Annotated in this window: 51 protein-coding genes, 2 tRNA genes and 1 pseudogene (1 of these 54 only partly in view); 32 read left to right on the top strand and 22 right to left on the bottom strand. The window is 65.9% G+C overall.

Translation table 11 applies throughout. From position 1 onward, the window contains the following. Together hemN and BRAS3809_RS14990 are read left to right on the top strand one after the other, a co-directional pair. Positions 1 to 18: the 3' end of an oxygen-independent coproporphyrinogen III oxidase gene (hemN, locus tag BRAS3809_RS14995; RefSeq protein ID WP_008962963.1), read on the top strand. Its footprint begins 1,335 nt before the window's first position; only the last 18 of its 1,353 coding nucleotides appear in the window; its start codon lies beyond the left edge, outside the window; the stop codon is at positions 16 to 18. Between the two features lie 84 nt (positions 19 to 102). After that, the gene (locus BRAS3809_RS14990; protein WP_008962962.1) at positions 103 to 294 is read left to right on the top strand and encodes a DUF1858 domain-containing protein; all 192 of its coding nucleotides are present in this window, start codon (positions 103 to 105) and stop codon (positions 292 to 294) included. On the opposite strand, the gene BRAS3809_RS14985 is transcribed toward BRAS3809_RS14990, so the two are convergent. Beyond that, a complete protein-coding gene (locus tag BRAS3809_RS14985; RefSeq protein ID WP_008962961.1) occupies positions 295 to 1,011 on the bottom strand; it encodes a Crp/Fnr family transcriptional regulator in 717 nt (238 codons plus the stop codon). Positions 1,012 to 1,174: 163 nt separating this feature from the next. Between BRAS3809_RS14985 and BRAS3809_RS14980 the strand changes: the two genes are divergently transcribed. Continuing rightward, positions 1,175 to 2,389, top strand: coding sequence for an NnrS family protein (locus tag BRAS3809_RS14980; protein ID WP_008962960.1), 1,215 nt, complete (start codon positions 1,175 to 1,177; stop codon positions 2,387 to 2,389). On the opposite strand, the gene BRAS3809_RS14975 is transcribed toward BRAS3809_RS14980, so the two are convergent. Next, positions 2,374 to 5,844: a PAS domain S-box protein gene (locus BRAS3809_RS14975; protein ID WP_008962959.1), complete on the bottom strand. Its 3,471-nt coding sequence runs from the start codon at positions 5,842 to 5,844 to the stop codon at positions 2,374 to 2,376. The two genes, BRAS3809_RS14980 and BRAS3809_RS14975, sit on opposite strands and share 16 nt — an antisense overlap. A gap of 324 nt (positions 5,845 to 6,168) precedes the next feature. Between BRAS3809_RS14975 and BRAS3809_RS14970 the strand changes: the two genes are divergently transcribed. The 3 genes from BRAS3809_RS14970 to BRAS3809_RS14960 all read left to right on the top strand — a co-directional run bounded on the left by BRAS3809_RS14970 (position 6,169) and on the right by BRAS3809_RS14960 (position 7,535). Continuing rightward, positions 6,169 to 6,549 carry a phasin gene (locus BRAS3809_RS14970; RefSeq protein WP_008962958.1) on the top strand — a complete coding sequence of 127 codons (381 nt, stop codon included), beginning with the start codon at positions 6,169 to 6,171 and terminating at the stop codon, positions 6,547 to 6,549. Between the two features lie 220 nt (positions 6,550 to 6,769). After that, entirely contained in the window at positions 6,770 to 7,204 is a 435-nt protein-coding gene (locus tag BRAS3809_RS14965) for a phasin (protein ID WP_008962957.1), read from the top strand. 254 nt (positions 7,205 to 7,458) lie between these two features. Continuing rightward, positions 7,459 to 7,535: transfer RNA gene (locus tag BRAS3809_RS14960), tRNA-His, on the top strand. Positions 7,536 to 7,709: 174 nt separating this feature from the next. On the opposite strand, the gene BRAS3809_RS14955 is transcribed toward BRAS3809_RS14960, so the two are convergent. The 3 genes from BRAS3809_RS14955 to BRAS3809_RS14945 form a co-directional block, all read right to left on the bottom strand. After that, positions 7,710 to 8,270: a DUF4399 domain-containing protein gene (locus BRAS3809_RS14955; RefSeq protein ID WP_008962956.1), complete on the bottom strand. Its 561-nt coding sequence runs from the start codon at positions 8,268 to 8,270 to the stop codon at positions 7,710 to 7,712. Between the two features lie 314 nt (positions 8,271 to 8,584). After that, entirely contained in the window at positions 8,585 to 10,066 is a 1,482-nt protein-coding gene (locus BRAS3809_RS14950; RefSeq protein WP_008962955.1) for a formylglycine-generating enzyme family protein, read from the bottom strand. 37 nt (positions 10,067 to 10,103) lie between these two features. Beyond that, complete coding sequence (locus BRAS3809_RS14945; protein ID WP_008962954.1) at positions 10,104 to 15,119, bottom strand: DEAD/DEAH box helicase family protein; 5,016 nt, start codon at positions 15,117 to 15,119, stop codon at positions 10,104 to 10,106. A gap of 450 nt (positions 15,120 to 15,569) precedes the next feature. Here BRAS3809_RS14945 and BRAS3809_RS35840 point away from each other — a divergent pair, with 450 nt between their 5' ends. From BRAS3809_RS35840 to BRAS3809_RS14875, 14 genes and pseudogenes are all read left to right on the top strand, one after another. Beyond that, positions 15,570 to 15,806, top strand: coding sequence for a hypothetical protein (locus tag BRAS3809_RS35840; RefSeq protein ID WP_008962953.1), 237 nt, complete (start codon positions 15,570 to 15,572; stop codon positions 15,804 to 15,806). A 368-nt stretch (positions 15,807 to 16,174) separates the two neighbouring features. Beyond that, the gene (locus BRAS3809_RS14940; protein WP_008962952.1) at positions 16,175 to 17,869 is read left to right on the top strand and encodes a porin; all 1,695 of its coding nucleotides are present in this window, start codon (positions 16,175 to 16,177) and stop codon (positions 17,867 to 17,869) included. Between the two features lie 121 nt (positions 17,870 to 17,990). Next, positions 17,991 to 20,336 carry a type II secretion system secretin GspD gene (gene gspD, locus BRAS3809_RS14935; RefSeq protein ID WP_008962951.1) on the top strand — a complete coding sequence of 782 codons (2,346 nt, stop codon included), beginning with the start codon at positions 17,991 to 17,993 and terminating at the stop codon, positions 20,334 to 20,336. Further along, on the top strand, positions 20,333 to 20,860 hold the full coding sequence (locus tag BRAS3809_RS14930) for a tetratricopeptide repeat protein (protein ID WP_008962950.1): 528 nt from the start codon (positions 20,333 to 20,335) through the stop codon (positions 20,858 to 20,860). Before gspD ends, BRAS3809_RS14930 begins: the two co-directional genes overlap by 4 nt. Positions 20,861 to 20,973: 113 nt before the next feature. Further along, positions 20,974 to 22,647, top strand: coding sequence for a GspE/PulE family protein (locus BRAS3809_RS14925; protein ID WP_008962949.1), 1,674 nt, complete (start codon positions 20,974 to 20,976; stop codon positions 22,645 to 22,647). A gap of 4 nt (positions 22,648 to 22,651) precedes the next feature. Beyond that, positions 22,652 to 23,866 carry a type II secretion system F family protein gene (locus BRAS3809_RS14920; protein WP_035656337.1) on the top strand — a complete coding sequence of 405 codons (1,215 nt, stop codon included), beginning with the start codon at positions 22,652 to 22,654 and terminating at the stop codon, positions 23,864 to 23,866. A gap of 18 nt (positions 23,867 to 23,884) precedes the next feature. Beyond that, positions 23,885 to 24,364: a type II secretion system major pseudopilin GspG gene (gene gspG / locus BRAS3809_RS14915; protein ID WP_035656336.1), complete on the top strand. Its 480-nt coding sequence runs from the start codon at positions 23,885 to 23,887 to the stop codon at positions 24,362 to 24,364. Between the two features lie 2 nt (positions 24,365 to 24,366). After that, positions 24,367 to 24,841 (top strand): annotated as a pseudogene (locus tag BRAS3809_RS34370) (prepilin-type N-terminal cleavage/methylation domain-containing protein). Further along, a complete protein-coding gene (locus tag BRAS3809_RS14900) occupies positions 24,810 to 25,220 on the top strand; it encodes a PulJ/GspJ family protein (RefSeq protein ID WP_008962945.1) in 411 nt (136 codons plus the stop codon). Before BRAS3809_RS34370 ends, BRAS3809_RS14900 begins: the two are co-directional and overlap by 32 nt. Beyond that, entirely contained in the window at positions 25,217 to 25,921 is a 705-nt protein-coding gene (locus tag BRAS3809_RS14895) for a PulJ/GspJ family protein (RefSeq protein WP_008962944.1), read from the top strand. Before BRAS3809_RS14900 ends, BRAS3809_RS14895 begins: the two co-directional genes overlap by 4 nt. After that, the gene (locus tag BRAS3809_RS14890; protein ID WP_008962943.1) at positions 25,918 to 26,862 is read left to right on the top strand and encodes a type II secretion system minor pseudopilin; all 945 of its coding nucleotides are present in this window, start codon (positions 25,918 to 25,920) and stop codon (positions 26,860 to 26,862) included. The genes BRAS3809_RS14895 and BRAS3809_RS14890 overlap by 4 nt, the downstream gene beginning before the upstream one ends. After that, the gene (locus BRAS3809_RS14885; protein ID WP_008962942.1) at positions 26,862 to 27,965 is read left to right on the top strand and encodes a PilN domain-containing protein; all 1,104 of its coding nucleotides are present in this window, start codon (positions 26,862 to 26,864) and stop codon (positions 27,963 to 27,965) included. Before BRAS3809_RS14890 ends, BRAS3809_RS14885 begins: the two co-directional genes overlap by 1 nt. Continuing rightward, the gene (gene gspM / locus BRAS3809_RS14880; protein WP_008962941.1) at positions 27,962 to 28,513 is read left to right on the top strand and encodes a type II secretion system protein GspM; all 552 of its coding nucleotides are present in this window, start codon (positions 27,962 to 27,964) and stop codon (positions 28,511 to 28,513) included. Before BRAS3809_RS14885 ends, gspM begins: the two co-directional genes overlap by 4 nt. Next, a complete protein-coding gene (locus BRAS3809_RS14875) occupies positions 28,510 to 29,184 on the top strand; it encodes a hypothetical protein (RefSeq protein WP_008962940.1) in 675 nt (224 codons plus the stop codon). The genes gspM and BRAS3809_RS14875 overlap by 4 nt, the downstream gene beginning before the upstream one ends. Positions 29,185 to 29,290: 106 nt before the next feature. Here the strand turns inward: BRAS3809_RS14875 and BRAS3809_RS14870 are convergent, their stop codons facing one another. Next, positions 29,291 to 29,596, bottom strand: a complete 306-nt coding sequence (locus BRAS3809_RS14870) for a hypothetical protein (RefSeq protein ID WP_240535679.1) — start codon at positions 29,594 to 29,596, stop codon at positions 29,291 to 29,293. A 579-nt stretch (positions 29,597 to 30,175) separates the two neighbouring features. Between BRAS3809_RS14870 and BRAS3809_RS14860 the strand changes: the two genes are divergently transcribed. The 6 genes from BRAS3809_RS14860 (at position 30,176) to BRAS3809_RS14840 (ending at position 36,257) form a co-directional block, all read left to right on the top strand. Then, a complete protein-coding gene (locus BRAS3809_RS14860) occupies positions 30,176 to 32,170 on the top strand; it encodes a multicopper oxidase domain-containing protein (protein WP_008962937.1) in 1,995 nt (664 codons plus the stop codon). 609 nt (positions 32,171 to 32,779) lie between these two features. Next, complete coding sequence (locus BRAS3809_RS14855) at positions 32,780 to 33,238, top strand: FMN-binding protein (RefSeq protein ID WP_008962936.1); 459 nt, start codon at positions 32,780 to 32,782, stop codon at positions 33,236 to 33,238. Beyond that, positions 33,219 to 34,097, top strand: coding sequence for an FAD:protein FMN transferase (locus tag BRAS3809_RS14850; RefSeq protein WP_008962935.1), 879 nt, complete (start codon positions 33,219 to 33,221; stop codon positions 34,095 to 34,097). The genes BRAS3809_RS14855 and BRAS3809_RS14850 overlap by 20 nt, the downstream gene beginning before the upstream one ends. Further along, entirely contained in the window at positions 34,087 to 34,617 is a 531-nt protein-coding gene (locus tag BRAS3809_RS14845) for a hypothetical protein (protein WP_008962934.1), read from the top strand. Before BRAS3809_RS14850 ends, BRAS3809_RS14845 begins: the two co-directional genes overlap by 11 nt. Positions 34,618 to 35,156: 539 nt before the next feature. After that, complete coding sequence (locus BRAS3809_RS36620; protein ID WP_008962933.1) at positions 35,157 to 35,513, top strand: hypothetical protein; 357 nt, start codon at positions 35,157 to 35,159, stop codon at positions 35,511 to 35,513. A 66-nt stretch (positions 35,514 to 35,579) separates the two neighbouring features. Further along, positions 35,580 to 36,257, top strand: coding sequence for an AAA family ATPase (locus tag BRAS3809_RS14840; RefSeq protein ID WP_008962932.1), 678 nt, complete (start codon positions 35,580 to 35,582; stop codon positions 36,255 to 36,257). Positions 36,258 to 36,406: 149 nt separating this feature from the next. On the opposite strand, the gene BRAS3809_RS36615 is transcribed toward BRAS3809_RS14840, so the two are convergent. The 4 genes from BRAS3809_RS36615 to trxB all read right to left on the bottom strand — a co-directional run bounded on the left by BRAS3809_RS36615 (position 36,407) and on the right by trxB (position 40,012). After that, the gene (locus BRAS3809_RS36615; RefSeq protein WP_170323289.1) at positions 36,407 to 36,577 is read right to left on the bottom strand and encodes a hypothetical protein; all 171 of its coding nucleotides are present in this window, start codon (positions 36,575 to 36,577) and stop codon (positions 36,407 to 36,409) included. 157 nt (positions 36,578 to 36,734) lie between these two features. Beyond that, positions 36,735 to 37,655: a 4-hydroxy-tetrahydrodipicolinate synthase gene (gene dapA, locus BRAS3809_RS14835; RefSeq protein WP_008962930.1), complete on the bottom strand. Its 921-nt coding sequence runs from the start codon at positions 37,653 to 37,655 to the stop codon at positions 36,735 to 36,737. Positions 37,656 to 38,115: 460 nt separating this feature from the next. Next, positions 38,116 to 39,039, bottom strand: coding sequence for a LysR family transcriptional regulator (locus BRAS3809_RS14830; protein ID WP_008962929.1), 924 nt, complete (start codon positions 39,037 to 39,039; stop codon positions 38,116 to 38,118). A 7-nt stretch (positions 39,040 to 39,046) separates the two neighbouring features. Then, positions 39,047 to 40,012 (bottom strand): thioredoxin-disulfide reductase, encoded by a 966-nt coding sequence (gene trxB / locus BRAS3809_RS14825; protein WP_008962928.1) that lies wholly within the window; start codon positions 40,010 to 40,012, stop codon positions 39,047 to 39,049. Between the two features lie 289 nt (positions 40,013 to 40,301). Here trxB and BRAS3809_RS14820 point away from each other — a divergent pair, with 289 nt between their 5' ends. Beyond that, positions 40,302 to 40,781: an Lrp/AsnC family transcriptional regulator gene (locus tag BRAS3809_RS14820; RefSeq protein WP_008962927.1), complete on the top strand. Its 480-nt coding sequence runs from the start codon at positions 40,302 to 40,304 to the stop codon at positions 40,779 to 40,781. Between the two features lie 128 nt (positions 40,782 to 40,909). Here the strand turns inward: BRAS3809_RS14820 and BRAS3809_RS14815 are convergent, their stop codons facing one another. From BRAS3809_RS14815 to BRAS3809_RS14800, 5 genes are all read right to left on the bottom strand, one after another. After that, positions 40,910 to 41,308, bottom strand: a complete 399-nt coding sequence (locus BRAS3809_RS14815; protein ID WP_008962926.1) for a DoxX family protein — start codon at positions 41,306 to 41,308, stop codon at positions 40,910 to 40,912. Positions 41,309 to 41,546: 238 nt separating this feature from the next. Then, a complete protein-coding gene (gene greA / locus BRAS3809_RS14810; RefSeq protein ID WP_008962925.1) occupies positions 41,547 to 42,023 on the bottom strand; it encodes a transcription elongation factor GreA in 477 nt (158 codons plus the stop codon). A gap of 211 nt (positions 42,024 to 42,234) precedes the next feature. After that, on the bottom strand, positions 42,235 to 45,699 hold the full coding sequence (gene carB / locus BRAS3809_RS14805) for a carbamoyl-phosphate synthase large subunit (protein ID WP_008962924.1): 3,465 nt from the start codon (positions 45,697 to 45,699) through the stop codon (positions 42,235 to 42,237). A 237-nt stretch (positions 45,700 to 45,936) separates the two neighbouring features. Further along, positions 45,937 to 46,013, bottom strand: a tRNA-OTHER gene (locus BRAS3809_RS36610). Between the two features lie 93 nt (positions 46,014 to 46,106). Next, positions 46,107 to 46,811: a class I SAM-dependent methyltransferase gene (locus BRAS3809_RS14800; RefSeq protein WP_008962923.1), complete on the bottom strand. Its 705-nt coding sequence runs from the start codon at positions 46,809 to 46,811 to the stop codon at positions 46,107 to 46,109. A 107-nt stretch (positions 46,812 to 46,918) separates the two neighbouring features. On the opposite strand from BRAS3809_RS14800, the gene BRAS3809_RS14795 reads away from it, so the two are divergent. After that, on the top strand, positions 46,919 to 47,446 hold the full coding sequence (locus tag BRAS3809_RS14795; RefSeq protein ID WP_008962922.1) for a Dps family protein: 528 nt from the start codon (positions 46,919 to 46,921) through the stop codon (positions 47,444 to 47,446). Between the two features lie 15 nt (positions 47,447 to 47,461). Here the strand turns inward: BRAS3809_RS14795 and BRAS3809_RS36605 are convergent, their stop codons facing one another. From BRAS3809_RS36605 to BRAS3809_RS14780, 4 genes are all read right to left on the bottom strand, one after another. Further along, on the bottom strand, positions 47,462 to 47,614 hold the full coding sequence (locus BRAS3809_RS36605) for a hypothetical protein (protein WP_170323290.1): 153 nt from the start codon (positions 47,612 to 47,614) through the stop codon (positions 47,462 to 47,464). Positions 47,615 to 47,675: 61 nt separating this feature from the next. After that, a complete protein-coding gene (locus BRAS3809_RS14790) occupies positions 47,676 to 48,602 on the bottom strand; it encodes an MBL fold metallo-hydrolase (RefSeq protein WP_008962920.1) in 927 nt (308 codons plus the stop codon). Next, complete coding sequence (locus tag BRAS3809_RS14785; protein WP_008962919.1) at positions 48,595 to 49,050, bottom strand: DUF6691 family protein; 456 nt, start codon at positions 49,048 to 49,050, stop codon at positions 48,595 to 48,597. Before BRAS3809_RS14785 ends, BRAS3809_RS14790 begins: the two co-directional genes overlap by 8 nt. Positions 49,051 to 49,058: 8 nt before the next feature. Next, positions 49,059 to 49,571 carry a YeeE/YedE family protein gene (locus BRAS3809_RS14780; protein ID WP_349509831.1) on the bottom strand — a complete coding sequence of 171 codons (513 nt, stop codon included), beginning with the start codon at positions 49,569 to 49,571 and terminating at the stop codon, positions 49,059 to 49,061. On the opposite strand from BRAS3809_RS14780, the gene BRAS3809_RS14775 reads away from it, so the two are divergent. Further along, complete coding sequence (locus tag BRAS3809_RS14775; protein ID WP_008962917.1) at positions 49,570 to 49,899, top strand: ArsR/SmtB family transcription factor; 330 nt, start codon at positions 49,570 to 49,572, stop codon at positions 49,897 to 49,899. The genes BRAS3809_RS14780 and BRAS3809_RS14775 overlap by 2 nt on opposite strands. Here the strand turns inward: BRAS3809_RS14775 and BRAS3809_RS14770 are convergent, their stop codons facing one another. Continuing rightward, positions 49,900 to 50,433, bottom strand: coding sequence for a hypothetical protein (locus BRAS3809_RS14770; RefSeq protein WP_008962916.1), 534 nt, complete (start codon positions 50,431 to 50,433; stop codon positions 49,900 to 49,902). It lies immediately after the preceding gene. A gap of 147 nt (positions 50,434 to 50,580) precedes the next feature. On the opposite strand from BRAS3809_RS14770, the gene BRAS3809_RS14765 reads away from it, so the two are divergent. Both BRAS3809_RS14765 and BRAS3809_RS14760 read left to right on the top strand, forming a co-directional pair. Then, the gene (locus BRAS3809_RS14765) at positions 50,581 to 51,750 is read left to right on the top strand and encodes an ROK family transcriptional regulator (protein WP_008962915.1); all 1,170 of its coding nucleotides are present in this window, start codon (positions 50,581 to 50,583) and stop codon (positions 51,748 to 51,750) included. 45 nt (positions 51,751 to 51,795) lie between these two features. Beyond that, the gene (locus BRAS3809_RS14760) at positions 51,796 to 53,367 is read left to right on the top strand and encodes an ABC transporter substrate-binding protein (protein ID WP_008962914.1); all 1,572 of its coding nucleotides are present in this window, start codon (positions 51,796 to 51,798) and stop codon (positions 53,365 to 53,367) included. Positions 53,368 to 53,379: 12 nt separating this feature from the next. On the opposite strand, the gene BRAS3809_RS14755 is transcribed toward BRAS3809_RS14760, so the two are convergent. Continuing rightward, entirely contained in the window at positions 53,380 to 53,871 is a 492-nt protein-coding gene (locus BRAS3809_RS14755) for a PaaI family thioesterase (RefSeq protein ID WP_008962913.1), read from the bottom strand. A gap of 149 nt (positions 53,872 to 54,020) precedes the next feature. Then, positions 54,021 to 55,217, bottom strand: coding sequence for a glutamine-hydrolyzing carbamoyl-phosphate synthase small subunit (gene carA / locus BRAS3809_RS14750; RefSeq protein ID WP_008962912.1), 1,197 nt, complete (start codon positions 55,215 to 55,217; stop codon positions 54,021 to 54,023). A gap of 204 nt (positions 55,218 to 55,421) precedes the next feature. Here carA and BRAS3809_RS14745 point away from each other — a divergent pair, with 204 nt between their 5' ends. After that, positions 55,422 to 55,877, top strand: a complete 456-nt coding sequence (locus BRAS3809_RS14745) for a GatB/YqeY domain-containing protein (protein ID WP_008962911.1) — start codon at positions 55,422 to 55,424, stop codon at positions 55,875 to 55,877. The last annotated feature ends 43 nt before the right edge of the window (positions 55,878 to 55,920 follow it).

Genomic DNA, 55,920 nt, shown 5'->3' with positions numbered 1-55,920 from the left:
CACAGCCGGGCCGTGTAGCTCGCTGCATGTCGCGGTGCTTGTGCCGCGACAAAGAGGCGGGGCGGCAGCGCTGCTACCATTCGGGTTCGAATGGAGGCCCGCATGCCCATCTCCTTTGATGAACTGGTCGACGACGTCATGCGGCGCAGGCCGGAGACGATCCGAGTCTTTCTCGCCTTTCAGATGCGCTGCGTCGGCTGCCCCATCGCCTGTTTTCACAACGTCGCGGATGCCTGCCGCGAGCACGGCGTCGACCCCGATGTCTTTCTCTCGGCGCTGTGCGCCTGCACGTGATCAGGAGCGCGACGCGGCGGCGTCGGGAGACTGCTCGGCCAGCAGCACGATCTTGTGCGGCTCGCGCAGCACGATCTTCTGACGGCCGCTCTCGACCAGGCCGAGCTGCTCCCAGCCGGACAGGATGCGGCTCACCGTGTGCAGCGTGGTGCCGGTCATCTGCGCGATGTCCTGGCGGCTGATCGGAAAGTCGATCTGCACGCCGTGATCGAGCTTGCGCCCGGCCTGATTGGCGAGCCGCAGCAAGGCATGCGCGATGCGCTGCTCGACCTGCTGCGTCGACATCTCGATGACGCGCGAATGCGTCTCCTGCAGCCGCTGGCCGACCGTCTGCAGCGTGTTGGCAGCCAAGGACGGGAACCGCGCGACCAGTCGCGGCCAGGCGGCGGACGGCCAGGCCAGCACGATGCTGTCGTCGACGGCTGTGGCCGTCGCAGGATAATGCTGCAGGCCGATGGCGGGCGCGACGCCGAACGTATCGCCGGGCACGACGTAGCGAACGACGATCTGGTCGCCGGTCGGCGTCGTCTTGCTGGCGCGCACATGGCCGTGCAGCAGCAGGAAGAATGATGTCGCGTCTGCGCCCTGCTCGAATACCGCGCCATTGCGGGGCACCCGCATGGAGCGCGCCTCGCGCAGCACCTCGGTGAGATCCTCCGGGGAGAGTCCCGCGAACAGCGGCAGATGAGCGACCAGCGAGCGGTCGATGGAAGCCATGATGTTCTCCAGCCGGGCCCGGCGACATTTGTCTCGCCCCTTAGCACGTTTTTGCGATCGGCCGGAAGTTTGTGCTGGCGCAACCCGCTGCGACCGAGGCGCAACTACATCTGGCATGCGGCGTCATCGGCGCGGTTCCACAGAGCATCGAGCGAGCATGCACATGGCCATTCCACGCAACTATCAGGGCTTGACCGTCCTCGCCAACGGGTTCCGGCCGTTCTTCCTGCTCGGCGCGGTCCAGGCCGCGCTGGCCATCCTGGTCTGGCTGCCGGTTTACTACGGTGAACTGAAGCTGAGCTCGGCCTTCGCGCCGCGCGACTGGCACGTGCACGAGATGCTCTACGGCTATCTGCCGGCCATCGTCACCGGCTTCCTGTTCACGGCGATCCCGAACTGGACCGGACGGCTGCCGATCCGCGGCCTGCCGCTGCTGACGCTGGTGATCGTCTGGCTCGCCGGACGGACGGCGGTGACGACCGCTGCGTTCGGCCCGTGGTGGGTCACCTTGCTGATCGATGCGGGCTTTCTGCTGCTGGTGGTCCTCGCTGCCGCGCGCGAGATCGTCGCGGGCCGCAACTGGCGCAATCTGCCGGTCGTCGCGATCGTCGGCGTACTGTGCGCCGGAAACATCGCATTTCATCTCGAGGCGCATCTGCGCGGCTCGGCTGACGTCGCGATCCGCGTGGGCGTTGCCGTGATCGTGCTCCTGCTCGCCTTGATCGGCGGCCGCATCACGCCGAGCTTCACACGCAACTGGCTGGTGAAGCACAATCCCGGCCGGCTGCCGGCACCATTCGGCCGCTTCGACATGGCTGTCGTGCTCATCAGTGCGCTGAGTCTGCTGGCCTGGATCGTGGTTCCCGACGGCATCGTCACCGCGGCGACGCTGGCGGTCGCCGGCCTGCTGCATGCGGTCAGGCTCGCGCGCTGGGCAGGCGATCGGACCTTGCGTGAAAGGCTGCTGGCGATCCTGCATGTCGGCTACGCCTTCGTGCCTCTGGGCTTCCTGATCACGGCGGCGGCGAGCCTCGGATGGGTGCTGCCGAGCGCCGGGCTGCATGCCTGGATGGTCGGTGCCGCCGGCATCATGACGCTCGCGGTGATGACGCGGGCCACGCTCGGCCACACCGGCCAGGCATTGACGGCCTCTGTGGCGACCCAGGCGATCTACCTCGGCATCATCGTTGCAGCGCTCACGCGCGTCTGCGCCGTGCTGGTGCCGGACCATGCCGCCGTGCTGCTGCACGTCGCGGCCTTCTCCTGGATCATCGCCTTCGCAGGCTTCGTGCTGGCATTCGGTCCGCTGCTGCTCGGCCTCAGGCTGCGTGCGCTTGCGATCAGATCATCGGCCGGATCGGCTCAGCCCGTGCTCTGATTGCGCGCGACCGCCCTGGAGAACACGACCTCCATCAGCGTTCCGGATTTCGGCGCCGCCTTTATGTGAAACTGGGCGCGATTGGCCTCGACCAGCGCCTTGGTCAGCGACAGGCTGAGACCCGATCCATCGGAGCCGAGCTCGGACGCGGCCGTCGCGCGGAACGGTTCGAGCGCCGCGGCAACCGCCTGATCGTTCAGCCCGTGACCGGTGTCGCGCACGCGTAGCACCACCTCGCCGAAATCCGACATCGCCGTCGAGACGATCACCTGACCGCCGGCATTGGCGAGCGAGATCGAGGCCGAGATCAGGTTCATGGCGATCTGGCGCAGCGCCCTGGTATCGGCGATGACCGGCGGGAGCGCCTGCGACAGCGAGGTGCGGATGATGATGCGGGCCCGGTTGGCCTGCGGCTGCATCGCCGCCACGCAGCTCTCGACCAGCTCGTTCAGATTCTGCGACGTAAACGCCAGCTCGAGCTTTCCGGTCTCGATGCGTGACAGCTCCAGCAGATCGTCGATCAGCGACACCACGCGTTCGCCGGAGGCGCGGATGTCCTTCATGTATTCGGCATAGCGCGCGTTGCCGATCGTGCCGAAGCGCTCGCCGATCATCACTTCCGCGAAGCCGATGATCGCATTCAGCGGCGCGCGAACCTCGTGGCTGATGCGCGCCAGCATGTCGGCCTTGGCATTGGCCGCGCGGTCGGCGACGCGGCGCGCCTGCAGCAGCTCGCTCTCGCCACGGCGGAGCTGCGACAGATCGCGGAACACGGCGAAGAAATTCGGACCGTCGGCCCTGGTGCGGCCGATCGAGATCGAGAGCGGAATGGCGCCGCCCTGTGCCACCTTGCCGAGCACCTCGCGGCTCTGATCGAGTCCGCCGGATGTGCCCTGCTGTACGCCATCGAGATAGTCCAGGACCAGCCTTGCGCTCTCCGGAGCGAACAGCTCGATGAGATTGCGGCGAGCCAGCTCGGCGCCATCGTAACCGAATAACGTCTCGGCGCTGCGGTTGCAGGCGTGGATGTTGCCGCCGGCATCGAACATCAGGATGCCTTCCGCGGTGACGTCGAGGATGGCTGCCAGATCCTCGGCTTCGGCATGGCCGGCCACCGGAGCTTGGGCCGCGACGAGCGCGGGCGGTGCAGACGAGGCTGGAGCAGGTGTCGGTGCGGCCTCGGCGGCGGGCGTGACAACCGCTGAAGGACCTGGCCCCGGCGCGAAGATCAGCGCATGCGCGGTGTCGCCATCCCAGGTGATCGTGAACAGGCGCGCCTCGGCCTTGATCTCCTCGCTGCTGGAGCCGTCGGCTGCGGAAATCGTCACCGGCGTGCCGGCGTCGGCCTTGCTGCTCCCGGAGGAGACACCGGGCTCGACATACAGCGCGTCGAGGCCGCCCGCCTGCTCCAGCGTCGGAAGATCCGCATAGCCCATCTGCCTGAAGAAGGCGGGATTGGCATAGAGCAGACGATCGAGCCGGTAGATCAACATCCCGGTCGGCAGCAGGTCGAGCAGGATACGGTCGCGCTGGCTGTCGCCCTGGGCGGGCGGGACCTCGGGCGCCAGCCAATCGGTCTGAAGCGCGGTGCCATCCGCACCCGCGATGTCGGCAACGGCCGACGGGTCCTGATGCTGCGGGCCGAACGGGTCGCTCACGCGGGCAGCCGGTTCGGGCGACGGGCCGCCATGCTCCGCCGCCGGGCTGCGGATCTCACCCTCGAGCCGAGCCGACAGCTGGCGCGCAAGTTCATGAAACGCATTGTTCTCCACCGGTGTCAGCGCCGGAAGCTTGCTCTCGCCGGGAGCCCGGAACGGAACGACGTTTCCGACCGTCTCGAGCCCGGCACCATCGATGTGGGGCTCGTTGCTCGCAATGGAAGCGTCGCGCGGCGCGGTGTGGATCATGTCATGCTGCAGCGGCGCATCCGGGGCCGGCGCCAGGTCGGATTGAGCGGGATGCGAAGCGACGAAATCGGGTGGGCCAACATCGGTGTCGTCAGCTTCCAGAGGCTCGGCCGCGTCCGCATCGATCGGCGAACGAGCTTCGAGCCGGTTCAGCGCGTCGAGGTCACGGCAGACGCCGAAGCCGCGATAGCCGGCATAGGTCTTGTCTGCGGTGAAGACCGGCAGTCCGGAGAGTTCCACGGCAAGCCGCTCGCCGCCGTCGGCCGGCCAGCTGACGACGATGTTGCTCCAGGTCTCCCGCGTCGCGATCGCTGCGCTGACCCGCGCATCGGGATCGAGCCCGAGCAAGGTCGCGATGTCCGGCCATGGCCGGCCGAGCTGCGCGGCGCCGTGGGGGCCGATCAGGCGCGCGAACTCATCGGACCCGAGCGAGAACCGGCCTTCGGCATCGATCTGCCATGAAAAGCGCAGCGGATGGCGGCGGCCGCCCGCCGATGACTCGGTCGCGGCCGTCTCGGCCGCGTGCTCCGGCGCGCTCGGCTGCGGCGGCACGGGCGCTTCACCGGCCTTGGTTTCTCCGGACGAGGGCTGGATGGGCGCAGCGTCGGACGGATGTTGTTGGTCGGCCATCCGCTGTGAGACTTGGCCAAGCGGCTCGAAGAGGTCGGCTTCGGCGGGATCGTCGATCAGCAGGAACTCGGCGGGCGCTTCATTCGACAGCGCCGGGGCTTCGTAGTCCGTTTCGCGTTCAGTCATGTCATCCATCGAAGGGGCAGGCGGAGCCGCGGCCGCATCGGCGTGGAGGGTCTCCACCGCAATCGGTGATGCCGCCGAGGCATCTTCAGCGGGCTCTGCATTGGGGGGAGGCGCCGGGCTCGGTGCCTCCAACTCATCGCGCGGGGCCGGCAACGGCACGGCCACGAGTCCGACCTGGCTGCCGCTGCCGACGCGGTGGAGCATCGCGCGCTCGGTGCCGAGCGTCACTTCGGCGAGGCCGTCCAGGAGCGCCGCCTGGCGGGCCGCGGCGACATCCGGATCGCTGAGGTCGCGCATGCCGAACAGCTGTCGTCCGGTGGTGCTGATCCCGGCGAACTGCCCATGCTCGGTGAATGCGACCAGCGCGAGCTCGCTTCCCTCCACGAGGCGCCTCAGGCGCTCCGGAAACGGCAAGCTGCGCCCACCGCTGTCGGCGCTGGTGATCAGCAGGCCGCGCGTGCCATCGGGCAGGTCGATCCGGGCGCAGCCGCAGGTGGCGAGTGTGCCGAGCGGCGCGCCGAAGCCGCGCAGACGCTCAAGGCGCGTCGCCCCGGTCTCGGGCAGTTGTCGTCCCAATTGAGCGACCTGGCGCCGATGCGAATCGGCTGGTCCGAACGTCTTGGCGAGCAGCGCCGGCACATTGGTGGCACCAAGTGCGCGCGCCCCGGCCGCATTGGCCCACAGCACCCGGCTGCCGTCTGCCGCCCAGAGCCACGCCGGCAGCGCGCCCGCGGCATGGATGGCGAGCCGGGGATCGCTGAGGGCCTGCAATTCGAGATCGGCGCGGTTCATGGGCAGTGGCGCAGGGCTCTTTGACGTTGATGGCGACCGGAGCTGGTAGCGTTAAGAATTCGTTACTATCGCGCGTTTTGAGGGCAGAGGTCCACGGTCGGGCTGTGCTCCGGTCCTGCTAAAGCTTGGATAACCTTAATGTGTTCCTCACCGCCCGGAGCGCTCAGAACCGCGGAGGGAAGCCCGGGTTGGATGTTGCAATTACGGATCCGGCGGGCACGATGGTGGGCGTGAGGTCGAAGGCGGGTCGGGTCTCGGGGCGAGGCCACGGGCCGGGCGAGGACGCCATGGCGCCGCCGATCCGGCGATCAGAAGGAGGGAACGATGACTGACGACAGCCGCCGATTCGAGATTCCGAAGGACATGCGGGCCATGGCTGAAGCCGGCTTCGACCAGGCGCGCCAGACGTTCGAGAAGTTCCTGGCAGGCGCGGAGGCCACGGCCGGTTCGCTGGAGGAGCGTGGCGCGACCGTGCGGGCCGGGGCCAAGGACATCGGCGCCAAGGTGCTGTCCTATGCCGAGAAGAACGTGCAGTCGTCGCTCGACTATGCGCAGTCGCTGGTCCACGCCAAGGACCTGCCCGAGGTGCTGAAGCTGCACAGCGAGTTCATCCAGGGTCAGATGCGGTCGCTCGCGGAACAGGCGAGCGAGATGGGGCAGGCGATCAGCCGCGCGGCGTTCGATGCGACCAAGCCGAAGGCTTGACCGGGCCGCCTCGTCTCTCGCGCGTTGATGAGCTGCGTAAGTTCCACCGCAAGCGCGACAAAAAGTTCATCATGTCGGAATTTCCGTTGCGTTGCACAAAATCGACACGATATAGCTCTACGCGAGGTTGTTACCTCCCAGGGGCGGTTCCTCTGCGTGATCCGAAGTGACGTCCCCGTTTCGGGCCGTCCGGTCTTCAATGTTCTGAAGGATGCATGCCATGACCAATGCCACCGATCCTTTCTCCGCATCGATCATTCCGTTCGAAGTTCCCGAACAGGTGCGCGCGCTCGCCGAGAAGGGCGTGTCGCAGGCTCGCGAGAACTATGCCAAGTTCAAGGACGCAGCCGAAACCCACAATTCGGCCATCGAGGCGTTCTTCGCCAATGCCAGCAAGGGTGCCGGCGCCTACTCGTCCAAGGTCATGGAGTTCACCAAGGCCAACACCACCGCCTCGCTCGATTTCGCCCAGGAGCTGTTCGGCGTGAAGTCGCCGTCGGAGGCGATGGAACTGTGGACCGGTTTCGTCCGCAAGCAGTTCGAGACGTTCACGGTGCAGGCCAAGGAGCTCGGTGAGCTCGGCCAGAAGGTCGCGGCCGAGACGGTCGAGCCGATCAAGGAAAGCGCCACGAAGCTGTTCAAGACGGCGGCCTGAGGCGCGCCACCCTACCGGTCGGCCGTGGCCTCCATCGTCCGGCCCGACCACTCGAGGCTTCCTGGGTCCGGCGCTTCCGCGTCTGGACCCGATGCTTTTCAGCGCCGCGATCGGCGCCATGAGGGCGTGTCGCGACGCCCAAAAAACGGGGGCGAGGCCGCAGACTTTATCCGTTCTCGGCCTTGCCAAATTCGCCCGTTGCACCTAGTTTCCGGCGCGTTCGGGCACCCCCTGAGGGACGTCCCGAGGCGGATGCAGTTGTAGCTCAGTTGGTTAGAGCGCCTGTCTGTGGAACAGGAGGTCGGTGGTTCGAGCCCACCCAACTGTACCAATTAAATCAATAGCTTACACAGAGATCGAAGGGCCGGCCGACGACGTTCTGCGCCGGCGCCGCTGCTGCGATCGAACGCGGCAGGCTGCCTCCGACCGGTGGTCAGGTGCAGCCGATCCAGGTGTCCAGCGCGACACGCCGTGGTCCTTCCTTTCGGCGGATCATGGTCGGGATTCATTTGGTTCCCGAGAACAGGCCCTTGATGAAATCGACGGCTCCTGCCGACTTCGACGGATCGGACGGCGAGACCTCGGCCGTGGATGTTTCGGCCGGACGCGCCTGGTGCTCGTGGGCATGTTTCGTGCGCCGGTGAGATCGCTCCGCCTTCCGGCTGTGCCGCTGCGAGGGGTCCGTGACGGTGATCGTGATCTTCTTCGACATCAGCGGCGGATCGAAGTTGAAGTGCATCCCGTCGCCCATCACGAGCTGCAGGGTGTGCTTGCCCGGCGGAAGCTCGATGAGGGCCTCGGTCTCGCCGCCGCCATAGTGAAGATGCTTCCGGTCTTGCGGAATCGGCTCACCCGGGCTGATCGGCTCGTTGGAGTCGATCAGCAGATGGTGATGGCCGGTATTGGAGAAGCTGTCGCCGGCATGCGTCACGCCCATGTTGCGCAGTCCGAAGCGGCACCAGAACGGGCTCTTCACGGTGTCACCGTCTTCGGGCGAGATGAAGTAGAGATAGGCATCCTTCGGAGCCGTCCTCGCCTGCGCCGACGCCTTGGCCGGCAGTAGCATCATGGCAGCGAGGAAGGCGAGCGGCGCGATCAGCGCCGGATGCGATCTTCCAACGGACGCCAGATCGCGCAGCAGCGCAGCCTGCGCAGAGCTCTCACTCCTCATAACTTCCAACTCACAAATACGGACGATGACGGCAAATATCGAACGATGTCGCAAATCGATACAGCGAGCGTAGCAAGGCGAAATTGAGGATTCGGCGAGCTCGCGGCGCGCCTCTCGTCGAGAATCAAACTAAACGCCGATGGAAGGACGCGATGGTGCCGCTGCGGCCCAGGGTTCGCATCACACGTCTTGCATCAAAGGAGAGCGTGTCACAGCGAAAGAGCGATGCGGAAGCCGTGGGTCGGATACCTCACCCTTCCATCATAGCGGTCGCGGCTGCCGCTGCGGGCATAGCTCGCATCCTTCTTCCACGAGCCCGATCGAATGACATGAACGAAGCTCTGTTCGTCGAGCCAGGCCGTGCCGTCGGATGGCGCTCCCTGATACGATTTGTGCCAGTTGTCGGCGACCCATTGGTCGACGCCGCCGCCCATGTCGAACAGGCCGAATGGATTGGCCGGAAAGCTTCCGATCTTCATCAATTGCGGTGGAGCATCCGCGTCGCCGCATCGGCTGCAGTTGGCCATGCCGGGACGCATCTGATCGCCCCACCAGTATGTCGTACTCGCGCCGCCGCGCGCGGCATATTCCCATTCGGCCTCGGTCGGCAGGCGGAACGGCTTTCCTACCGTTCGTGACAGCCACACCAGATAGTCCCTGGCGTCGTCGTAGCTAACATTGGTGACCGGGTTGTCATCCGGACCGCTCGTCACGTCAGCGCACGCCTTGTCGGCAACGCATTCCTTCCACTCGCCGATCGTGACCGGGTATTTGCCGAGTGCAAACGGCTTGATCGTGACGCGATGAGGCGGAAGCTCCGCGCTTTCCGTCCCGCCCATGGTGAACGTTCCGCCGGGGATCATCACGATGTCCGGCAGGCGGATCTTGGACGTGTCCGGACTCTGCGAAGCGGTCGGAGCAGCCGCTGGCGTCGCATCCGCGGCGCGCGTCACGCTCTCGTCCCGAGGCGGCGCCTCGCTGACCACGGTCTCCGCGGATGAATCTCCTGCTGCCGCTGGATCGGACGCAGTCGCGGTCGAGACCGACTGCATGGCGACGACGCGGACGGAAGGTTCGGCGCCGGGGACGTCCGCTGGCGCCTCGGATGCTTCGGTCGCTTGCGGCTGCGCTGATGGACGCAGAACAGGCTCTCGCGCCGTGAACATCCAGAGACCCGCGGCCGCGAGCAGCAATGCGCCGACGCCCGCGCCGGCGCGGATCCAGACGCGTGGGCCGCGCTCTGCGGCGGCGGCCGCCTTGCGCAGCCGCAGGGCCAGCTTGTCGAGCCCATGGGCTTGCCAGATCTCGGCGCGCCTGCGCGCCTCATCCGGGTCGTACTGAGCGATCGACACGCCTGGGATGCTGCAGACCACCCGCCCGGCCGCGCCATTGGCAGGCGGGTTCGCTTCGACTTCCGCAGCATCGCAAAGGGCCGCGAGCGATTGCTTCAACGGGCCGCACATCATCAGCAGCAGCCCGCCGTCCCCCTGGCTTCGGCGCTCCTGGATGTCCGGACACGAGGCCTGCTCTGCGACGTGATGAAAGCTGGGAGCGCGCAGCGCATTCAACGCGACGCGCACGACGCGCCCGCACCGCTCGCAGGGCACCGGATAGCTCACCGTGGCCAGCGCTCCTTCGCGCGCCTCGGGCGGCAGAGCTTGCGCGGAGCTGGGGGCGTCGAGGCCGATCATCGCGCGCGAGCCGTCAGGCGTCGGCCTCGCGGCCGCGTCATTGTCCCCACGCGGTAAACGCATCCGCGAATGCGCGCTCACCGTCCGCTCCTTTCTCGATCGCCAGCACAGCCCGGCTGCCGCCGTTGTACACGATCGGGATATCGATCCATTCCTTGCCTTTCAGCAGCAGAACGTTCCGCGTCTTGTCGACCTCGTTGGCCGACAGCGCGATCATGAAGAATTCTGGCGTCACCTTGGCCGTCAAGGTGGACAAGGCCGAGCCACGGCCTGCCTCCTTGGCCTTCATGCTGACGCCCTTCAACGTTTCCACGCCGGCGTGGCTCGGGTCCTCCGGCCAGTTGAACTTGACCTCGAGGATGTGGCTGGCCGGCATGTCGGCTTCCTTGTTGGGCCGTAATGACAAGGTCGCCTTCATCTGCTTGTCGATCTCGACATTGCCGGTGATGGAGGCCGGCACGCTGCCCGTGCCACGCTCGACACGCCAGGTCACCTTGCCGAAATAGCGCTTTCCGAGCGGATCCTGCGGATCCTCCTGATACAGCACGGCCTGCGAGACGATCGGCTCGACGGCGCCGCCGGTGGTGGCGCTGGCGACGTCGCGGGCCGCCGTGCTCCTGGCGTCCGGTGTCATTCGTTCGGCCGTGACCTTGCGCTGCTCGGCGCCGGCCGGCAGCGCTGCCGCGGGGGAGGCGGCGTTCCACGAGCCCGCGACCTGGTTCGTTACCACCTGCCATGCGCTTGCGACCCAGCTGGCTGCTGGCTGCCAGTAGATCGAGGCGCCCACCATCGCCACTGTCACGATCGCGGCGGCGGCCATGACACGCCGCCGCAGCGAGCGGCGGGGCTGTTCTGAATGCGCGGGCGCGCGGCCTCGGCGCATTGACGGCAGCGGAGGCTTGATGCTCGCCGCGTCGTGTGCGCGCTTCCCCTGGACGTGTCTCTTCGTCTCCGGCGCTTGAATGTCATGAACGGGCGAGACGATGACGACGTCCGCGACGTCGTCCAGCGTCATTGCCGTCCGCGCATCGGGTTGCGTCCGGGCATCCATCATTGCCGCATCGGGTTCGATCCGCGATGTCAGCGACGGCGCCGGCTCATCAAGCGGTGAGACTGCGGCGTCGTCGGTTGCAGCGTCGCGGACCGCCTGGCGCGCGACACGCAGTTGGCTCGCTTCCGTGTTCCTCTCCAAACGGCTGCGCAGCCAGCCAGGCGCTGGGGGCTCGTTCGACACGGTCGACTGCGCGCGCTGCTCCAGCCGCGCGAACGAGAGGTTTTCCGCCACTGTGGCGATCTCGTCCTCCAGCGAATAGGCCGGCGGCGATGTGGCGGGGCTGGGCAAGGCGACCGTCACGCTGCTTGATGCCGCGGCATATGCGTTGCCGGCAGGCGCACCCATTGGCGCCATGGGCGGCGCTGAGCTGGCCATCGGCAGTGCGACGGGCTCGTCACGGCGGGCATGCGCACGGAGCCGGATCATCCTGTCGGCAAACAGCAGTTCGAGCAGGTCGCAAAGCGCGGCCTTTGGCGGCATGAGCTGGCGAATGAACGAGGGAGCGTTGCCGGGGCCGGTCGGGCCGCCGCTCCCCGCCACGCCAGGGCTTTGCCCGATCATCTCCTCGGCCGGCCGGTCTTCAGCCATCGCCAGAACCTTGCGTCCGCGGAGCAGGACGTTGAGCTCGCGCAGGTCCGAGTGAGAGGCGTCGTCGATGACGACGAGATCGAATGCGGCCAATCGCGCCGGCAGTTGCTCGGCGACACGCCAGGCCGGCATCAGCTGACACGGAATGCCTTCGTGGCAGCTTTCGAGGGCCTGGCGCGCCGCCTGACGCAGCTGGAAGGCGCTGGGGCCGGAGCATGTCGCGGTCATCTTGCGCCAGGTCGTCATGAACCTGGCGAACGCCTGCCGCACGGCGCTTCCGGCGTTCTGGACCAGAGCGAGATGAATCCGCGCGACGACGACCTGCTCGAACAGCTGGCGCAGCGCGATCTCCAATGCAACGCGCTGGTCGGACAGATCCTGCAGAAGCTGTTGCTGCCCGAGACCTTCGGTCTGTCGCATCAGCACCGCCCAATTCCAGGCCATCATCCAATCTGCGGGCAGCACCGGATCTCCGCTGTCCGCCGTCGCCGGTTCGGTCTTGACCCGTCGGGCGAGCTCGATCGCTCCTGCCTCGGTCATGGACTGATGCAGCTCGTTGATCAGCTCGATATCCTGGCGGCGGTCGGATAGACGCTGCAGCCACGTGCGGATGTCGTTCCAACGGGACCCGATGTCCTCTGCGTCGACGTCATCGCGGCCGACCCGTGACAGCACCTCGGCCTGAACCCTCGTCGCGATCGCGCCGCAGCCTCGGAACAGCTCGTTCAGTCGGACGAGTTCGTTGCGCTGCTTGCCGACGCGGACGGCCGTGCTTCTGATCGCTGATGCCAGCGCGGTCAACCGTTGGCCGTCATCGAGCAGGCCGGTGATCTCTCCATCCGGCAGCGACAGCTTCGAAGCGACGGTCTGCACATTGCGCTTGGCCAGCATTGCCGCCACGAGCGCGATTTCGACGCTCTTCACGAGGCGCTCGTGCCGGGTGAGCGAAGGGGAGGAGCCGGGCTCTGGCATGGGCGCGCCGATTTCCGCTGCCAGGGACCGCCATCGAACGTCGAGCGAGTGCAGGTGGCGCCGCCATCTGAGATGATCGCGCACATGCGTCCAATCGGCCGCGCCCTTAGGTGCGAAGCCGGCCACCCTGATCGTATCCAGGGTTTGCTTCAATGCACGTCCGGACAGCGCGAAAGCTGCAAACGGTCTCTGATCTGCCGACAGCCGCTCGACGGCTCTCAACAATTCCTCGCTGACGAAGGCGTCTGCAGGCACGTCCACCGGCCTCACCAGAAAGTCGGCCCGTCGCGACAACAGGGACGACGCATCGCGGGCAAAATCAATCAGGATGTTGCCGTCGACGGAGGTCTCGCCCGACGGCGAGCCTACCGGCGAAAATGCTGCGAGCCACGGCTCCTCGGCCATCACACGATGGGCTGCCGCCAGGGCTAGGAGGTCGTCTGCGAGCTTATCCGCGCTCGTCTGATCGAGCTGCTCGATCATCCGGCGCGCGAGCCTGCCGTCGCCGCTGTCCTCAGTCTGCTGGAGATCCCGGTGCAGACGCGCGACAACTCCACCGTCGGGCAGGGAAGCGATATCCGGCTGCTGGTCATCGAGATGTTCGAGATCATCGCCGAGTCGCAGCCGCGCTGCCCGCGCCTGGTCGACCGCCGCCACGATCGGATCGGTCTCGCTCAGAAACCGAAGCGGCCGATCAGCGAACCACGCATAGGCGTCTCGATCGGCGATCAGGGTCGCCAAGGTGTCGAGCGGCAGGCCGGAGCTGCCGGAACGCAGCATCATTCGACTGGCGATGCCGGCGACCTCATCATCGAGACGGGCAATCTCGCGGCTGGCCGCGATGATATCGCGCTCGAGCTGATTGACGTGGTCGGCCTGATCGTGCAGGTCGGTCCTGTCGATGATCGACAGCAGCCTGCTGACGACACTTTCGGCGTGCTTCAAAGCATCCTTGTCCGGGCCAGTCAGGTCGGCGGTGAGGTCGCGGACGGACCGGGGCAGCTTCTGCGCCAGCAGCGACAGCGCGGACGTGTTGCGAGACACGACGAGCACGCGCAAGCCCAGCGCGAGATGATGGCAGACCACGTTGGCGATCGCGCATGCGCGATCGGCCACGACTGCGCCCGTCACGACGAGCCCATCCGACCGCTGGAGCTGTCGCACCATCTCCATCTGGTCGGAGTTCGTCGGCAGCGGAAAAAACAGATCGCCGCGATCTGCCGTCATCCGAACCGCCGGTGCGACGTCGATGGGGTCGCCGATCACGCCGGAGAGGCGGCGTCGCGTGCCGTCACCGGAGTCGTGATCAGACGCGCCGGCCAGGAGGTGAGCCAGCGCAGTCAGGCAGCCTGCGCTCCCGGGCATATAATCCAATGCGCGTTTCAGGCGCTTGATGTCGCGCAGCAGGAGCGCATCCGAGCGCGGCCGTGCAAAGATCACCCATCGATCTGAGACGACCAGCTGTTCGCCTTCCTCAGGCAGCAGCAGCGCCGAGTCCGGCATGGTCGGACAGTAGATGCCGTTCGGGTCGAGCTGCGACCCGAGCGCACTGAGGATCGGCTCGAAGGTGGCGGGTTCGAACGGCGAGAGCTCGACGCCCCGTTCGAGCAACTGCTCGGCCGTATTGCCCGCGAGTTTCGCCGCCGGCGTGAGTGGCTCGAACGCCTTCAAATTGGCCGTTGCGCCGACCATCCGCGGCCGGATCCGGATCTCGGATTCGGAGCCGTCAAGGACCTCGATCTCGACGAGACGCTCGAGCAGCGGCAGGTCGAGGTCGCGGCCGTGACGCCGCCATCGAGACACGCCGATACCCCACACGATCTCGTGGTTCGCATCGTTGCGACCGGGTCCCTTCAGCCGGGCCAACTCGCCAAGCCGGCGGTGAAGCACGATGGTCCGGCGGCGCGGTCGTTCGGCTGCCGCCCATGCGGCCCACGAGCCGGCGAGATAGCGATCCAGGCGCTCGACGACATCCGGGCGTTGCTCCAGGTGCAGGCGCACGGTCCAGAGACCGGGGGAGGCCGAGCGCTCGCCCGCCGGCGCGCAGTGTTCGGCGCATGCCTGGCCGGAGGCAACCAGTCGCTCCTTCTCTTCGGCCGGTACGGTGATCGTCACACGTTGCCGAACCAGCGGCCGACGGTCTGGGTCTGATGAGACGTCGATCCACATCCTGATATCGGAATCGATGTCGGGCGGGCCAACGGCCGTCAAGTGCTCGACCGCGAGCCAAACGGGGCCGTCGGCGTCGAAAGTGTTGAGTGTGATTCCGGGCAGGTTCTCGAGTTCGTGTTGATGGAAGGCGAAGCGTCGCCCGTCTGCAAGCTGGTGGTCGGACAGACGTTCAACGATGCGGGCATCGCGACGGATCGTCTCGGCGAGATCGCCAAGAACGTTTTGCAGCGGTGCGATCGCCGGCACCAGCCGATGGACAGCGTTCATATGGCCTCCTCGATCATGGCGGCTTCCAAGCAAGGCACTCGGCTCACCCTCAAGTCCAATTTCGACGTTTGTGGCGCCCGACCGGCAAGGGCCGCAAGGTGAGCCCGTGCATCGAACGATGATGCCCGCGGCCATCGCGACGATGATTGCTCGACCGAGTGATGCTGGGCTTCCGCAGCGGAGTATGAGCGATCGTCGGCGAGGCCACACTCATCGATCGATAATAGGGTCACGCAATGCGGCGTAATGATGAGAGAGCTTAGTGGATGCTCTGTGCTCTCAAAATCAGTCGGCAACTGATTTGTTCGAGTTTCGAAGAGTTCTGCTGTGAGTTGTTGTGAAGCGGTTTAGAATCTCTTTAAAGGCCCGCTTTCATCCCGAACTGGACCGCCACGATCGCGCTCGGTAGGTACTCGCCTGCGCCAGCGGAGGGTTTCGCATCGTCGGATCATGCGTCGCCTCGCCGCAATCTCCACCGCGATCACTGGCGCTTTGTCGCAGAATTCCAGCGTGTCGGCCAAGCGGCGCCATCACCTGACCGCATTTTCTTTCGGACTGCGGCTGTCGCTGACCAAGTGTGGCATCGCCCGTTCGCACGCGCTGTACGGCCCGCCAGCATCGCTCCAGGCGAAGGCGACCGCGCTGCCGTACGCCAACGCTCGCCGGAAGATAATTAGTAATAAATGAAACAAGTTAGCTGTCCGGTTGCCGACGCGGATGCGTCCGGCACAGGTCGGCGCACTCAGCCAGTCCGAGGCGCGTCGTCAAAGTGCTGACACGCGAGCATCGCGAGCGAGCCCAAGTATCGACATCGCCGACTTTTAGCGCGAATGGCTCGCAGTCGCGTGAACTTACTTTTCACGACTGCGCGGGTGGAGGGATGCACGCCCGCGCATCATTACGGGGAGGATTGACTGATGGTCTTGATTAGCTGCGCCGGCAGAGGCGCAGGAGACGCCGTCTCATCACACGGTATCGCTTCGAGTATCGACCAGAGCGGTGACCGACGTCGCGGCCGCAAGTATTTGCCGTCATCTCTGCTTGCTGCAGCGTCGATGCTGGCTCTGAGCGCGGCGGCGGCGCAGGCGGCCGACGGCGCGTCGCGGTCGACGGATAGCGCTGCGGTCAAGGCGTTGATGGCGAAGATCGAATCGATGGAGCAGCGGATCAACACGCTCCAGGTCGAGCTCAAGGACGCCAAGGCGAAAAAGCCAGCCGGTTTGGGGCAGTCGGCGTCGCTTGCGTCGCGGAGTCCATCAGCCGCCGTCGCGCTGAGCCCGGCAAAGGATGCTCGTAATGGCGCCTTGAAGGCGTCAGACGGCTCGTCCTCGGCATTCAAGCCCGCCAGCAACGCCATGGCGCTCGCCGACACGAAGGATGTCGAGGCCGCCAATTCGAAGCCGGCCGAGGCTCCGCAATCGTCCTCTCCGGCGTCCCGGCTCGCGGCAGCGTTCGCGGATTCGGATCCCAAGCCGAAGTTCATCCCGGCAGCCGATTTGAAGGCACCTCCGCCGGCGTCCAACAAGGATCTGTTCGGTGCAGCGCCGTCGCCCGTGCCCGGCATGCGGATCGGAATGTACGGCGAAATCAAGCTGGGCTCGATGCAGAACCCGGCGGCCAACGGGCAGTGGCAGAACGGCTTCGATATGGCGCGTCTGGTGCTGCTGCCGACCTACCAGGTCAACGACTACATCACTTTCAACGCCGAGCTGGAATGGGAGCACGGCGGTACGGCGTTCGACAACGACGACAAGCTGCACGGCGCGGTCGAGGTCGAGCAGGCCTTCTTCGACGTGAAGTTCAACGACCACTTCACTCTGCGATCTCCGGGCATCGACCTGATCCCGATCTCGTTCACCAATCTGTATCACGAGCCGACGCTGTTCTACAGCGTGCAGCGGCCCGAGCTCGCCAATGGCCTGATCCCGACGACCTGGTATGCACCTTCGGCGGGCTTTTACGGCAAGATCGTCGACGGCCTGAACTACCAGTTCCAGGTGAGCCAGAGCGCCGAGGACTTCGGTGACAATTTTGATCATCGAGGCGACAACGGTCACATCATTTCTGGAGGCTATGCGGGCGGTATCACCGGTGCGGATGCGCTCGCGCTGTCGAAGGCGCCGATCGGCGATTTCCGGCAGCTGAGCAACGAGCTCGCATATACGCTGCGGCTCAGCTACACGCCGTCGTTCCTCCCGGGCTTTGCCGGGAGCTCAGCCATCTACTACTCGCCGAACGTGACGCCGCGCGGCGCGTATGCCACGCAGCCGGATGGCACCGAGACGCCGCTCGGCAGGAACGCGATGACGATCTTCAATACCGAAGCGCGATATCGCGTTCCGAATACCGGATTGGAATTGCGCGGCGAGTACGCCTATGTGCACTTCTCGAACCCGGAGAACCTGCGCGCCAACAACGATCTCGACGACACGAACAATGTCGGCAAGAGCATGTGGGGCTATTCGGGTGAGATCGCTTATCACTTCAGGGCGCCGAACGACTACGACATCGTGCCGTTCTACCGCTACACCCGGCAGAACTTCCAGACGTCGGGCATGCTCGGCTCCGATCTCACCAACGGACTCAACAACATCACCGGAAGCGGCGACATGACGTTCCACGACGTCGGCGTCGCCATCTTCCCAAATCCGAGTCTGGTCTACAAGATCAACTACACCAAGGTGATCGATCACAGCGCGACCGGCGCAATGTCCGACCGTGTTCTCGCGGGTGTCGGCTGGCTCTGGTAGCGGAGCAATGAGGGAGCGATGGCCTGAAAGCGGCGGGCTCCCCTGTCAACGAGCAGCGATCCGGGACGAAATGCAGGCGTTTCGCCCAGGGTCCGCAACGAGGACCAAGCTGGTAGTTGGGGTGGGCGTGCGAGTGGTTGATATGGCGGATTTGGGCCCTGGTTGGCTGCGACGTCGCACGCTCATGACGCTCGCCTTCGTGGCGATGGCGCTTGGTGGCTGCAACCCGGCGACGCTCGGGGGCGACAACCGTGGCGACGACGTGATCGACAAGGTCGGGCGGCTCGATCTTTCACCGCGCTATCCGAGGCAGGCGATGCCGGAGCAGTCGCCGGCGGCGCGACGCGCCCGGGCCGAGATCTATGGCGGCAACGACGATCCCAACGACGCGCGCGCGGAGGCGCCGGCGACGACGTCGCTTCCGGTGCAGCAGGTCGCGGCGCATTCGCAGGCGGTCGGCAACGGCTTCGAGTTGAATTTCGAGAACACGCCCATCGCAACGGTCGCCAAGGTCGTGCTCGGCGACGTGCTCGGCGTGGGCTACACGATCGATCCACGCATCCAGGGGACGGTCAGCCTGTCGTCGGTGCGTCCGATGCCAAAATCGGACGTGGTCTATGTGCTGGAGAATGCACTGCGCCTGGCCGGGACCGCGCTGGTGCGGGACAACTCCGGCTATCGTCTGATCCCGCTGGGCGAGGCGATCGGGGCGGGCAATGTGGATGCCCCCGGCGCCACGGCGGAGCCGGGCTACGGCATCACGGTGCTTCCGCTGCAATACGTCTCGGCGCCGACGCTGCTGAAGCTGCTCGACAGTTTCGCGCTCAAGCCCGGCACGGTGCGCGCTGATCCGGGCCGCAACGTCCTGCTGATCCAGGGAACGGGAGCCGAGCGACGCACGGCCGCCGATGCCGCGCTGAGCTTCGATGCGGACTGGATGCGCGGCCAGTCGGTCGGGATCTTCCCGATCTCCAACGGCAATCCGGAACCCATCGTCGCCGAGCTCGAGAAGATCATGGATACCGGCGACAGCGGCCTCGGCCAGAACATGGTCAAGTTCCAGGCAGTCAGCCGGATGAACGCCGTCATGGTGATCAGCCGCAAGCCGGCGCTGCTCCGCACCGCGGAGACCTGGATCAAGCGGCTTGATACCGGCAACACGCTCCGTAACAGCGTCCATGTCTATCGCGTCAAATACGGCGAAGCGCGCCAGATGGCGCGGGTGTTGAACGAGATGTTCACCGGCAGCACGGGCGCGGCCGGCGACGTGTCGTCGACGGAGCTTGCTCCGGGATCGGGAGCGTCAGCAAGCTCGAGCAGCGAGCGTCTGTCGGCCGCAGGCGCGACGGCGGCTTCCGGCTTCTCCGGGCAGCAGCAGGGCAACAACGGCCTGGTCGCCAATCGCGGCTTCAACGGCACGCCGCCGCCGACCCAGGCCGGCCTTGACGCCGGTTCGGAAACGCGCGCGCCCTCGACCGGCGGCAAGCCGCTCATGGACGGCGTACGCATCACGCCCGATGTGGTCAACAACACCCTGCTGATCTACGCCGACCGTGAGAACTACCGCATCATCGAAGCCACGCTGCGGCAATGCGACCGGCCGCAACTGCAGGTCGCGATCGATGCCACGATCGCCGAAGTCACCCTCAACGACAATCTGACCTATGGTGTGCAGGCCTTCCTGACCAGCAAGAATCTCGGCTTGCGGCCCGATCAGGGCTCGCTCCTCAACACCACCTCGACGTCGGCGCCGACGACGGTGGCCTCGGCGGCAGGAACCATCACCAACGCGTTTCTGAGCCGCGCCTTCCCCGGATTCAATTTCCTGGTCGGGTCGGAATCGCAGCCGAGCGCCATCCTCAGCGCCTTGCACACCGTCACTGACGTGAAGGTGCTGTCCAACCCGTCGCTCGTGGTCATCGACAACCAGGCGGCGACGCTGCAGGTCGGCGACCAGGTCCCTGTCTCGACCGGCAGCGCTACGGTGCTGACGACCAACAACACGGTGGTGAACACGATCGACTACCGCAACACCGGGATCATCCTGCGGGTCGCGCCGCGGGTGAACGAGAACGGCAATGTCCGGCTGGAAATCGAGCAGGAGATCAGCAACGTCTCGTCGCAGACCGCCAACAGCCTCACGCCGACGGTGGCGCAGCGCAAGGTGAAGAGCTCCGTCGCGGTCGCCAGCGGCCAGACCGTGCTGCTGGCCGGCCTCATCAGCGAGACTCATCAGGGTACGCGCAACGGTGTTCCCGGCATCGACCAGATCCCGGGCCTCGGAGAGCTGTTCAGCAACAATGACCGCAGCCGTGGACGGACCGAGCTGATCATCTTCATCCGACCGCAGATCATCCGTGACGGCACCGATGCACATTATGTCGCGGAGGAACTGCGTTCGAAGCTGCGCGGCAGCATCAGGCCGGTCTCGACGAGCGCGCTGCAGACGTCGCGGAGCAATCAATGAGGCGGCGCTCGAAGATTGCGGTCGCCGTCGTGGCGTTCGTCTTCGGCGCAGCGACGGCCGATGCCCGGCCGCGCGGCGACGGATGGGCCGCCTTTGCGCGCGGCGACTATCTGCGGGCCGCCGCGTTGCTGGCGCCGATCGCGCACCGCGGCGATCCGCGCGCCATGACTGCGCTCGGCTATATGTATGGCCACGGCTTCGGCGTTCCGCAATCCTACGAGTCCGCCGTCGAGCTGTATATCGCGGCCGCCGAGAGCGGCGAACCGGCGGCGCAGTATCTGCTGGGGCTGAGCTACGACAAGGGACATGGCGTGGGCCAGGATGACGTCCTGGCCTACAAATGGTTGAGCCTCGCGGCTGCCGCCGCGCCCGGCCACCAACGCGAGCCTTACCTGAGAATTCGGGATGCGGTTGCATTCAAGATGTCGCCCGACGAGGTCGTCGAGGGTCAGCGTCTGGCGCTCGAATGGCGACGCGGTCAGTCGAGCAGAGCGAAGCTGATCGCCCCGGAAGCCGGTTTGTAGTTGTTCTAAGTCGCGGATCTCATAAGCGTCATTCTTGGCCGCGACAACGAGGCATTCATCCACGCTGCCCTCCGCTACGAGGTGGTCGACAACGATCTGTCACGGGACGCGCCATGAGCTCGACTGCTCCTTTTCGATTTGCCGATGATGTGCGAGGCGACGATAGGCCGGCCCGGGTCTCGGCGCCGGCGCCCGGTGCCGCTGTCCTTGAAGGCGGGACGAGATCGTCGGACGTCGCCGATATCGCCTCCCCGGGATTTGCCGATGCGATCGCGCGGCAGCTCGGGTTGCCGCGCATCACGCTGGCGGACCTGCTCGCGGCCAAGCCGCTGGCCGAGCATTTTTCGCGGCGCTTTCTCCGGGAGGCAATGGTCTTCCCGTTTCAATCCGCCCCTCGAACGCCGTGTCTCGCGGTGGCGGATCCTCGAGACACCGCGACGGCCCGCGCCGCGGAGCTCGTGTTCGGATGTCCCGCCGCGACGGTGGTGGCTTCGGCGGAAGACATTGCCACCGCCCTGAACCGGCTCGCCGACGATGACGAGGGACCGGCCGGCAGCGAAGCGGCGCAGCCGCGGCTCGGCGAGGACGATATCGAAAGCCTGCGGGATCTTGCCACGGGAGCGCCGGTGGTGCGTGCCGTCAATGATCTGTTCGAGCAGGCGGTGGAGTTGCGCGCGAGCGACATCCATGTCGAGGCGATGCGGAGCGGCCTCGCGGTGAGGCTGCGCGTCGACGGACTGCTGAAGCCGGTCGCCGAGCCTCCGGGCGTGCTCCCCCAGGCCGTCATCTCGCGCATCAAGATCGTCGCCGGGCTGAACATCGCCGAACGGCGCCTTCCGCAGGACGGCGCAGCGCGGCTGCGCGTCGGCCGCTTCGAGCTCGATGTCCGCGTCGCCGTGATGCCGACCCAGCATGGCGAGTCGGCGGTGATCCGGCTGTTGCCGAAGGACAGGGGATTACTGTCGATCGAACGGTTGGGCTTTGCCTCTCACGACGATCGCGCGCTCCGCCGGGTGTTGGCGCTGCCGCACGGCATGATCGTGATCTGCGGGCCGACCGGCAGCGGCAAGACGACAACTCTGGCAACCGCCTTGTCGATCCTCAACGAGCCGACCCGCAAGATCCTGACCATCGAGGATCCCGTCGAGTACGAGATTCCGGGCATCAACCAGTCGCAAGTCAAGCCGGCCATCGGGCTGACCTTCGCCTCCGCCTTGCGCTCCTTCGTGCGCCAGGATCCCGATGTCATCATGGTCGGCGAGATCAGAGACAGCGAGACCGCGCATGTCGCCATCCATGCCGCGCTGACCGGCCATCTCGTGCTCACGACGCTGCATACCGAAAACGCCGCGGCGGCCGTGCCGCGGCTGCTCGATCTCGGCGTCGAGGACTTCCTGCTGCGCTCGACGCTCCGGGCAGTGATCGCGCAGCGGCTGGTGCGCAGGCTTTGCGAGCGATGCAAGGCGCGGCGCCTGCTGAGTGCCGACGATCTCGGTGCGGATCCTCGCTATGCCGCCGTCGGCTTCGACGCCGGCGACACGGTCTATGAGCCGACGGGCTGCGAGAGCTGCGCCGGCACCGGATATCGCGGCCGCCTCGGCATCTTCGAGATCCTGGAGGTCGATCAGGAGATCCGCTCGCTGGTTCAGGGGGCGACCGATGCAGCCGCGATCGACCGCCGCGCCATTCGCAACGGCATGACGACGATGCTGGACGATGGCGTGGCCAAGAGCCGGGCCGGCGCCACGTCGGTCGCGGAAGTCTTGCGCGTCACGACGCTGCGGTGAGCCCATGAGCAGGTTTCGCTATCGTGCACTGACCGAAAGCGGCGACATCGTGCATGGCACGATCTCGGCGGCGACGTCGAAGGACGTGATCGACCGGATCGAGTATCTGCGGCTGTTGCCGATCGAGACGGTCGAGGAAACGGGCGGAAGCGCCGTCGGCCGCGACATGATCGCCTGGTTCGGCCGACCGACCCCGAGCGACGTCACGACGTTCACGCGCGATCTGGCGCTGCTGCTGAAGGCGGGTGCGCGGCTGGAGCAGTCGCTCGAGCTTCTGGCCGGCGACGCCGATATCGGCCGGCTGCGTCCGATCGTCAGCCGGTTGCGATCGAGCATCCTCGCGGGGGAGAGTTTCGCCGACGCGCTGGCGCATCATCGTTCGCAGTTCTCCGCGATGTATCAGGCACTGGTGCGGGTCGGCGAAGCCGCGGGCAGCCTCGACCACGTGCTCGACGCGCTCGGCGCGGAGCGGGCGCGGGCGGAAGCCATGCGTCGCAAGCTCGGCGACGCGATGCAGTATCCGCTGTTCGTCCTGATCGCCGCCGGCCTCGTGATGCTGTTCTTCTTCATCGTCGTGCTGCCGCAGTTCTCGACGGTGCTGCGCGATTTCGGGGCGAGGACGGATGCGGCCATCAACACGTTTCTCGACGTCTCCGACTTTCTCCGCGGCAACGGTGTCGCGCTGACGTTGTCGGCGGGCGCGATCGTGGCCGCGGGTCTTCTGCTGATCAGTCGCGCGCGCATTCGTGCCGCGTTGCTCGGGCACTTGTGCCGGCTGCCGGGGCTCGCGACGGTGTTCCGGTCGTATCGCACCAGCGTGTTCTGCCGCAATCTGGCGATCCTGCTCGGCAGCGGCCTCACCTTGACCGCGACTTTGCGCATCCTGATCGACATCATGTCGGCCACCGGCAACGGCCCGGTGTGGAGCGCGGTGGCTGATCGCGTGCGACAGGGCGGCAAGCTGTCGGAGGCGCTGGCGGCGGCGAGCATCCTGCCGGCCATGGCGACGCGGATGATCCGGATCGGCGAGGAGACCGGACAGCTGCCGGTCCTCGCGGGCCGCATCGCCGAATTCTACGAGGCGAAGCTGCAGCGCAGCCTCGACCGCATCGTCGGCATCGTCGGTCCGGCGGCCATCATTCTCATCAGCACCGTCGTAGGCGGTCTCATCGTATCGGTGATGACCGCGCTGTTGTCGGTCACTCAACTGGTCGGGTAGCAGAACATGAAGCGCAGGATGACACAGGCAGGACTTGGCGCCGCCGCGCGGCGGGCGCGCAGCGGCAGCGACGACGGTCAGAGCGGCTTCACGCTCGTGGAGATGCTGGTCGTCATCGCCATCATCGGAATGATCATGGGGCTGATCGGACCACGTGTACTGACCTCGCTCAACGAGTCGCGGGTCAAGACGGCGCGGATCCAGATCCAGAGTTTCTCGAGCGCGCTCGATCTGTTCTATCTCGATACGGGGCGCTATCCGACGAACTCGGAAGGCCTGGCTGCGCTGGTTCGGCCGGCCTCGACCATCCCGGGCTGGGCCGGGCCCTATCTCAAGGGAGGGAACGTTCCGAGCGATCCCTGGAGCCATCCCTACGTCTATCGCGCGCCGGGGCAGCATGTGCCCTACGAGATCGTGTCGTACGGATCGGACGGCCAGGAAGGCGGCGTCGACCTGGCGGCTGACATTTCATCGTCGACGACCGTCGGTTCGAGATAGCGATGCGGCCACGTGACGGCCATCAGGCCGGCTTCACCCTGATCGAAGTGGTGTGTGCGCTCGCGATCGTCGCGGCGCTTGCGGCCGTGCTGCTGCCCGCCGTCCCGAGACAGACGTCGCGGCCGCGTCTGGAAGCCTATGCGATCGAGGTTGCCGCGCTGCTCAAGGCCGACCGAAACGATGCGATCAGGCGCGGGCTCGATGTCACGACGCACCTCGATACACTGCGGCGAACGATCCGTTCGAGCGCCAGCGGGGCAGGAGGTTCGTCTCCCCGATGATGTGCGGTTCGAGACGGTGCTGCCGCGCAGGTGTGACGATCGGCCCGCCTTCGACAGCATCAGCTTCTTCGGCTCCGGCATGTCCTGCGGAGGTGTGATCAACCTGACGCATCGCGATGCCGGCTACCAAATTCGCGTCAACTGGCTGACTGGAAGGATCGAAATTGCCTCGAACGCCGCCATCGCAGGACGGTAATCCGAGCGCGGGATTCACGCTGCTCGAGACGCTGGTTGCGCTCGCAATCGTGGCGGTGTCGCTGGTTGCGATCGCGACACTGATGGGGTCGTCGGCGCGCGGCAGCCGGAAGCTCGAGCAGCATGTCGCGCTCGTCCAATCGGCCTACAACGCGCTTTGGCTGGCCTTTCCCTCCCGCTTGCCGCCGCCGTCGCCGGCGCAGTCGGGGGAGACGATGGCGCATGTCTGGCGCGCGCAGGCGCAGCCTTTCGCCATGGATGGTGCGACCGGTACATCCGCCTGGGTGCCGGAAAAGATCATGCTCCAGGTCCGCTCGCCGTCGGGCGCGACCCTGGAACTGGAGACGGTCCGTCTGTTTCGAAGGCAGGCCGAACGATGATCACGCGCGCCAGCCATTCTCAATCGGGCTTCACCCTGATCGAAGCGCTGACCGCCATGGCGCTGATGGGGCTGCTCGTCTCCGCGCTGGCCATGATCACCGCGCAGTGGCTGCCGAACTGGAATCGCGGACTGCATCGCATCCAGCGCAGCGAATCCGTGAGCGTCGCGCTCGACCGCATCGGCGCCGATCTTGCGGCTTCCGAGTTCATCCGGCCCGATGCGCAGAGCCGGTCCGTTCTGTTCGAGGGATCGGAGACGTCGGTCACGTTCGTCCGGATCGCTCTCGCACCGAAGACCGGCCGCGGGCTCGATCTCGTTCGCATCGCCGAAACCGGCGACGGCGATGGCGCCGTGGTCAGCAGAAAGCGAGTGGCTTTCGCGCCGGGTCGTTCGTCCGGCCGTGACTTCGGCGATCCTGTCGTGTTGCTGCAGGCGCCGTATCGCGTGTCGTTCGCCTTTGCCGGCGCCGACCGCACCTGGACGACGTCGTGGCACGATGCCGAACGGCTGCCGGCAGCCGTCCGCGTGACGGTGCGCAACGCGATCGACGCGAGCGCGCCTCCGATCTCGCGGATCGCGGTCATCCGTGTCTCGGCACCCGCCGACAGCGTCTGTCGTCCCGCAGACACAACGTGCGACCGGCAGCCGCCGGCAGCTGGCGGCACCGTCGGGCGCGCAGCCGCGCGATCGGAGCCATGAGCATGGGCGGGATGACGCGGCTTTGGGATCCTGATCGCAATGAGCGCGAGCGCGGCTTCGTCCTCGTTGCGGTGCTGTGGATCCTGATTTCATTGGCCGGGCTGGCTGGAGCCCTCTCGGTCTACCTCCACAGCACGGCCCAGCGACTGTCGCTCGACGACGTCCGCCTGCGATCCGCCGCGCTGGCGTCGGCGGGCCTGGAGCTCGCGGCCTATCAGTTGGTTGCCGCGCCGAAGGCGCAGCGCGCCGCTGCAGGCGCGTTCTCGTTCCGCCTCGATCATGCGCAGGTCTCCGTCACGTTCCGCTCGGAAGCGGCCCGCGTCGATCTCAATCATGCCTCCAAGCAGATGCTTGCCAATCTGTTCGGCGTACTCGGGGCCCGCGCGGACAAGGCCGCGGATCATGCCGATCGGATCATCGGCTGGCGAACGCCCTCGTCCGAGACCGCTGCGGATGCCGAGCGCGATCTCTACCGGGTGGCGGAGATGGACTACATCCCGCGCAGCGGGCCATTCGCCCATGTCGAGGAGCTTCGCCTGGTGCTCGGCCTGCCGCCGGAACTGGTCGACAAGGCGATGCCGTATGTGACCGTCTTCAGCGGTCGGCGCGAGATCGACGCGCTCGAAGCGGCGCCAGAGGTCGTGGCCGCGTTGCCCGGGATGACGCAGGACGGATTGAAGAGCTTCCTCGACCAGCGCGCCGGCCTGTGCCGCGAGGCGAGATCGCTCGCCGCAGCGCTCGGGTCGGCCCGTGCCGACGCGACGTTGGAGGTCGGCGATGCCGTCCGGGTGTGGATCACGCTCAGTTTCGACGCGGGTCGCCGGGCTGCTGTCGAGGCCGTCATCCTGCTCGGTGACGGCGACGAGCCTTATCGGATTCTGGCGTGGCGGGACGATGCCGGAAGCTCCGCGATGCTCAGGCCGCCTGGGAGGACGCTGTGATGTCATTGGTCGAGCGGATCCGCCGTGAGCTGGGAAGCTGGATCGGCACGGTCGCCGCCGTCACCGTCGATCGGATCGGCCGCTTCGACCTCAGGCCGCCGATCCAGTTGATCGAGACCGAACGGAACGTCTTTCTCCTGCGGATGATCGCGCGAGCCGGGCGATCGGCTCCGCCGGATTGTCACGTGCGCCTGCCGGAGGGCGGGCCGGCCGTTCCCGCGCTTCCCGATGGCTGGCACGCCGCCCTGCGCGGCAGCCGGATCGACCTGGTGCTGATGCCTGACCGCTTCCTGTCGCGGCCTTTGGATCTTCCGCGGCGGGCTGCGGAGTTTCTCGATGCCATGGTGCGCTCGCAGCTCGACCGTCTGACGCCATGGACGGCGCAGGAGGCGGTGTTCGGACACACGGCTCCAGTCGCGATTTCGGGCGACCGCATCCGGACGACCGTGATCGCCGCGCCGAGGACGCGGCTCGATCCTCTCGTCCGGCTCGCCGAATCCTGGCATGTCGGTTCGGTGGTGTTGTTCGCCGCTGCCGGCACGGCGCCGCCAGCGGCCGCGGGCCAACCGGTTGCCCAAGGCGCAACACGGCTGACCGAGCAGCACCTTCGCGGGTCGCTCGATGTCGGCCGGGTCGGTCGCATGCTGACGAGCGCGTTGGTGATTGCCGCGGTCTCGGCGACGCTGTCGTTCGTGACTGCGAGCATCCTCGGGGGCCAACTCGATACGCAGCAGAGCCTGCTGTCGCGCCGGATCTCCGAGCGTCGCGCGGCGCTGCGGCTCGATCTCGAGGGGACCGACAACGCCGCGTTGCGGGGCCTGTTGCGCCGAAAGCAGGAGACTGCCGCCGACGTCCTGGTGCTGGACGCGCTGTCTCGCGTGCTGCCCGACAACACCTATGTCACGGAGTTGCGGATCGAGAAGGACAGGCTGCAGATCGCAGGGGTGAGCCAGGATGCACCGGCGCTGGTCAGGCTGATCGAGCAGTCGGCTCACTTCACGCGCGCGACCTTCTCCGCGCCGACGACCCGTTCGGCGGATGATCCCGGCGAACGTTTCCATATCGAAGCTGGCATCAAGCCGCATTTTGGACCCGGCACATGAGCACCGCAAATCCGCTTGGCACTCCTTCGCCGCGGCCGACCGCCGCTCTGCTCTATGCCGGCCTGCTGCTCGTGCTGATCGCTGCGACGGTGCTCCCTGCCAAGAGCCTGCTCGATCAGCGTGCCGAGATCGAGGCGCTGACCGATACGCTGCGGCTGCTGGACGCGCACAGCATGGCGGTCGCCCGTCGGGATGCAAGCGAGGCCAAAGCTTCCGAATCGGCGTTTCTCGAAGGACCGACCGTGACCGTGGCCGGTGCTGCGCTGCTGCAGCGGCTGGGTGAGGTGGTGGCCCGTCACGGCGGCAGCACCTCGTCGTCTCAGGTCGATGTGCTGGGCCCGCGCGCCAACGACGGTCAGGTCCGCGTCACCACGAATTTCGAGGCTGCGCAGCCGGCCCTGCAGCCCATCCTGTATGATCTCGAGGCCGGAATGCCATGCCTGTTCATCGACGAGCTCGTGGTCGACGGAAGCGCGCCCTCATCGGCCTCCGCCGGAAAACTTCGCGTCACACTCACCGTTTCAGGACAGTGGCAGGGTCCGCAATGAGTCGTCTCGTCAAACGATGTGTCACCTGCTGCTGCGTCGTGACGGTGGGATCTGCGTTGGGCATGACCACGGCGGCGGGCCTCGACGCGATCGGTCCGCAGGGCGCCGAGCAGCCGCCTGTCTCCGCGCAGGAGGCGCCGGTCGCGCGGCGCAACGAGCCGCGAAGCGGCAATCCGCTGTGGACCATTCCGCTCGACCAGCTGTCAGCGACGCGCGAACGGCCGATCTTCTCACCGTCGCGGCGCCCTCCGCCGATCGAAGCTCCGCCGCCGGCCATCGCCGACGCGCCGGTGGTGCCGGAGCCGAGCCCGCCGGAGCGGCCGCAGCTCACGCTGGTCGGGACGGTCGTCAACGGCGATCGGGGCCTCGCCATCTTCCTCGATCCGGGCAGCAGCACGCCGCTGCGGATCAGGGCCGGCGCGGATTATCAGGGCTGGACCTTGCGTCGGGTCGAGGCGAGGTCGGTCACCTTGCAGAAGGGCGATGACGTCGCTGTGCTGAATTTCGCGTCGCCGTCCGGGGCGGTCGCAAATCCGGTCGCCACGACGGTGGCCGAGGTGCCGTCGACACAGACGGCCCCTCCCTTGGCTCAGGCCGGGCCGCCCTTCCTGTCCGCGGAGTCACGGCTGCTTCGCATGCACCAGCGCCAGCGCTCAGGACGCCGACAATGACCAGGACGGCAGCAGGATAGGGTGCAGGCTTCCATCGGGCTTCGGCGGCACTCCCCCGTCGTGGTCCTCCGCGCACCCCGCCGCCCGGGCGCGCTCCGGCGTACGGTCAGCGCTTGCACAATCCGCTGGTCAGGACCCATCCCTTGTCTGTGAGCGCCGCAGAGACGATGTCGAAATACAGTCGCTTGTCGGGATCGTCCTCGGACACGAACGAAACCTGACACAGGAATCGCCCGCTCTCGTTCCCCTTGTCGCAGCTCGCCTCGACGATCTTCAGTCCCTTGTCGTGACGGACGCCGGACGAGGGCGCCTCCTGCTCATAAGCCTGCTGAATGATCTCGACCGTCGGTGCGCCACAGGCGATGCCGGTCACGTTGCAGGCCCAGGCGAGAACAACAGCAGGCAACATCATTCGATCTCCTCGGCAGCGGTTCAGGCTGATCGCCGTTGAAACAGCTCGGCACCTCGCGCCGGTCTCGCTCGACTAATCAGATCGAAGGCGAACTAAGAGGCGTGGTTGTCGATTTTGTGTCCGCGCTGTCCGCCCTGCGCACGCTGCGCCTGCAAGACCATGTTGTTAGATCGATTCTTAAAGAAGACAACCGCGATTCTCGCAAAACGAAAGAAACGGTCACAAAGGAGACACCCGACATCCATAGCGACAAAGCGGTGCAAGCGAGCCGATTGCAGGCGGCCGGAGCGAGACGCTCGGATGTCGCGCAGGTCTGGGGTGCGCTTCGCAGCGATCTTTATCTCGAGCCAATGGGGATCTGGCATGTCAATCGGGCGCCTGCACAAACCAATGATGAGAACACTGACATCCGCAGCGGCGCTGCTGGCGGGCTTGACGTTGGCGGTGTCCACGGCCATCGCCCACGATCTCGCCGAGCCGACAGTGTTCAGGAGCAGGCACGGCGTGCTCGATCTGCTGATGATCGCGCGGGCTAAGCCGATTTCCACGATTACGTTCGCGCCGCCCGGCGGCTCGCCGATGAACCCGACCGGCTGGGTCTACGAGATCTGTCCGCGTCCGGCCTCCGGCAACAGCTGTCCGGCTGATGCCGCTGTGGCGGAGTATGGCGGGGTGCGACTTGCCCTGCAGAAAGGCGACACGCTCAAGATCAGGCTGGTCAACCAGCTGCCGCAGCTCGACCCTGCCAAGGTGAACCACAATACGGATCCTGGCCAAGCCAATCTTTTTCGGAATCCGACCAACCTGCACACCCACGGACTGATCGTCGAGCCGCGCGCGCCGACGCTGAAGGACCAGACCTTCGGCGACTACGTCTTCGTCCAGATCTACAATTCTTCCAACGGCATGCCGGTGCCGCAGACGACTCATCAGCATGGCTCCAACAAGATGGACTACGCGGACTTCCGAATCGAGATCCCGCGCAACCATCCATCGGGCCAGTTCTGGTTTCACCCGCATATCCATGGCCTGTCGTTGAACCAGGTGTCGCAGGGTCTGGCGGGCATCATCTCGGTCGGCGAGGTCTCCGACTACGCGCATGGCGACGCGCGTGACACGCCGTTCCCCGAAGCAAGCGTCCGCCATTTGATCCTGAAGGATATCCAGGTCGCGCCCGGCGGTCCGGTCCAGTTCGACAGCGGTCCGGCGCAGGTCGCGCCGGGCGAGGTGATCAATCAGGAGGATCCCGGTTTCTGCGCTCAGTTTCCGGCCGACAGTTCGGAAGTGCGCGAGGGGTCTTGCCCAGGCGTCGATGCGTCAGCCGATGGCGGTTCGAACTTCACCGGCGGCAAGTGGTTCTTCACCGTGAATGGCCGGACGTTCCCGAAGATCAAGGTCACCGATCCCGACGGAGAGGTCTGGCGGCTCACCAACGCGTCGGGCAGCCTATCCTACAATCTTCAGCTGACCGACGACGAGACGCAGAAGGCGATGATCGTGCAGCTCATCTCGGTCGACGGCGTGAGCGTGAACCTGCCGCAGGATACGACGATGGACACGATGGTGCGGCTCGGCGGCGCCCGCTTCCGGGTCGTGCCATGTCCGCCGCTGCCGACTTCGCGATTCCATTCGAAGCCGGTCTGCGTCACCCAGATGGTGATGATGCCGAGTTCGCGCACCGAGGTCTTCGTGACCTACCGTGATCCGTCCACCGGCGCGATCGCCAGTCCTGGAAAAGCGGCATCAGCGACCTTCAAGATGGCGGGACTGACGATGGGCAGCGGCGACCAGTGGCCGGCAGTCGATCTCGCCAAGGTGCACTTCCACCAGCACGGGTCTCGGCAGCACATCGCGTACGGCATGGACATTCGGGGTGACGCGCTGGCGACGATGCAGCCGTCAGGCATTCTCGACGCCAAGGTCCCGTATGCGAATGCCGCGCCATTGCCTACCGGCTGCCGGGCCTTGCCGGCCGGACACCGCCGCCGCATCTTCTTCGGCCTCGCTGATCTGACCGACGACGGCACCTTCGGTCTGGGCTATGAGGAGGTCGACGAGAACGGCAATCCGGTGCCTGGCACGCAACTCCCGGTGAGTCAGTTCGATCCGGCGCAGAACATCGTGTGCCTGCCGCTCGCATCGGGACAGCGCCCTGTCCACGAGACCTGGGAACTGGTGCAGCTGTCGACCGAGAACCACAACTTCCACATCCACCAGACCCGTTTCAGGACGATCAACAGCAAGGCCGGCGAGAATACGCCGCTGTCGGTGTCGCTGAACCGGAGCATCGGCGGCGGCATGTTGCAGGACAACGTCCCACTCGGCGTCGCAACTCCGAACGTGCCCGAGGTGATGGATGCTCAGAGCGGGGTCTGCAGCATCGACCAGTGGCGCAACGGCCAGTGCACATCGAAGCCCGTGGTCGTCGACATCCCGTTCTCGCAGGTCGGTGAGTTCGTCTATCACTGTCATATTCTCGAACATGAGGACGGGGGCATGATGGCGAAGATCAAGGTCGTGCCTTCGCAGTCCAGCGGAAATCCCTGGGAAGCGATGAACCAGATGCCGTGGTAGTCGTGAGCCCGTGCGGGTGTCGCCACGAGGGTGGCGTCGCATGCGGCGGCACCCGTGTGGCTGCATGCGAGAGCCACACGCGGCGGTGTTGATTCCCCGCCGCTCAGACAACGACCGCTTCGCGGCATCGTTGCGCATTCGATGCATCGTTCAAACGACTAACGGCGCTTTTGGAATCGATCTAAATCTCTGCAGGACCTTTCTGCATGCCGTTGAAACAGCAGGTTTGCGCGCGGAAATCCCTGGGTTTGGCGGCTCGCGGAGTGGCAATCTCCAGCAACATTCTTATTCCCCAGCCGCTCCGGCAAATCGCCAACATCGACGCGGCAATTCGCCGTAATCGAACCACTTACTGAGATGGCTCTGACAATCAGAACGGTTTGCAGAAAGCCGGTGGATGAGTGTCGGAGGGACTCGTCAGAGCGACGTCTGGTGCGGGCTACGAGCGAGTACCGTCTCTCGCCGCTTGTTGCTGCGGTCATTGAACGGATGCTCGCGCTGGAGCAGCGGGTGCTTCCAGCACAGCTTCCCGGCAGCGCGGCGTTACGAGACGGCGTGAGACCTGATCCAAGGGAGGCCGAACATGAAAATTCATTTGAGGTGGGCGCGATGAACAATTGGTTGAAATGGACGGCGCCCGCTGCGGCGATCGTATCGGCCGCGGCGCCGGCCTACGCCCTGCAGTACATGAGCGTCGAGGAAGCGCAGAAGGCGGCATTTCCCGGCGCCAGCTTCGCCGAGGTTCAAACCGGACGGGTCTGGAAGGCGAGCAATGGCGGCTACTTCTACTACGACCATGTGGTCGGCAAGCACCTGCTGATCGACTACACGGTCGCGATCGGGCCCGATGGCCGGGTGCACCGCGTCGACATCCTGAATTACCGCGAGTCCTATGGCGGCGAGGTGCACGACCCCAACTGGCTCGGCCAGTTCGTCGGCAAGGGCAGCCAGAGCGAGCTGCGCATCAACTCGGATATCCGAAACATCTCGGGGGCCACGCTGTCGTCGACCCACTTGACCGAAGGCGTGAAGAAGGTGCTGACCTATCATGCCAGCCACTTCCGCTAGCATTCGGCGCGCACGGGCTCTGCTCGGGACGTTCGTCGAGATCGATGTCGCCGATCGGCCGGGCGGCGACGCAGAGAGCGCCGTCGACACGGCGTTCGCCGCCGTCGCCGACGTGCACCGGCTGATGAGCTTCCACGATGCCGAAAGCGACGTGTCCCGGCTGAACCTGATGGCGTCGCGCGGCGCCGTGACGGTACATCCCTGGACCTACGCCGTGCTGGAGATGGCGCTCGACATGGCTCATCATTCGAACGGCGCCTTCGACATCGGCGTCGCCGGCGTCAGGCGGCCGCTCGCGGGCCAGTCGTCGCCGGGCTTTGATTCGATCGAGCTGCTTGCCGACCATCGTGTTCGCTTCGGCGACCCCGGCGTGAAGATCGATCTCGGCGGCATCGCCAAGGGGTTTGCCGTGGACTGCGCCATCGATGCCCTGCGGAGCTGCGGCGTGCGCTCGGCCATGGTGAACGCCGGCGGCGACCTCGCGACCTTCGGAGGCGGAGCCCGCCTGGTCCACATCCGCGATCCGCGCTCGCCGGACCGGCTGCTCTGCCAGGTCGCGGTGAGCGACGGCGCGCTGGCCTCATCGGCGCGCCGCTTCGATCCGTTCCGATCGGCGGAGACCACGGCGACCGCGGTGGTCGATCCCTCCACCCGCCTGCCGGCTCACGCAGCGCTCGGCGCGACGGTCCGGGCGCCGACCTGCATGGTCGCGGATGCGCTGACCAAGATCATCATGATCGCGCCCCAAAGCGCCCTGTCGCAACTCGCTCGATATGGTGCGAGCGCGCTGCTCGTCGCGCCGAATGGCGACATCCTCAGGACAGCGGATTGGCAAGGAGATCTCCAACATGCGGCTTAAAGGCGCGTTTCGGTTCGCCCTCTACGGGATTTTCGGTCTCCTGTTCGCCAGCGGAGCGTTCTGGATCTACGCCGATCAGATGAAGACCCGCTCGGAGCTGAACAGCGACGCCTGGCAACAGGCGGCCGCGTTGCTTCTGAGCCTCCATGGCGGGGCCGCGATGGTGACGCTGATGCTGCTGGGCGCGCTCGGTCCGATGCACGTCCAGCGCGCCTGGCGCGCCCGGAAGAACCGTGCGACCGGAATCGTCAGTCTTGCAATGTATGGCCTGCTGATCGCGACGGCGTTCGGACTCTATTACGTCGGGTCCGAAGCGCTGCGGCCCTGGATCAGCACCGTTCACATCGTGTTCGGGCTTGGCGTGCCGGCGGTCATCATGGCCCACATCGCCGTCGGTCGCGCGAGCGTCGTTCCCGTGCCCCAGCCCATGCGCACGCAGCGTGCAACGGCCGCCACGCTGGTGCCGTCGGACGCACCGGCCGACGGCGAACTCGTCGGCGTGATGAGCAAGGCGAGCTGACGCCGGCAGCTCCGAGCAAGGACAGCGGGCCCTCGGGCATCGGACAGAAAGTCGGTTCCGGTTTCCCAAGGCCCGCAGCCATCCGCGCCAGCTTGCGATCGTTCAGGGTCCGTTCGCATGGCCTGATATCGGCCATCGCAATCGAACGACTCGGTAGGCCACACCTCTCGCTCGGCACGTCGGGATGCGTCGTGGTGATCTCCGTAGTTCAACGGTGCATTGTCCTCGCGTGCCGGTCTCAGGCTCTCCTTGCCCGGATCATTCGGGACCTGCGACGGCGCCTTGCTTGCGAATCCGGCCTCGTTCAATCACATTTTGTGATGGCGAGGGGGAGGGCAGGGGATGGCTTGCAATCCAAGAGGCGCGGCTGCTCTGGCCGGGGCAGCCATGCTGCTGATACCGGCCGCGGGACACGCCTACACCGCGGAACAGGAGCAGGCGTGCACGAGCGATGCGTTTCGGCTTTGTAGTTCCGAAATCCCCGATGTCGACCGCATCACCGCCTGCATGGCCCGCCGGCAGGCGGAACTGTCGCCACCGTGCCGGGCTCAATTCGGGCCGCAGCCGCGCGGGTCATCATCGCGGGAACGCGCGGCAAGGCCCATGAGCATCAAACCTGCTTCCGCGAGAAAGCCGAACAGCGCGCGCGCCGGCAAGACGAAGACATCGGCGCGGCCCGATTCGACCTGACCGAGCACGCAGCCCGGCCGTCGATGAAGGAACGAGCCGCAGACGCGTTTCGTTCACGCCTGGCACAGCCTCGACAGGCAAACCTGATCCGGAAGAAATCCGATGTTGCTGGCGACGTGCTCCGCTCGGTCTGTTTCGGTGCACTTGGTGTGACTCAAAAACCAATGCGTTTCAGCAATCAGGAGTTACGCCTTATCAATCGCTAAATTTATCTTCCGCGAATCAGTCCGCTGATTCATTTTCGCGGCCGGGGTCAATCTGGAGGCCGAGGTATGAACGTTATTGTTTTCGCATCGCGTAAGGGCGGTTCAGGCAAGAGCACCCTGGCCGCCCATCTCGCTGCGCAGATCAAGGCGAGCAAGTCTTGTCTGCTGATCGACGCCGATCCCCAGGGATCGCTGACGCTCTGGCACAAGCTGCGCGGCACCAACGAGCCGCCGATCAAGACCGCGGTGAACTCGGTGAGCGCGATCGTCTCCGCCGCCCGTCGCGATGGCGTCGAATGGGTGCTGATCGATACGCCGCCGACCGTGTCTGCCGTGGTCGAGGATGCGATCAAGAACGCGACCATGGTGATCATCCCGGCGCGTCCGGGCGTGTTCGACGTCAACGCGGTGCAGGAAACGATCCAGACCTGCCGCGCCGCGCGCAAGCCTTACGCCGTCGTGCTCAACGGCGCGCCGGCCCGCCGCGACGACGCCGAAAGCCCGATCGTGACCATTGCCCGCGAGGCGCTGGCCAAGTTCAAGGCGCCGGTGTGGGGCGGACAGATCACCAACCGCGCCGACCTGCTGATGGCGCTGGGCCAGGGCGAAGGCGTGCGCGAATATTACGCTGAAGGTCGCGCCGCGGCCGAGATCGCGCGGCTGTGGGCTGCGATCGAGCGTTCGGTCAGGGCCATTCGCGGAACGGTGTCGGCGAACGGCGCCATGCACAAGCAGGCGGCCTGATCGGCAAGGGTCCCGCCTGGGGCCCAAAGGTCGCAAGGGTCCAAATGCCTTCGACGCGCGGTCCTCCGCGCGTTTTTCGCGTCAGATCCGACTGGCTCGGCTCGACCCAATCCAGGACGAGCCGGCGCCGCGCAGACCGCGCGGCGAGGTCAGGCGACCATCAGCAGATAGAATGCGATCGCCGGGGTGAGGGTGAGGATCACCGACCAGATCCCGACCGCCCAGAGAATGTCCTCGATGCTGAATCCCTGACGCTCAGGGAATGGATGATCCTGAAAAGCCACGACGCCCCCGCGCTCTCGAACGTTTTCAACATCCATAGCGGAACATCTTTAAACATCGGGTTTCGAACTATCCGGCTTTTGTCGGCGCCTGTTAGTGCGGATTAACCACGGAGAGTCCGGACGGTCCCGCCGGCTCCATCGCCGCCGACCGCGGCGGGGCGAGACAGAGCCGGCGATGGCGTTCGGCGGCCGCTCAGGCGATGCGGCTCTGCCTCGTTGGCTCGCGGCGCTCGATCTCCTGATCCAGCCGCGCGGCGAACTCGGCGCCGACCTCGACCATCGGCAGCCGCACCTCCGCGCTCGCGATGACTCCGGTCCGTGCCAGCCAGTACTTTGCCGGAGCCGGGCTCGGCTCGGCGAACAGCAAGCGCGTGAGCGGCTCGACCCGCGCCCAGCAGGCTGCGGCGGCCTCGTGACGTCCGGCCTTCACATGCTGCAGCATCGCGGCGAACGTCTCGGTCTCCAGATGCGCCGACAGCAGGATGGCGCCGTTGGCGCCGGCCTGGAGCGCGTCGAAGCTCTGGGGGTCCTCGCCGGTCAGGATCTGGAAGCCCACCGGCCGGCGCGCGATCAGCTCCCGCGTCTGCATGCGGTTGGCGCAGCAATCCTTCAATCCCGCAATGGCCGGATGCAAGGCGAGCTGCAGCAGCGTGTCGTTGTCGAGACCAACGGCGGAGCGATAGGGGATGTTGTAGAGCACGATCGGATGCGCGGTGCGCTCGGCCAGCGCGGTGAAATGCGCCAGCAGTCCACGCTGCGACGGGCGCACGTAAGGCGGGCTCGAGATCAGATGGAAGTCGATCGGCCATGATGCGGTTCGATCGAGCGCCTCGATCAGATCCGATGTCGCGACGCCGCCGATGCCGAGGCAGATCGGCAGTGTACGGCCGGTGTTCGACATCTCGTCCCGCACCACGCCGACGAGACGCGCGCGTTCGTCCCACGACAGCGCCAGGCCTTCGCCGGAGGTCGCGCCGAGCACGAGGCCATCGATGGCCTTGGCGGCATAATGGCGAATGAGGTTGCGCAAGGACGGTTCATCCAGCGCGCCGTCGCGAAACGGCGTGATCAGCGGCAGCCAGAGTCCGTGCAGTCGGGTGTCGGAGGTGGTCATGGTCGATCTCCTTTGGACGTGATGGCCGGAGACGGAACACATGAAAAAGCCCCGTCCTGACGGCGGGGCTTGGTGAGGCGGCGGTGAAGCTTGGAAAGATTCTAGCGCGCGCGTCCACGGGTCCCCGGAAGGGGAGCTTTTTTCGACGACAGCTTGGCGAGCGACGACGTGGACATGCGCCCTACATGCGCGGCGACGGGCGGTCTGTCAATGTCACGCCGGCGTGAGCGAAAGCACTCGAGCAAAAAAATAGCCGGGCCCGATGAGCCCGGCTGAAGGTAGTGGCCACTGAGGCCGACACAATCACCTTCCAAGAGGGATTCCCGAGCGCCTGCGTCACTGGAGGAGGGGGACAATGCGCAACGCCGACGCTCAGTACGTCGCCACTATGGTCCTCGACGCGGCCCTGCAGCAAGCAGGTGCGCCGCATGTCAGACATGCACAATGTCAGCATGCACGGTCAGGCCGGCCAGCGCTGCGCTTTGCTCACGACAAAGTCACGGAACACCTGCACGCGCGCCACCGTCTTCAATTCCTCGGGATAGACGAAGTAGGTGTCGAGCTGGATCGAATCGGACTCGCCGAACAACTGCACCAGCCGGCTGTTCTCTTCGACGAGATAATCCGGCAGCGCGGCGATGCCGAGACCCTGCTGGCACGCGCGCACCAGACCGAGGATGTTGTTGACCTTGAAATAAGCCTCGCGCGGACCCGAGCCGTTGCGGCCGGCATCGACGAGCCAGTTGCGGTTCTGCAGATGCGGCGCGACCTGGCCGTCGGCGAGCATGATGATGCGATGGTCGTCGAGCTCGTCGAGCGTGCGCGGCGTGCCGAAGCGCTTCACATATTCCGGCGAGCAGTAGGCGTGGAAGCTGATCGCGAACAGCTTGCGCTGGATCAGGTCGGGCTGCGTCGGCTTGCGGGTGCGGATCGCGACGTCGGCCTCGCGCATCGACAGATCGAGCTCCTCGTCGGTGACGATCAGCGAGATCCGGATCTCCGGATACATCGCGGTGAACTCGCCGAGCCGCGGGATCAGCCAGTTGATGCCGACGCCGGGCGTGGTGGTGATCTTGAGATCGCCGCTCGGCCGTTCGCGGCTGTCGGTCAGCTTGGCGCGCGCCGCCTGCAACTGCATGAAGACGTCATGCGCCGTGCGGAACAGCAGATCGCCCTGCTCGGTGAGGATCAGGCCGCGGGCATGTCGGTGAAACAGCGAGACCGCGAGCTCCTGCTCGAGCGCGCTGACCTGGCGCGAGACTGCCGATTGCGACAGCCCGAGCTGCTCCCCGGCATGCGTGAAGCTGCCCGCTTCCGCCGCTGCGTGAAACACCTTCAGCTTGTCCCAATCCATATCCGTAAATCCATCCCGTGATCGTGGCATCGTCAGTTCATTCCGCAGCGGCGCGTTCGCTCGCCGTGTGGGCGATGAAGCGTTCGGCCTCGAGGGCGGCCATGCAGCCCATGCCGGCGGCGGTGATCGCCTGCCGATAGGTCTCGTCGGCGACGTCACCGGCGGCGAACACGCCGGGGACGGAGGTCGCCGTCGAGCCCGGTACCACCTCGACATAGCCGGACGGCTTCAGCTTGAGCTGACCTGCGACCAGCTCGGTGGCGGGCGCATGTCCGATCGCGATGAACACGCCGTCGGCCGGCAGCTCGGTCAGCGCGCCGGTCTTCACGTTTTTGAGCCGGACATGCGTCACCTTCGATGGCGAGCTGGCGCCGCAGATCTCGTCCAGCGCGCTGTCCCAGACCACCTTGATCTTGGGATGCTTGAACAGCCGCTCCTGCAGGATTCGCTCGGCGCGGAAATGGTCGCGCCGGTGCACGACCGTGACCGTCGAGGCGAAATTGGTCAGGAACAGCGCTTCCTCGACCGCGGTGTTGCCGCCGCCGACCACGATGACCTCCTTGCCGCGATAGAAGAAGCCGTCGCAGGTCGCGCAGGCCGAGACGCCGAAACCCTTGAACGTCTCCTCCGACGGCAGGCCGAGCCAGCGCGCCTGCGCGCCGGTCGCCAGGATCACCGTCTCAGCCAGATAGACGTCGCCCGAATCGCAGGTCAGCCGGAACGGACGCTGCGCCAGTTCGAGCTTGGTCACCAGGTCGGTCCTGATCCTGGCACCGACATGGGTCGCCTGCTTCTCCATCTGCTCCATCAGCCAGGGGCCCTGGATGACATCGGCGAAGCCGGGATAGTTTTCGACGTCGGTCGTGATCGTCAGCTGGCCGCCGGGCTGGATGCCCTGGATCAGCACCGGCTCAAGCATGGCCCGTGCCGCGTAGATCGCCGCGGTGTACCCGGCGGGGCCGGAACCGATGATGACGACTTTGGCATGGATCGGCGCTTGCATGGTTACGATGACTCGCTGGAAAGGGGAGGATTGACGACGCAGCGAGCGGAATGCGCGGACGAAACGCCCCGAAGCCCCATCGAAAATGTCAAATCCAAGTCTATGCGATCTGGCGAGCCATGCAAGAATTGCAACGCATCTCGGCGAATTTTCCCTTCACGAGCCGGTCAACAGGGGAAATCTAGAGTAATAAAATTGCGCAAATTGACCGGCTTGCGCTAAGAGAGTTGCCATCCGTTCCCGGGAGCTCCCGTCTCCCCCAATTTCCCCGCCAGAGCCTGCAAGCCCCGTGACCAAAAATCTTGACGAGATCGATCTCAAAATTCTGAGCGAGATCCAGGCCGATGGCCGGATCACCAATGTCGAGCTCGCCAAGCGCGTCGGAATCTCGCCGCCGCCCTGCCTGCGGCGGGTCCGGACCCTGGAGGAGGAAGGCTACATCACCGGCTATCGGGGCCTGCTGGATCCGCGCAAGCTGGGCTTCGACGTCACCGTGTTCGCCTCGGTCCACCTGTCGAGCCAGGCGGATGCCGACCTCAAGGCGTTCGAGGAGTTCGTGCGGTCGGAGCCGCTGGTGCGGGAATGCTGGATGCTGTCGGGCGAGGTCGACTTCATCCTGAAATGCGTCGCGCCGGACATGGCGACGTTCCAGGAGTTCGTGACGCACCTGACGGCCGCGCCGCATGTGCGCAACGTGCGCACCTCGCTGGTGCTGCACAATTCCAAATATGATGCGGCGGTGCCGCTCGAGGTCAAGGGACGGGGGTAGGCCGAACCGTCATTCCGGGGCGGTCCCGTAAGGGACCGAACCCGGAATCTCGATATGGCGTCGATAAGCTTTAGATTCCGGGTTGGATGCTCCGCATCGCCCCGGAATGACGATCGAAAGAGACGAGCTCAGCTTTTCTTGCGCAGCAGCACGTCGAGGCTGATCGGTCCGCCGCCGGCTGTGGCCAGATACAGGCACGAGAAGCAGAGCGCGATCGCCAATGAGCCGTCATTCAGGATCGGCAGGAAGCCTTTTGGGAAATGGCCAAGGAAGTAGGCGAACGCCATCTCTCCTGACAGGATAAACGCGACCGGGCGTGTGAACAGACCAAAGATCAACAGAGCTCCGAGCACCAATTCTAGTAACCCTGCTGCCCCATATCGCGTCATCAACTCGACATTCACGAACCGACTTTCGGGAGGAAATTTCAAGATCTTGGCCACGCCGTATTGAAACAGCAGCAGGCCGGTGATGAAGCGAAACAGGCTGAGCACAGCCGGTTGCCATTTCGAGAGCATCTGCTCCATGTGTGATCGTCCCCCAAATCAAAGTGATCGTGATAGCGCCGGATCTGGTTTGAGCTGTGCCCGTTCGCCGGTTCTCACCTAGCTCATTCCCAGAACCCCGTCACCGCCATGAATCTTCCGGTCTCGATGAATTGACCGTGTGCTGTCGAACAGCCGCCGGGCAAAAGGTGGCTGCTTGAACGAAAAAGGCTGCGCCCTGGCGCAGCCCTTGATGCTGTGTCGTCAGGAGCGGAGGGCGTCAGTGCCACTCGACCTTGGCGATCTCATAGGACTTCGCCCCGCCCGGCGCCATCACCTCGACCGAGGTCCCCATTTTCTTGCCGATCAGCGCGCGGGCCAGCGGCGAGGTGATCGAGATCTTGCCCTTCTTGGCGTCCGCCTCGACCTCGCCGACGATCTGCCAGACCGTCTTCTTCTCGGTGTCCTCGTCGATCAAGGTGACGGTCGCGCCGAACTTGATGGTGTCGCCGGAGAGCTTTGTCACGTCGATGATGTCGGCGCGCGCGAGCTTGTCCTCCAGCTCGGCGATGCGGCCCTCATTGTGCGACTGCTCTTCCTTGGCGGCGTGATATTCCGCGTTTTCCGAGAGGTCGCCATGCGACCGCGCCTCGGCGATGTGCTCGATGATGCGCGGGCGGTCCACCGACTGTCGCTGCTTCAGCTCGTTCTCCAGCGCGGCGTAGCCGCCCGCAGTCATCGGAACCTTTTCAACCATCTCTTCTCGTCCTTCAGTCGTGCGGGCCAGGCCGCGCACGATCAGCATCTCCAGAATGCGCCCTCGGGGCCCGAAAGCATAGCCGCTCGGCCCGATGATAGCGACCCGTCAAAGGCCGGACCAACATCAAACAAAGCGGCGAGTTCCTGCCGGGAGGCTTTATTTCCGATGATTGCCAACCGCTTAGCGGGCGATTGCCCGCGCGACGCGACTAGTTTTCGGAAAAGTAACTCTGCAAGGTGCGGACCTCAAGGTCACCCCCGAGATAGGCACGGATGCCTTGCGCGGCCGCCACGGCACCCGAAAGAGTGGTGTAATACGGCACTTTATGCAAGAGGGCAGCGCGACGCAGCGAGCGGCTGTCGGCCAGCGCCTGCGGGCCTTCGGTGGTGTTGAAGACCAGCTGGATGTCGCCATTGGTGATGGCGTCCACGATGTGCGGCCGGCCTTCCAGAACCTTGTTGATCTTCTCGGTCGGCACGCCCTGATCGACCAGGAAGCGCTGGGTGCCGGACGTCGCGACGACCTTGAAGCCGTGCTCGTGCAGCATGCGCACCACCTCGGTGATCCGGCCCTTGTCGCTTTCGCGCACCGAGACGAACACCGTGCCCTTGCGCGGCACCCGCGTGCCGCCGCCGAGCTGGCTCTTGGCGAACGCCACCGCGAACGAGCGGTCGATGCCCATGACCTCGCCGGTCGAGCGCATCTCCGGTCCGAGCACCGTGTCGACGCCGGGGAAACGGGCGAACGGGAAGACCGATTCCTTGACGCCGACATGTTTCGGCGCGCGCTTCTTGAGGCCGAAATCGGCGAGTTTCTCGCCGGCCATGATTCGCGCGGCGATCTTGGCGACCGGCGTGCCGACCACCTTGGCGACGAACGGCACCGTCCGCGACGCCCGCGGATTGACCTCGAGCACGTAGATCGTGCCGTCCTTGATCGCGTATTGCACGTTCATCAGGCCGACGACGTCGAGCCCGAGCGCGAGCTCGCGGGTCTGCCGCTCCAGCTCGGCGATGGTCGCGTCGTCGAGCGAATGCGGCGGCAGCGAGCAGGCGGAATCGCCGGAATGGATGCCGGCCTCCTCGATGTGCTCCATGATGCCGACGACGAAGGTGTCCTTGCCGTCTGACAGGCAGTCGACGTCAACCTCGGTCGCGTCGGACAGATAGCGGTCGAACAGCAGCGGGTTCTTGCCGAGCACCGTGTTGATCTGGCCGGTCTTGTCGTTCGGATAGCGCGCCTTGACGTCGGCGGGGACGAGCTCGGGCAGGGTGCCGAGCAGGTAGTCGCTGAGCTGGTTGTCCTCGCGGATGATCTGCATCGCGCGGCCGCCGAGCACGTAGGACGGGCGCACCACCAGCGGCAGGCCGAGATCGGCCGCGACCAGCCGCGCCTGCTCGACCGAATAGGCGATGCCGTTCTTCGGCTGCTTGAGATGCAGCTTGTCGAGGATGCGCTTGAAGCGGTCGCGGTCCTCCGCGAGGTCGATCGCCTCCGGCGAGGTGCCGAGGATCGGCACGTCGGCGGCTTCCAGCGCCCGCGCCAGCTTGAGCGGCGTCTGGCCGCCGAACTGTACGATCACGCCATGCAGCGTGCCGTTCTGGCGCTCGGTCGCGATGATCTCCAGCACGTCCTCGGCCGTCAGCGGCTCGAAATACAGCCGGTCGGCGGTGTCGTAGTCGGTCGAGACCGTCTCCGGATTGCAGTTGACCATGATGGTCTCGTAGCCGGCATCGGCCAGCGCGAAACAGGCATGGCAGCAGCAATAGTCGAACTCGATGCCCTGGCCGATCCGGTTCGGACCGCCGCCGAGAATGATCACCTTCTTCTTGTCGGACGGCGCGCTTTCGTCGCCGAGTGTGCCTGCAAACGGCGTCTCGTAGCTCGAATACATGTAAGCGGTCGGCGAAGCGAACTCCGCTGCGCAGGTGTCGATGCGCTTGAACGCAGGCCGCACGCCGAGCGCCTGCCGCTTGGCGGCGACCTCGGCTTCGGTGGTGTTGGCGAGCACCGCGAGCCGCGCGTCCGAGAAGCCCATCGCCTTCAAGGTGCGCATGCCCGTGGCGTTCGGCGGCAGGCCGTGACGGCGGACCTTGTCCTCCATCTCGACGATGCCGCGCATCTGCGCCAGGAACCACGGATCGATCTTGCAGGAGTTGAAGATCTCCTCATCCGACCAGCCAAGGCGCATGGCCTGCGCGACTTGCAGGATCCGGTTCGGCGTCGGCGTGCCCAAGGCGGCGCGGATCGCGTTCTTGTCGTCGCCGCGGCCGAGGCCCTCGATGTCGATCTCGTCGAGGCCGGTGAGCCCGGTCTCCAGCCCGCGCAGCGCCTTTTGCAGGCTCTCCTGGAAGGTGCGCCCGATCGCCATGACTTCGCCGACCGACTTCATCGACGTGGTCAGCGTGGTCGAGGCGCCCGGGAATTTCTCGAACGCAAAACGGGGGATCTTGGTGACGACGTAGTCGATGGTCGGCTCGAACGACGCCGGGGTCGCGCCGCCGGTGATGTCGTTGGCGATCTCGTCGAGCGTGTAGCCGACCGCGAGCTTGGCCGCGACCTTGGCGATCGGGAAACCCGTGGCCTTCGACGCCAGCGCCGAGGAACGCGACACGCGCGGGTTCATCTCGATCACGACCATGCGGCCGTCGGCCGGATTGACGCCGAACTGCACGTTGGAGCCGCCGGTCTCGACGCCGATCTCGCGCAGCACCGCCAGCGAGGCGTCGCGCATGATCTGGTATTCCTTGTCGGTCAAGGTCAGCGCCGGCGCGACGGTGATGGAGTCGCCGGTGTGCACGCCCATCGGATCGAGGTTCTCGATCGAGCAGACGATGATGCAGTTGTCCTTTTTGTCGCGGACGACCTCCATCTCGTACTCCTTCCACCCGAGCACCGATTCTTCGATCAGCACTTCGTTGGTGGGGGAGGCGTCGAGACCGCGCTCGATGATGTCGAGGAATTCTTCCTTGTTGTAGGCGATGCCGCCGCCGGTGCCGCCCATGGTGAAGGACGGACGGATGATCGCGGGCAGGCCGATCTCGGACAGCGCCATCATCGCTTCGCCGAGGGCGTATTCCTGATAGCGCTTGCGGCGCTCGTTCTCGCCCAGCGACCATTGCCGGTCGAGCTCGTCGCGCTCGGCGCCGGTGAGCTTCTCGCGCTCGGCGAGGTACTTGTCGCGGTACTGCTTCTTCAGCGCGGAGGCGTTGGCGAGCCGCGACTTCGGCGTCTGCAGCCCGATCTTCTCCATGGCGTTGCGGAACAGCTGGCGGTCCTCGGCCTTGTCGATCGCGTCAGCCGTGGCGCCGATCATCTCGACGTCGAATTTCTCCAGCGTCCCCTGCCGACGCAGCGACAGCGCGCAGTTCAGCGCAGTCTGGCCGCCCATGGTCGGAAGCAGCGCGAAGCCGCCGGGGATGACGTTGCGTTCCTTCTCGATGATCTTGGCGACGATCTCGGGCGTGATCGGCTCGATATAGGTCGCATCGGCCAATTCCGGATCGGTCATGATCGTGGCCGGATTGGAATTGACGAGGACGACGCGATAGCCCTCCTCCTTCAGCGCCTTCACCGCCTGCGTGCCCGAATAATCGAATTCGCAGGCCTGGCCGATCACGATCGGACCGGCGCCAATGATCAGGATGGTCGAGATGTCGGTTCGTTTCGGCATTCAGGCTCACGGACGGCAGAGATTTGGGCACAAAAAAAGGGCGCGCGTGCCGCGCGTCCCCCACAGGCCCAGGGATGGCCAAGGCGCGACCAGTGCTCGCGCGCGAGCGGTCTTTAGACCAGTTTCCTCTGAGCGAAAAGGGTTTTGGGCCGAAATCAACGGCCAAATTGGCCGGGAACGGCGGAGGGGCCCAGAACGGCTGGCCCGCCGAGCCGAAGCCGCGCGAGCGGCGAAGGCTGGAGGCCCGGCCTGGACTTGAACCAGGTTCAAGAGCGTTGCACCGCTCTTCGCGTCGTAGCTTCCGCCACCGGGCCGAGGGTGATCTTACCTCTCACGGGGGCGTGAGCCAGCCCGTGTTTCAGTTAACCCTAATGTCGTTGCCGCATGTGGCGGCGGCGGGCGGTCCGTCAGCGGGTTCCCGCGGCCGGTCGCGCCACGAACGTCATTCGCCACGGATTGTGGCCGATGTTCTTGGGCGCCCGAACGGCGCTGAAGCCGGCCTTCTTGAGCCGCGCCAGCATGTCGGCCTCGCCGTAGCGCTGCAGGCCGACTTTGGTGCGCAATTGCCTGTAATCGGACAAAGCGGTGGCGACCAGGCCGACCAGCGCATCCTTGAGGAACCCGTCGCGGGCCGCGAACCGCAACAGCGCCAGCACGTCCCTGCCCATGCCGACCTCCGGCCGCAGGATGTCGCCGAGCACGAATTGGCCTGACGGCTTCAGCAGCCGCCGGATGACGCCCAGCGCGTTGTCGAATTCGGTTTTGCTCATGTACTGCGCGACCGAGTTCATCACGACGAGGTCGATCGAAGCCTCCTGCATGTTGCGCAACTCGTCGAGCGAGCGGACCCGGATCTTGGTGTTCGGGGCAAACCGCGCGATCAGCCGCCCGCGCACGCCAGGCGCCGGCTCGGCCAGGATCAGGGTCATGCAGGCGTCGGCGACCTTGCCCGCCGACAGCGCCTCGCCGCAGGAATAGTCGAGAACGACCGCGTCGGGCGAGGGGATATAGCTGACGATGTCGCGCGCGATGCCCTGGAAGTGCAGGTCGCGATGCAGCTTGCTCGCATAGATCGTGTGCGTGGAATCGTAATAGTCGATCCAGTCGTCCATGGCGGGTTCCGGCAAACACAGTTCCTTGAACGGAACTGCAGGGGTCAGCGAGCGTTAACGGGTCCGATCACCCGTGTCCATCGTGCTTCTAACAGGAAGGTTAGCCCGTGAGTAAAGCAAAGACCGACAAGACCGCCCCCGAGCTCGATACCCCGACCGATCTGTCCCCCGATGCCGTCAACAAGATCCAGACGGCGCTGAATACGCTGTTGGCGGACGCCTTCGCGCTCTACCTCAAGACCAAGAATTTCCACTGGCACGTCAGCGGCCGGCATTTTCATGATTACCACGAGATGCTCGACGAGCAGTCGGATGCGATCTTCGCCACCACGGATCAACTGGCCGAGCGTGTCCGCAAGCTCGGCGGTACGACGCTGAAATCGATCAGCCAGATCAGCAAGCTGCAGACCATCAAGGACAACAACGAGGAGTATGTGCCGCCGCGCGAAATGCTGCGGGAGTTGATGGAGGACAACAAGCATATCGCGGCCGCGATGCGGAAGGCGCATGAGCTGTGCGACGACAATGACGATCCGGCGACCGCCGGTTTGCTCGAAAACTTCATCGACGAGACCGAGCGCCGCACTTGGTTCCTGTTCGAGGCCAGCCGCCAGGAAGGCAGCAACGCGGCGTGAGCCGCTCCAACAGCGTCATCCGAGGAGGCCGCCGCGGTAAATCGGCGCGTCCCTCGGCTTGACGGCGCCGACTGCGACTGCGCCGGCAGGCCAGCCGAACACGCCCATCGCCATCAGGCTGCGATAGATCATATAGGCGGCCACCTCGAAGACCACGGCGGCAAACACGGGCCATGGCCAGCGGTGCGGCGGTCCTGTGGAGGAGCCGCGCGGCACCGGGGCAGGCAGGTCAGAGAGTGTTGAGCGGCACCTTGAGGAAACGGCGCCCGCTGTCGTCGGGGCGCGGCAATTGTCCCGCCTTCATGTTCACCTGCAGCGAGGGAATGATCAGCCTGGGCATGTCCAGGGTGCGGTCGCGCGCCTCGCGCGCCGCGACGAACTCATCCTCGGTGATGCCGTCGCGCACATGGATGTTATGCGCGCGCTGCTCGGCGACGGTGGTTTCCCAGCGGATGTCGCGGCCGTTCGGACCATAATCATGGCACATGAACAGCCGCATGGCCTCGGGCAACTGCAGCACCCGGCGGATCGAGCGATAAAGTGTACGGGCGTCGCCACCCGGAAAGTCGGCGCGCGCCGAGCCGCCATCGGGCATGAACAGCGTATCGCCGACAAAGGCGGCATCGCCGATCACGTGGGTCATGCAGGCCGGCGTGTGTCCCGGCGTATGCATCGCAAACGCGATCATTCCGCCGATCCCGTAGGTGTCGCCGTCGTGAAACAGCTGGTCGAACTGGCTGCCGTCACGTTGAAACTCGGTGCCCTCGTTGAAGATCTTGCCGAAGGTCTCCTGCACGATCCTGATGTTGTCGCCGATGCCGATCTTGCCGCCAAGTCTCGCCTGGATGTAGGGCGCCGCCGACAGATGATCGGCGTGGACGTGGGTTTCGATCAGCCACTCCAGCCGCCACCCGCGCTCCTGGATGTGAGCGATGATCTTGTCAGCCGAGAGCGGCGCGATCCGGCCGGACGCATAATCGATGTCCATCACCGAATCGATCACGGCGCAGGCCGGCGAGCCCGGATCCTTGACCACATAGCTCACCGTGTTGGTGGCGGGATCGAAGAACGGTGTGATGTCGGGCTTCACCGACAGATCGACAGCGTTGGGAACGTCGGGCACTTGATCCTCCGTCGCGGGGCGCTTCTTATTCATTCTGAAGAGCCGGGGCGAGCTGCGGCTGGCGACGCGCCAGCCTGCCGGCGGCAGCCATCCCGATGAACATCGTGACCACGAACAGCACGATCGCGGGCGAGCCGTAGCCGAGTGCCACGAAGGCCGGACCCGGACAGATGCCGGCCAGACCCCAGCCTACGCCGAAGATGGCGGGGCCGGTCGCGATCCGCCAGTCCAGGGTCTGTGACGGCGGCAGATGGAAGCGGTCGTCGAGCACCGGGCGCCGGCGTCGGAAGACGAGCCGGAAGCCGAGGAAGGTGACGCCGACGGCGCCCGCCATGACCAGGATGAGGCTCGGGTCCCAGCCGCCGGAGCGGATCGCGGCGAGGTCCAGGAAGCTCAGCACCTTTTCCGGATTGGACATGCCGGAGAGCAGCAGCCCGAGCCCGAACACGAGCCCGACGATGAACTGGATCAGGATGACCATCGGTCGCCTTACATCACGTGCCGGACGAGGAAGGTGGTCGCGACCGCAGTCGCCATGAACACCAGCGTCGCGAGAATGGAGCGCGGCGACAGGCTGGCGATGCCGCAGACGCCATGGCCCGATGTACAGCCATTGCCCCAGACCGCGCCGAAGCCGACCAGCAGCCCCGCCGCGGCCAGGGCCGTCGGGCCGACCTGCAGGACCAGGGGCGGCAGGCTGCCGGTTGCGATCCGCACGGCCAGCGCGGCGGCGACGAGACCGGCCACGAACGCCAGCCGGCCCGCGAGCGCGCCGTCCCAGGGCGGCAGCAGCCGGGCGGCGATGCCGCTGACGCCGGCGATCCGGCCCGTCAGCCCCATCATCATCACGGCCGCGAGGCCGATCAGGGCGCCGCCCAAAAGCGCGGTGAAGAATGTATACTGGTTGATCATATCGTTCTGCGGTCCTCGGCAGCCTGCACGTTGCAATCTCCAATCATGTGCATTATTGCTTATATACGAAAATAGAGAAGTAACAATCATGACAACGCGGGTCGCACGCAAAACCAAGGCCGCCTCGGTGGCCGCGGGTCTCGAGGACAAGGCGGAGGAGGCCGCGCGCCTGCTGTCGGCCATGGCGAACCCGAAGCGGCTCATGGTGCTCTGCAACCTGATCGATGCCGAGCGTGCGGTGGGAGACTTGGCCGAGCAGGTCGGCCTGCGCCAGGCGGCGCTGTCGCAGCACCTGGCGATGATGCGTGCGCTCGACCTGGTTGCCACCCGGCGCGACGGCCAGACGATCTATTATCGGCTCGCCAGCCACGAGGTCCGCGAGGTCCTGCAGACGCTGTATCGGCTGTATTGCGCCTGATCAGCGCGCGGCACGCCACAGCCGCGTGAGCGCGCCGCTGGCGCCGAGCACCGGATCCGTGTCGGGCAGCGGCACCTGTGGGATCGTCGTCAGGGCGCGGCCATGATTCGCGGGCGTCGGCCGCGTGATCTGCATCTTAGGGCCGGGCGGGTAGGCGCCGACGACGCAGAAGTCCGCACTGGCGGAGATGCACTGATGTCCCGTGCCGGCGGGCAGAATGGCGACATCACCGGGCGCGAGCGCGAACTCCCGGCCGTGGTCGCCGCCAAAGCGCACCCGCGCGGCGCCACGGGCGACACCAAGGGCCTCGTGAACGGTCGCGTGGTAATGCAGATAGTCGTAGACGCCGTTGCGCCACATATCGCCCCAGCCATGACTCGCGAACAGATGTTCGATGGCCGCCGCCGGATCATGGCAGTCGACGTCGATGGCCCGCCCGTAGAGCAGGAAGGGCATCGAATTGTTCGGCACCAGTCCGTCATCGCCAAAAACGATGCTGATCGGTTCGCCGATGACCGGAACGTGCGGCGCCATGCGTGCTCCCCGCGGATCGCTGCGTCGTGAACACCGAGGACGTCGCCGAGGTTCCACGAGGACAGCCGTGCGGCAAGCCGGCTGGATTGACACCTCAGGCTCCCCTGACTAGCGTTACAATAAGTAAAAATGAGATGGGAGGACCGGGTGCGGCTCGTTCGCAGTCGGCACGACACGAGATCCGCAATCCTGGGATACCTGTGGTGCTCCGGCGGCTCGTTCCGGCCCGAGCTGGCGCAGGGCGTGGCGCTGACCGAGGCCAGCATCTCGCGGATCATTAGCGATCTGAAGGCCGAGGGGGTGATCCAGGAGACCCGGCGCGTGGCGCCCTATCGCGGCGGTCCGAGCCTGTTCGTCACCTTGAGCCACGACATTGCCGTCGCGGCGATCGAGATCTCCAACAACCGCCTCTACGCCGCCGTCGGTACGCTCGCCGGCGACACCCTGTATGCGCAGCATGACGACCTGCCCGATGGTCTCGGCGCCGCCGAGGTCGATGTCACGGTCGGCCGGGCGGTCGCCGGTCTGGCGGCCTGGGCCAGGCAGCACGGCATCGTTCCGGAGCAGCTCGCGGTCTCCATTCCGGGCTACGATCCGGATCTGCGCGCCAGCCCGATCGTCGCGCTGGATGTCGGCCGCCTCGAGGAGGTTTGTCAGCGCGAGCTGCCGGACACGCCGGCGCGATGGACCAACTCGATGGTCGCGCGCGCCGTCGGCTACCGGCTGCAGATGGGAACCGGCGTTCTCGGCGGGTCCTATTTCTTCGTCTTCGTCGGCCATGGCGTCGGCGCGGCCATCGTCGACGAGCTTGCCGAAAGCGGGGATGTCGAAACCTGCGAGATCGGCCATGTGGTCATCGAGCGCGACGGCCGCTACTGTCGCTGCGGTCATGGCGGCTGCCTCGAACCCTACGTTTCGACCGTCGCACTCGCCGACATTCTCCAGGTGCAGGAAAGCGAGTTGATCGGCGGCGGCGACCGCTGGCCCGAACTCTTTCGCGTGTCCAGCGCGGCGCGGGCGGAGATCAGGGCACGCCTCGCCCGGCTCGGTCTCGCGATCGGCAACGCGCTCAATCTCAACCGTCAGCGCAACGTGGTCATCGCGGGATGGCCGAGCGCTCTGCCGGCGGAGGATCGCGCCGCCGTCATGGCGGCGATCGGTGAGTCGCGCCTCGGCGGCCTGCAGGGCATTTCGCTCAGCTTCTCAGCGGCCAGCCTCGGGCGCGAGCCGCAGGCGGGGCTGGCGCTCGCCGCCTTCTCGTTCATCCGCCGCAGCGGCGCGCGTCGCACGCAATTGAAGCAATCGATATCGAGCTGATCACACGTCGGCAGCGTCACGTCCGACGATCATGGGAGGGGAAGAATGAAACGACACCACGCTCTGGCCGCCGCTCTGCTCTGTCTGGCTGCGGCCCTGCCGTCCGCCTTCGCGCGTGCCGAATCCGTGCTGCGGGTGAAGCCCTCGGGCGACCTCAAGGTGCTCGACCCGACGATCGCCGCGGATTCGATCGCGCGCAATTTCGGCTACATGATCTACGACACGCTGTTCACGGTCGACGACAAGCTCCAGGTCAAGCCGCAGATGGTCGAGAGCTGGACGACGTCCGCCGACCGCAAGCTCTGGACCTTCAAGCTGCGCGACGCGCTGAAGTTCGGCGACGGGGCGAGCGTGACGTCCGAGGATGCCGTGGCCTCGCTGAAGCGCTGGAGCCAGGCCGATGCGATGGGACAGATGCTCAATGGCCACGGCGCCGCGTGGGACGTCGTCGACGCCAGAACCTTCACGCTGACGCTGAAGGAGCCGTGGGGCTTCGTGCTCGATGCGCTCGCCAAGCCCGGCGCGCCGGTGCCGTTCATCGTCCCGGCACGCGTCATCGCCGCGACCGCGGCCGGCCAGCCGCTCGCCGAGCAGACCGGCTCCGGTCCGTTCGTCTTCAAGAAGGACGAGTGGGTGCCCGGCTCGAAGCTCGTCTTCGTCAAGAACCCGCATTACGTGCCGCGCGCCGAGCCGCCGTCGGGACTGGCCGGCGGCAAGGTCGTCAAATTTGATCGCGTCGAATGGCTGATCATCCCGGACCAGCAGACCGCGCTCGACGCGCTCAAGAAGGGCGAACTCGACATTGCCGAGGACATTCCCGCCGATCTCGTTCCGGTGGCGAAGGCCGGCAAGAACGTGGTCGTCTCCAACCAGGACGAGATCGGCGTGGCGCAGCAGATCCGGCTCAACTCGTCCCAGCCGCCGTTCGACAATCCCGCCATCCGCAAGGCCGCGCTGCTCGCGGTGAGTCCACAGGACTATAGCGAGGCCTGGGGCGGCGGCGAGGGCGGTGCCATCAAGGCCTGCAGGTCGTTCTACATCTGCGCCTCGCCCTACTACACGGAGGCCGGCTTTCCGTCCTTCGACCTCGCGCAGGCAAAGGCGCTGCTGCGCGAGAGCGGCTATGACGGCACGCCGGTCGTGATCCTCGACGCCTCCGAGAATGCGCAGATCCACCCCGCGAGCCTTGTGGCCGAGCAGCAGCTCAAGGCGGCCGGCTTCAAGGTCGACGTGCAGGCGATGGACTGGGCGACGGTGGTCAGCCGCCGCACCAAGAAGGAGCCGGTCGGGCAGGGCGGATGGTCGATCTTCATCTCCGGCCCCGGCGGCCTCGACATGATGCTGCCGATCAGCCATCTCGGCCTGCGCTCGAACTGCGACAAGGCGTGGTTCGGCTGGCCCTGCGATGCCGAGATCGAGAAGCTGCGCGCCGCCTTTGGCGACTCCGCCGACCTTGCCGAACGCAAGGCGCTGGCCGAGCAGATCCAGCTGCGCGCGGTGCAGACGGTGCCGTATATCCCGATCGCGGTGGCCTATCAGTTTCGCGCGGCGCGCGCCGACCTCGCCGGCATCCTCAATCCGCCGGCGCCCGTGTATTGGAACGTGTCTCGCAAGTGAGACCCCGACGGGCTAGCCCTTCGGCAGTTCGAACACCAGGCAGGTGGTGGTGGCGTGCGCGAGCAGGCGGCCTTCTGAATCGGTGATGCGCGCTTCGGCCGTCGCGGCGCGGCGGCCGAACGACAGCGTCGTGCCTTCGGTGCGCACCGCGCCCGTGCTCTCGGTCATCGCCTTGATGAAGGAGATCTTGAACTCCAGCGTGGTGTAGCCGCTGCCCTGCGGGCAGCGGGTCTGCACCGCAAGTCCCATCGCCGAATCCAGCAGGATCGCGGCATAGCCGCCGTGCACCGAGCCGATCGGGTTGTAGTGACGCAAGCCGGGCACGCTGTGCATGATGACATGGCCGGGCTCGGCGGTGCAGTCGAACGGCGCGACCGTCTGCATGATCGGCGGCTGCGGCAGCCTCCCGGCAAAGATGCCGCGCACGAAATCGAGCCCGGGCATCGAGGCCAGCACCGATACCGGCACGACGCCGTAATCATCACGTCCGACAGTCTCGTTCATCTCGGCCAGTCTCCATTGAATGACGTCTATCATATAAAAGAACGAGGCGCAGCGCGAGCCTGAAACGGCGGCGTCGTGATCACAAGGCCGGATGCAGAAATGCCCGGGAGCGACCCGGGCATTCGATCTTCCTCGTCAGACGCTCGGCCTCAGGCCGCGCTGCGCTTCTTCTCGCGCATCAGCTCGGCGAAGCGCTGGAACAGGTAGTGCGAGTCGCGCGGGCCGGGCGAGGCCTCCGGATGGTACTGCACCGAGAACACCGGCTTGCCCTCGAGCTGAATGCCGCAGTTGGAGCCGTCGAACAGCGAGATATGGGTCTGGGTCGCGCCCGCCGGCAACGTGTCCTGGTCGACCGCGAAGCCGTGGTTCATCGAGGTGATCTCGACCTTGCCGGTGGTCTCGTCCTTGACCGGATGGTTGGCGCCGTGATGGCCCTGGTGCATCTTCTTGGTCTTGGCGCCGACCGCCAGCCCCAGCATCTGGTGGCCGAGGCAGATGCCGAAGGTCGGCGTGCCCGAGGCGATCACCTGCTGAATCACCGGCACGGCATATTTGCCCGTCGCGGCGGGATCGCCTGGGCCGTTCGACAGAAACACGCCATCGGGCTTCATTGCCATGATGTCCTCGGCCGAGGTCGTCGCCGGCACCACGGTCACCTTGCAGCCGACACCCGCGAGCAGCCGCAGGATGTTGCGCTTGATGCCGTAGTCGATCGCGACGACGTTGAACTCCGGCTTGGCCTGCTGGCCAAAGCCCTCGTTCCAGACCCAGGGGGTCTCGTCCCAATTGAAGCGCTGCGCCGAGGTGACCATCGGCACGAGGTCCATGCCCTCCAGCCCCGGCCACTCCCGCGCCTCCTTCTTCAGCGCGTCGAGGTCGAACTTGCCATCCTTGGCGTGGGCGATCACCGCATTCGGCATGCCCTTGGAGCGGATCAGCGCGGTCAGCGCGCGCGTATCGATGCCCGACAGGCCGATGATGCCGCGGGCGCGCAGCCACTGGTCGAGATGCCGCGTGGCGCGGTAGTTCGACGGGTCTGAGATCGCGGTGCGCAGGATGACGCCCCGCGCGCCCGGCGTCGCCGCCATGTTCACCGTCTCGATATCCTCGTCGTTGGTGCCGACATTGCCGATATGCGGGAAGGTGAAGGTGATGAGCTGGCCGGCATAGGACGGATCGGTCAGGATCTCCTCATAGCCGGTCATCGCGGTGTTGAAGCAGACCTCGCCCACGGCATGGCCTTCGGCGCCGAGGCCGTAGCCTTCCAGCACCGTTCCATCGGCGAGCACGAGGAGCGCGGTCGGTTTATGGTCCGGCCAGGCGGCGTCAGTATCGATGTGTGTCATGAGGCCCCTACATAGAGGGGCGAAAGCCCGGCGTCAAAGCGGGAAGCGGCCGATTCACACGCGATTTCGGTCAATTCGCGGGGAGAATGGCCGATTTTCCCGGCTGCCGGCCGGAACGGATGCGGAACCGAGTCGTCTACCGAGTTGTCTCATGGGGACGAACCGCCTAGACCAGCCGCCAACCGGATTTACGAGGGCGAGATCATGCTGCGCGACGACATCAACACTGCGGTCAAGGAGGCGATGAAGGCCAAGGACGAGCGCAAGCTCTCCACCCTCCGCATGGTGAATTCGACCCTGAAGAACGCCGACATCGCCGCGCGCGGTGAGGGCAAGCCGCCGCTGACGGACGCCGACGTGCTCGCGGTGCTGCAGAAGATGATCAAGCAGCGCCAGGAGTCCGTCGAGCTGTACGAAAAGGGCGGCCGCGCCGAACTCGCCGCCAGCGAGCGCGAGGAGATCGCGGTGATCTCGGCCTACCTGCCGAAGCAGATGAGCGACGACGAGGTGAAGTCGGCCATTGCAGCCGCCGTCACCGAGACCGGCGCCGCCGGCATGAAGGACATGGGCAAGGTCATTGCGGTGCTCAAGGCGAAGTACACGGGCCAGATGGACTTCGCGAAGGCGAGCGCGCTGGTGAAGGCGGCGCTGTCGAGCTGATCTCTCGATTGTTACCCACGAGGGACCCGCAACGGCGGTGAGC

The organism is Bradyrhizobium sp. STM 3809 (assembly GCF_000239795.1).
GTDB lineage: Bacteria > Pseudomonadota > Alphaproteobacteria > Rhizobiales > Xanthobacteraceae > Bradyrhizobium.
This window is presented reverse-complemented; position numbering and strand designations above follow the sequence as displayed.

What these genes read in the sequence shown, in the direction of transcription:
- BRAS3809_RS14920 (WP_035656337.1), top strand. Translation starts at nt 22,652, where the DNA reads ATGAGCAGGTTTCGCTATCGTGCACTGACCGAAAGCGGCGACATCGTG.
- gspM (WP_008962941.1), top strand. Translation starts at nt 27,962, where the DNA reads ATGAGCACCGCAAATCCGCTTGGCACTCCTTCGCCGCGGCCGACCGCC.
- BRAS3809_RS14790 (WP_008962920.1), bottom strand. Translation starts at nt 48,602, where the DNA reads ATGAATAAGAAGCGCCCCGCGACGGAGGATCAAGTGCCCGACGTTCCC.
- trxB (WP_008962928.1), bottom strand. Translation starts at nt 40,012, where the DNA reads ATGCAAGCGCCGATCCATGCCAAAGTCGTCATCATCGGTTCCGGCCCC.
- BRAS3809_RS14890 (WP_008962943.1), top strand. Translation starts at nt 25,918, where the DNA reads ATGAGCATGGGCGGGATGACGCGGCTTTGGGATCCTGATCGCAATGAG.
- BRAS3809_RS14980 (WP_008962960.1), top strand. Translation starts at nt 1,175, where the DNA reads ATGGCCATTCCACGCAACTATCAGGGCTTGACCGTCCTCGCCAACGGG.
- BRAS3809_RS14830 (WP_008962929.1), bottom strand. Translation starts at nt 39,039, where the DNA reads ATGCCACGATCACGGGATGGATTTACGGATATGGATTGGGACAAGCTG.
- BRAS3809_RS14940 (WP_008962952.1), top strand. Translation starts at nt 16,175, where the DNA reads ATGCTGGCTCTGAGCGCGGCGGCGGCGCAGGCGGCCGACGGCGCGTCG.
- BRAS3809_RS14855 (WP_008962936.1), top strand. Translation starts at nt 32,780, where the DNA reads ATGAACAATTGGTTGAAATGGACGGCGCCCGCTGCGGCGATCGTATCG.
- BRAS3809_RS14885 (WP_008962942.1), top strand. Translation starts at nt 26,862, where the DNA reads ATGTCATTGGTCGAGCGGATCCGCCGTGAGCTGGGAAGCTGGATCGGC.
- BRAS3809_RS14775 (WP_008962917.1), top strand. Translation starts at nt 49,570, where the DNA reads ATGACAACGCGGGTCGCACGCAAAACCAAGGCCGCCTCGGTGGCCGCG.
- BRAS3809_RS14975 (WP_008962959.1), bottom strand. Translation starts at nt 5,844, where the DNA reads ATGAACCGCGCCGATCTCGAATTGCAGGCCCTCAGCGATCCCCGGCTC.
- BRAS3809_RS14845 (WP_008962934.1), top strand. Translation starts at nt 34,087, where the DNA reads ATGCGGCTTAAAGGCGCGTTTCGGTTCGCCCTCTACGGGATTTTCGGT.
- gspG (WP_035656336.1), top strand. Translation starts at nt 23,885, where the DNA reads ATGACACAGGCAGGACTTGGCGCCGCCGCGCGGCGGGCGCGCAGCGGC.
- dapA (WP_008962930.1), bottom strand. Translation starts at nt 37,655, where the DNA reads ATGACCACCTCCGACACCCGACTGCACGGACTCTGGCTGCCGCTGATC.
- BRAS3809_RS14970 (WP_008962958.1), top strand. Translation starts at nt 6,169, where the DNA reads ATGACTGACGACAGCCGCCGATTCGAGATTCCGAAGGACATGCGGGCC.
- BRAS3809_RS14780 (WP_349509831.1), bottom strand. Translation starts at nt 49,571, where the DNA reads ATGATTGTTACTTCTCTATTTTCGTATATAAGCAATAATGCACATGAT.
- BRAS3809_RS14755 (WP_008962913.1), bottom strand. Translation starts at nt 53,871, where the DNA reads ATGAACGAGACTGTCGGACGTGATGATTACGGCGTCGTGCCGGTATCG.
- BRAS3809_RS36615 (WP_170323289.1), bottom strand. Translation starts at nt 36,577, where the DNA reads ATGGATGTTGAAAACGTTCGAGAGCGCGGGGGCGTCGTGGCTTTTCAG.
- BRAS3809_RS14875 (WP_008962940.1), top strand. Translation starts at nt 28,510, where the DNA reads ATGAGTCGTCTCGTCAAACGATGTGTCACCTGCTGCTGCGTCGTGACG.
- carA (WP_008962912.1), bottom strand. Translation starts at nt 55,217, where the DNA reads ATGACACACATCGATACTGACGCCGCCTGGCCGGACCATAAACCGACC.
- BRAS3809_RS14800 (WP_008962923.1), bottom strand. Translation starts at nt 46,811, where the DNA reads ATGGACGACTGGATCGACTATTACGATTCCACGCACACGATCTATGCG.
- BRAS3809_RS14850 (WP_008962935.1), top strand. Translation starts at nt 33,219, where the DNA reads ATGCCAGCCACTTCCGCTAGCATTCGGCGCGCACGGGCTCTGCTCGGG.
- BRAS3809_RS14990 (WP_008962962.1), top strand. Translation starts at nt 103, where the DNA reads ATGCCCATCTCCTTTGATGAACTGGTCGACGACGTCATGCGGCGCAGG.
- BRAS3809_RS14930 (WP_008962950.1), top strand. Translation starts at nt 20,333, where the DNA reads ATGAGGCGGCGCTCGAAGATTGCGGTCGCCGTCGTGGCGTTCGTCTTC.
- BRAS3809_RS14745 (WP_008962911.1), top strand. Translation starts at nt 55,422, where the DNA reads ATGCTGCGCGACGACATCAACACTGCGGTCAAGGAGGCGATGAAGGCC.
- BRAS3809_RS14785 (WP_008962919.1), bottom strand. Translation starts at nt 49,050, where the DNA reads ATGGTCATCCTGATCCAGTTCATCGTCGGGCTCGTGTTCGGGCTCGGG.
- BRAS3809_RS14870 (WP_240535679.1), bottom strand. Translation starts at nt 29,596, where the DNA reads ATGATGTTGCCTGCTGTTGTTCTCGCCTGGGCCTGCAACGTGACCGGC.
- carB (WP_008962924.1), bottom strand. Translation starts at nt 45,699, where the DNA reads ATGCCGAAACGAACCGACATCTCGACCATCCTGATCATTGGCGCCGGT.
- BRAS3809_RS14965 (WP_008962957.1), top strand. Translation starts at nt 6,770, where the DNA reads ATGACCAATGCCACCGATCCTTTCTCCGCATCGATCATTCCGTTCGAA.
- BRAS3809_RS14895 (WP_008962944.1), top strand. Translation starts at nt 25,217, where the DNA reads ATGATCACGCGCGCCAGCCATTCTCAATCGGGCTTCACCCTGATCGAA.
- BRAS3809_RS14860 (WP_008962937.1), top strand. Translation starts at nt 30,176, where the DNA reads ATGAACCCGACCGGCTGGGTCTACGAGATCTGTCCGCGTCCGGCCTCC.
- BRAS3809_RS14950 (WP_008962955.1), bottom strand. Translation starts at nt 10,066, where the DNA reads ATGATCGGCCTCGACGCCCCCAGCTCCGCGCAAGCTCTGCCGCCCGAG.
- BRAS3809_RS14770 (WP_008962916.1), bottom strand. Translation starts at nt 50,433, where the DNA reads ATGGCGCCGCACGTTCCGGTCATCGGCGAACCGATCAGCATCGTTTTT.
- BRAS3809_RS14985 (WP_008962961.1), bottom strand. Translation starts at nt 1,011, where the DNA reads ATGGCTTCCATCGACCGCTCGCTGGTCGCTCATCTGCCGCTGTTCGCG.
- BRAS3809_RS14925 (WP_008962949.1), top strand. Translation starts at nt 20,974, where the DNA reads ATGAGCTCGACTGCTCCTTTTCGATTTGCCGATGATGTGCGAGGCGAC.
- BRAS3809_RS14760 (WP_008962914.1), top strand. Translation starts at nt 51,796, where the DNA reads ATGAAACGACACCACGCTCTGGCCGCCGCTCTGCTCTGTCTGGCTGCG.
- BRAS3809_RS14840 (WP_008962932.1), top strand. Translation starts at nt 35,580, where the DNA reads ATGAACGTTATTGTTTTCGCATCGCGTAAGGGCGGTTCAGGCAAGAGC.
- BRAS3809_RS14815 (WP_008962926.1), bottom strand. Translation starts at nt 41,308, where the DNA reads ATGGAGCAGATGCTCTCGAAATGGCAACCGGCTGTGCTCAGCCTGTTT.
- BRAS3809_RS14945 (WP_008962954.1), bottom strand. Translation starts at nt 15,119, where the DNA reads ATGAACGCTGTCCATCGGCTGGTGCCGGCGATCGCACCGCTGCAAAAC.
- BRAS3809_RS14955 (WP_008962956.1), bottom strand. Translation starts at nt 8,270, where the DNA reads ATGCTACTGCCGGCCAAGGCGTCGGCGCAGGCGAGGACGGCTCCGAAG.
- BRAS3809_RS35840 (WP_008962953.1), top strand. Translation starts at nt 15,570, where the DNA reads ATGCGTCGCCTCGCCGCAATCTCCACCGCGATCACTGGCGCTTTGTCG.
- greA (WP_008962925.1), bottom strand. Translation starts at nt 42,023, where the DNA reads ATGGTTGAAAAGGTTCCGATGACTGCGGGCGGCTACGCCGCGCTGGAG.